This window comes from Segatella paludivivens DSM 17968 = JCM 13650, from assembly GCF_000373185.1.
Classification (GTDB): Bacteria; Bacteroidota; Bacteroidia; order Bacteroidales; family Bacteroidaceae; genus Prevotella; species Prevotella paludivivens.
In genome coordinates this window covers 1-57,671 of the sequence record NZ_KB890682.1, presented here as the reverse complement: position 1 = coordinate 57,671, position 57,671 = coordinate 1, and the positions used below count along the sequence as shown (strand labels likewise).

Below are 57,671 nucleotides of genomic sequence, written 5' to 3'. Positions count from 1 at the left end.
AACGATCTGAATCAATTAGCAGATAATTGTATTCAGACCATGGAGACAAAATGTGCAGAAAATAATATAAACATACACAAGGATTTCGCCGATGGAGAGGTACTTGTAAATGTAGACTCAGAATTGATTGAGCAAGTGATCGTTAACATCATAAAGAATGCAGCAGAGAGCATAGGACAAAATGGTGATATCTATTGCAAAACATTATCATCACCTACCATACTTGAGATAGCAGATACAGGTGAAGGCATTTCTGAAGAAACACAGAAGAAACTATTCAGTCCGTTCTTCTCAACAAAACCAAATGGTCAAGGTATAGGTCTTATATTCATCCGCGAAGTTCTTATCAAGCATCATTGCCATTTCTCTCTTAAAACTTATGCAGACGGCATTACCAGATTCAGAATAGAATTCGTAAAAATATAATAACATCAGTATAAACAAAAGAAAACGTGCAACTCATAGAGTTGCACGTTTCTTTATATTTCTAACAAAAATATCACCTCAATCATTGCTTTTGCATATTATGAAAAGATGTCATTACGCGTTACGGCATAGCGTCCACCTCCTGTAAATGCAAGAGCAAGGGCCGGTAACAAATAAAGCATAGGTAATTCTATTCCCCAACCGCCTTGAGGTGTTAATGAGAATATATCACCAGTGTGTACCATAAGTATTGCTATAACCATATTGGCAACCATAGCAACAGCTGCAGCACGAGTCCATAATCCAAAAACAATAAACATTGCTGCTACAAGCTCAACAAGAAGTGATCCGTAGGCAATAAAAGAAGGTAATCCCATTGCAGCAAGCATCTCGCCAATAGGGCCAACACCGTTAAATAACTTTGAGAATCCATGGAAAAGCATCAATCCTCCTGTTGAAATACGCAAAACTAAAAGTCCAAAATCTTGGTCTCTCATAAAATCTTTACTCCATTTCATAGTTATAAATATTTTTAATTATTATAAATCGCCATTCATTTTATCGTTCGGCGATACATAAACGATTCTAAACAAAGATATATTTCACTTACTAAAGCGTTATCATATCGTAGCTATGCGACAAAGATAAACATTATTATCATTACTGTCAAGTTTTATACGATAGTTTTTGTCTATGATATCATAGTAATTTTATGAATATCATGATTATAAGATGATTGTCACTTCTAAAATAGTTACATCTGTAAATATCCTTGATCCTGGATATAGGAGTTTATAACCAAGATTGAAGTTTAATCATTTCAGTACCCTTTTTTGCTGCTTCAGGATGTTTATTACTTAGTTTTAGCCCCAACCCATATACTTTTGCATCGCAATTTTAACAAGACAACAATGAAATTAAAAGTATTATTTGGTATTAGTGCAATGCTGTTGACTACACAGATAACGATGGCACAGATAAAAGATGTTGTTAAGAATGACACGACGACATTAAACAAAAAAAAGTCTAAGGAATGGTACGAAAAAGAACATCAGTTACATGATGTAACCGTTGTTGCCCATGTACCAATTGTGAAAATGAAAACCGATAAAATTACTTATCAGGTTCGTCACGATGTAGATGCCAAGACACACACTGTATTAGAAATGCTACGCAAAGTACCAATGGTTACTGTAGATGGCAAGAATAATATATCTGTCAATGGATCAAAACAATTCAAAGTATACATTGATGGCAGACCAAGTAACATGGTTACTCGCAATCCAACTCAAATTTTGCGTAATATGCCTGCTAACAGCATAGAGAGTATAGAAGTGACTACTAACCCTGGCGCACAATATGATGCCGAGGGTGCAGGAGGTATACTTAATATTATCACAAAGAAAAATAAGAATTTGAACCATAAGATAGAAAGTATCAATGGTACGATACATTCGACTATTGGAACAAATAATCATGGGATAGACGCAAATATCAGCGGACAAAAGGACCGTTTTTCTTATGATTTGAATCTGATGACCGATTACATGAAATATAAACACAGTAAATCAGAATCGGATATTAATCAAGAATCATTTTCTGCCCACACCTCTCAAGACACTAAACAGTCTATGCCATTCCAAATGGCAGAATTCGGCATCGGATATCAGATAGATTCTATATCTTCTTTGCATATGAATCTCTCTGTTACAAATTTCAAACTCCACGAATATGGCACACCTGAATACTTATATAAAGGTGGAACTTACGGTAGCGGGCTGAAATTTGGTAATAATCTTGACACACGCAGTAATCAAACATCATATGATGGAAGCATTGACTATCAGCGTTTTTTTGGAAAGAATAATAAAGGCAGTATGACGTTTACATATCAGCTATCACATAATCCTGTAAGAAATAATAATATAAATAAGTTCTTCAATATTAACCAAACTCAAATTGCAACGCCTGAAAGCAGGAAATCTATCGTAAGAGAGAAAAATATCGACCAGCATTTTATGGCCGATTTTACCCTTCCGATAAATAAAAATAAGAAGATTAATACAGGAGCCAAACTGTCACTAGGCAAGAATCAAAGCAATTCGTCTGATTACCGATTTGATAACGGCCTATATAATGAGAATACAAACGGTTCAGTTTTTTATAAACAGAACCAGAATATCATGGCATTATATGGAGAATATGATGCAACATTCAGTTGGTTATCGGTTAAACCTGGACTACGTTATGAATATACATGGCAGAAAACGAAATATCTGAAAGGTGCCGGTTCTGATTTCAATATCCACTATGGGACTCTTGTTCCTGCATTAAGTATCTCTGCTCGTATTAGTGATTTACAGAATATTGGTATTAACTACAATCTAAGAATACGCAGACCTGGTATAGCTGAACTTGATCCATATATTGACCGCTCCAATCCTGCGACTCTTGTTTATGGAAATTCACATCTCAATGCTGAAAAAATCAACAATCTATCATTGGTCTACAATCTAACAGCTCGTAACTTCTCAATGAATGCCACATTACGACATAGTTTTAGCAATAACGCCATTGAACAATATTCTTTCAATAATAATGGTGTTCTTAACACCACTTTTGGCAATGTGGTTAGAAGAAGCACTTCTGCCCTTAATCTATATGCCAATTGGAGTATGACCACTTCCACAAGGTTGTTACTTAATGCAGAAGCAGGTTACATAGACTTGAGAAGTAATGCTCTAAATGCAAGAAACAACGGATGGAATCTGAACGTCAACTACGGTATGCAGCAGAACCTACCATGGGATATCAAACTTACTGCAAATTTGGAATGCATGACACGCACGCATACACTCCAAGGTTACGAATCAGGGATGTCATTGTTATCTACCAGTATATCAAAATCATTCTGCAACGACAAATGGAATGTTACAGTATCAGGTACAACAGGACTTGGGCATGGTGGTAACCTAATATGGACATCATATAGTAAGGGCAGTAATTTTAATTCCACAAACAGTTTCACAGAACCTGTCAAAAATATCTCATTAGGCATCAGCTACACATTTGGCAGCAAAAAAGAGACTAACAATGATGATGATTGGATGCAGATTGGTAGCAAATCACATGCTGGTAAACATAGAAAGTAAAAAATTGCAGTAGTAGATTCTGTGTTTTAGGAAAATACTGTATCTTTGCGACATATGAATATGGTACAACGACTAATATCAAAGAGTGTTAGAGTAGTAGGACTTTCTCTATTGAGCCTACTACTCTATTACATCCTTTGGTCCACAATAGACGAAGAATTCAGAAAACAGATTTTTCATTGGCCTTTTGAGCCTATGGACATGGTCTATGATTATTCTTCATGCCTTATATTTACTGTACTAGCTCTAAGTCTAAGCAAACTTGTTTTCAAGTATATCAAATGGTCACATCATCCTATGTTGATGATTGTCACTCAGATATTTCTTATACTCGTGGTTAACAATATCACTGCAGGAATAGTTAGTAATATATTGAGTTCACCATATAATGATAAAGATCCCATTGTATATGTAGAAAGTTTATATCTAACAGGCATCCTGTCAACATTCGTAGCTTGCATATATGCGATGGCTTACTATTGGAAATCTTATGAAAATGTGAATAAGGAACGTAACCATTTCAGATTACAAGCACTGGAAAATCAAATCAATCCGCATTTTGTATTCAATAATTTCAGTATACTAGCAGACTTGATTGAAGTAGATCCACATAAAGCTACAGAGTATCTGATGAAACTGTCTAAAGTATATCGTTACACCCTATCACATTTTGATCATAGTTTGATAAGCATTGAAGAAGAATTGGATTTTTTAAATCAATACCTTTACTTGCTTAATGAACGCTTCGGCAACACAATCACTGTAAGTATTCATAACAACATGAAGAATATTGATGGATTTATTCCACCTGCAGCATTACAAATGTTTGTTGAGAATGCTATCAAACACAATGAGCACACCACAACCAATCCGCTGCTTATTGAAATAGATACAGATGGTAAAGATATTATCATCAGTAATAAAAAGCAACGTATATCAAGCAGCGTACTATCTGCCAATGTTGGCAATGATAATATATCAGAAAGGTACGGCATTCTAAGCAAGCAGTCTATTACGATTCATGAGACTAATGACAATTTTACAGTAAGACTACCTATTATTCATAAAAAAGGCACATGAAAATCCTGATCATTGAAGACGAACAGAGTAATGCTACACGACTTTGTAGAATACTTAAAGAAATAGATAACGATGTTAAGATACTTGCTTCGCCAACAAGTAATAAAGAAACAGAAGACTTCTTTTCAAAAACAGAAGAGATGCCTGATATTATTCTGGCAGATATTCAATTAGGAGATGGACTGAGTTTTGAAGCATTAAAAGCTGCTCCACAATCAATACCTGTCATTTTCACAACTGCCTACGATCAATATGCAATAAAAGCTTTTAAATTTAATAGTATAGACTATCTATTAAAGCCCATTGATAAAGATGAGCTGAAGGCTGCCATCAGCAAGGCTTTCAAAAAGAATGATTCCAACACCGATGCCATAAAAGAATTACTTCTTTCTCTTCATGGCGAAGATATAAGATATAGAGAGAGATTTCTTGTTCCTTATAAAGATGGATATGAAGTAGTATTGGTTAGCTCCATCAGCCATATCTGCACTGTCTATAAAGATACTAGAATATATCTAAAATCAGGTTCGTTTTATAGCATATCTTTATCGCTTGATGATATTATCAAGCAATTAAACCCAGCCCGTTTCTTCAGAGTAAATCGGCAATTTATTGTCAATATTGATTCCATCAGTCAATTAAAGACATACTTTGCAGGAAAAGCACGTGTATATCTTAAAGAATACGAAGAAACAGAAATCATGTGTAGCCGAGAACGAGTGCCCATGTTAAAGAGTTGGTTAAATAAATAAGCATCAAAGATTATGTAGATAATCAATTCTTTAATCATTTTACGATGAAAAAGATAAAGCATACCTTTATGCAGAATGTTTAAACGTCAACGACATTACTTGGCGCAAAGAACAGTTAAATCTATTATTTCACAAATCATCTAGCATCTTTGTCTTTGCTTGAAGCCCCATCTGTCGTAGAATGTAAATATAATATACAAAGAGCTTCATATCTGAAAACAAAAATTTCAGAAAGTAAATGGTATAACATTATATACATAACAAAGTAAATCCATGCGTTAATCTTTTATCAACGTGTTTGTTTGACGAACAGTTATCCACTATCATCAAATCATTATTTTTAGGTATTGCAAATATTTTTCAATCATTCTACCTTTGCAAAAAAAATAAATATAGATGAAGTTTTGGATATTATTATATTCTTTCCTTTTTATTGTTTTTGCTGATGGCTTAAATGCTCAAAACATATATAAATGTAGAATTGTTGACGGAATAACAGGCGAACCTCTTGTTGGCGCAGTGATGAGAATGAGCGCTAATAAAAATACTTCTGCTGTTAGTGATATCAACGGTTATATATTTATTACACCCAAAAAGGAACTTTTGAAAGATGGCATAGACATCACATATATTGGATATAACAAACAGCATGGTATGCTTGTGAATGGCAATATATATAAACTATCTCCATCAGAAACAACAATAAATGATGTCGTTGTAACGGCTACAGAATCTCATGGAGTAACGAGTTCGTCGAAAATAGCGAAAGATGCAATGGAACATCTTCAGCCATCTAGTTTTGCAGATATACTTGAACTTCTGCCAGGTGGAATGGCTAAAGATCCGGCGTTGAACGCACCGAATGTTATATCGTTGCGTGAAGTTCCAATCACAAGTAGTGACTATTCCACATCGTCACTCGGAACATCATTTGTTATTGATGGTGCTCCAATAAGCACAAATGCGAATATGCAATATATGAACGGTGCTTGGGATACTCAAACTACATCACGTGATTTCACAAATTCGGGAGTTGACATGCGATCTATCTCAACTGATGATATTCAGAATGTAGAAATTGTGAGAGGAATTCCATCTGTGGAATACGGTGACTTGACAAGTGGTCTGGTTAAAATCAACAGACGTAAAGGCGGTAATGATGTTTCGGCTCGTTTTAAAGCAGATATGGATAGCAAACTATTTTATCTATCAAAGAGTTTCATGTGGGACCCAAGCCGTATGTCGCTAAATTTGAGTGCAGATTATTTAAGTAGCAAATCTGACCCAAGAAATATATTGGAGACATATAGTCGCATAACATTTTCTGCACGATTAAATAAAGAATGGGTATCAGACAAAAAGAAAGTTACAGCAAGTGTGAATCTAGATTATGGTGGCTCTTTCGATGATGATAAAGTAGACCCTGAATTAAACTATGGAGGAGTTGACAAATATGCATCAAAGTATAATCGCTATTCGCTGAATGGATCGCTGGATTATATCAATCTTAATCAGAAATCTATATTTAAATCTGCATCAGCTCTTATGTCTGTTTCTTATGAGAAAGATCTTTTAGACCGCACAAGATTAGTACAACTTAATAGAGAAACTCCTGCTGCAACAACAATCACGGACGGAGAACATGATGCAGTATTAATATATCCATACACCTATACAGCCAATCAAAAAGTAGATGGACAACCTTTTAGCTTATACGCAAAGGTAAATACATCTTTGGCGGTTCCTTTAAGCGGTGTATCAAATGAACTAAAACTTGGTGCAGACTGGCAGTTAGACAAGAACTATGGTAATGGACAGATATTCAATCAATTAAATCCTTTGTATCCAGGATTATCTGTTCGTCCACGTAAATATTCTGAAATACCAGCTTCGCAGATACTATCAGAATATGCAGAAGAAAATCTTGGATTATATATTGGTAGGAATAAGCTTGATGTGCAGGCAGGAGTAAGATTAAGCACTATGCTAAATCTATCAGATAAATATGCTCTACACAATAAATATTACATTGATCCTAGAATTAATCTTGGATGGACATTCCCTGCATTCAAGTTCTTAGGCAAGAAATTAACCATACAGATTGCGGGAGGATATGGTGAACATACAAAGATGCCGACAATGGATTATTTATATCCAGAACCTGTATATATGGATTTGATAGAACTAAATTACTATCATCCGAATAGAGATTATCGCAGAATTTATTTGCAGACGTATGTCAAAAATCCAACCAACTACAATATACGTGCTGCACGAAATAACAAATGGGAACTGAGAGGAGACTTTAATCTTGCAGGAAACAGGCTATCGGTTACTTATTTTAGAGAAGACATGAGTTCTGGATTTCGTTCAACGGCGATATACAATTCATACAGTTTTAAGAACTACGATGCTTCGGGCATAGATGCTAACGCATTAACATCACCACCCGATGTAGCTACATTGCCCTACACTATGCAGAATGAACTACATAGCTATACCACAACAACAAATGGTAGTCGCACCTATAAAAGGGGTATTGAGTATACGCTATCAACTATAAGATTCCCTATTGTGAACACACGTCTTACGATAAATGGCGCATGGTTTAAAACAGAATACAGCAATTCGCAGTCGATCGTGGAAATGCCTTCAAAGCTAATCGGTGGAGAAAGCTTTCAATATGCCGGTATCTATAAAGATGACGATGGATATATTAGAGAAATGGTCAACACCATTTTTACGTTTGATAGCGACATACCAAAACTGAAACTTATATTCTCTATATCAGCTCAATGCCTATGGATGACGGCATCGCAGAACAAAGAAAAGGAAAATGTACCTACACAATACATGGATAAATACGGAGTTGTTCATGATTTCACAGAAGAGGACAAAACAGATACATATCTTCAGTACTTAGTACGTAACTATAATTCTTCTTTATATGAAAGGCAAACTGTACCTTTTTGCATGAATGTGAATTTCAAAGCAACAAAGAAATTGCTTGACGACAAGTTGACCGTAGCGTTATTTGTCAACAAACTTTTGGATTACAATCCTGATTATGTGCGTAATGGTTACACAATAAGGCGTCACGTAACTCCATATTTTGGACTAGAAATGAATGTAAAAATATAGATCTATGAAAAAAAATAGACTTGGCATATTGGGTTTGGCTTTATTTATATTGAATATAACGTCTGCTTGTCATGGTGATAATGAAGATTACAATACTTCTGCAAATATCACTGTTACTGTTTCTGATAGCATTAATGTTGAAAAGATGCAGGGTACAGTTACAGTCGTTAATCTCAACAACAAGCAGTCTTACTCATCATCAGAGTTTAATGGTACATCTACATTGATAGAGGTAATGCGTGGAAGTTATTCTATCAATGTGAATGGTACAGTATTATATCATGACAGGCAGAATATAAAGCACACGAAAAGCTTTAGAGCGGCTTCAAGTTACAGTGAATTTCTTGACCATCCAGCCAAAGCTTCTGTTAACATTATATTCATGTAAATATGAAAAAAACAAGATTCATATTATCATTAGCATTACTTAGTGTTTGCACGATTGTGAGTGCAAGCGTTGAAGATACGGTAACGGCTATCAATGAGCATAATTCAATATTCGGTGATGTCCTTACTTTGCAGAAAAACAATCCTGCATTCATGAATAATGCCTACGATAGACAATATTCAGAACTACGGATATATAATGATTATGAGAAACTGAATCGCCCTATACTATATGAACTGGGAGATGGACATAATTATACTGGTATAAATATTAATTCCTACATCAAATTAAACAATACGACAACGGTATGGGGAAGTGCTTCGTATAGAAGTGGAAATAGGAAAGACGTAAAATGGAATTCTACTGCGGATTTCAGCACACTCTATCCCTATGTAATGGGCGACACACTTGGTGGAAATCTTAATAGTGAACGATATACTTTTTCGGGTGGATCAGCTACAAGAATTGGACGAATTACGATTGGAGGACTTCTTTACTTTAGGGCTGAACATGAATATCGCACAAAGGATCCTAGACCTCGCAGTATCGTAACTGATTTATCCATGCGCTTAGGTGTTTCTTATGATTTTGGAAGGTATCTTCTTGGAACTGGTTTGGGGGCTAAATTCTACAAACAGACAAACAGCGTGGAGTTTTTTAAAGAAGATGGAGTAATACCAGAATACCAAATGTTGGGACTTGGCATGTATCATCAAAGATTTTCGGGTAATAACACTTCAGCATATTACAAAGGAACAGGATTTTCTTATGATATAAATATTTCTCCAACGAAGAAAAATGGAATGTATCTATCGGCAGAATATAATTATATTCCATATAAGCGTGTTTTGCCAGATATGAATTCCTTCCCAATAACGACACTCTATTTGTATAACTACAACTGTGAGCTCGGTTGGAAAACAGTGCAGAAATTTGGTTGGAGTTGTTTTGGTGGAATCAACTACGAGAAGAGAGATGGCGATGAACATATTGCTGGTAATTCTTCTTCGGGCGAATATCTTGTACTAGCAGACATGACCATGTTTCATAGCCATAAAACGGATAGCTATATAGGTGGAGCACTGAATTTTAATGGTAGGTCGCAATGGAATTTAACAGGACGAATTGGATATATTGATTGCGCTTCTAATTATATATTTCCAATCAGCAAAATGTCTTTTTCAAAGTTATATGAACGAATTGAAGGCCAGTTTATACGCAATATAGAAAATGATATAACACTAAATTGCAGGCTATCAGCTTCATACTTTCATAACTTGAATAAAGACATCACGATGCCATACGCCTCAATGGATCATGCAAATACAAACCTAATGGAATACACATACTCAAATATAACAGATAATTATTTAATCATATCAGCAAATGTGAGAGCAGATTACACACCAGCAAATTGGAAATCATACGGAATGTTTATAGAACTTGGTGGTGGAAGATTTGAAGGAAACAATAATAATGGAAATAAAATATATTTATCAACAGGTATAACATTCTAAATTAGATAAAATGAATACAAAACAAAAATTCAGACTTATATTGGCATTTATTGCCGTAAGTGTTGTTTTCGCATCTTGCAAAGATAACGATAATGAAAATGATGTAGAACAAAATGTGAAGTTTGCAATGTCGCTCGACATGCCACTGAATATTACTTCACCATCATTGACAGGAGCCACTGCTACTCTAACCAACGTACAAACAAAGAAAACTTATGTAGCTAGCAACTTCAGAAAAGCAGGTACACAATATGTTGACACAACAGAAGTTCCTGAAGGCAACTATACGCTTGATATCAGAGGAGGAATTTCTTATAATCTTGATACAACAATAGTAAAGACATCTGTAAAGGCAACTGAAAATAATGTCATAGTAAATAAGACTGTTACTGGTAACGCTGTATCTCACAAAACAATTGCACTGAACACCTATAATGCACAGGACGGTTTTGTGATTTCAGAGATATTCTTCACCGGAACACTCACTCCTGAAGGAAAGCAATATGCCAACGATCAGTATATCAAAATAGCCAACAACAGTGATTCTGTGTTATATGCAGATGGACTAGCTTTCGTAGAGTCTTCATTCATGACTGTGTCTAAATTTGATTATACTCCCGACATTATGAATCAGGCAATGACAATAGATGCCATCTACATTATTCCAGGTAGCGGTAAAGAGCATCCTATAAAACCGGGACAAGAAATCATCCTTGCGCTAAATGCGAAGAATCATAAAGAAATCAATTCAAATTCTATGGATTTGAGTAATGCCGACTTTGAATTCTATGATGTATCTTCTAATCCTAAATTCTCAGATGATGATAATCCAAATGTACCAAATCTAGTAAATTGGTATGACTACTCAAATACATATTTCACGCTTCATAATCGTGGATATCATTCTTATGCTATTGCTAAGCCAGAAACAGACAAGGAAACTTTCCTACGCAACTATTACTACAAATATAGTTATGTGATGTCGTCAAATGGAACTTCATATACAATGAACAAAGACGGTTATAAAATGCCTAACTCATGGATTATTGACGCTGTAAATCTGAGTGTCGCTGGTTCTTATCAATGGAATGTGGTATCAGCCTCTCTTGATGCAGGATGGGCTCACTGCGGAAGTATTGACAATGATAAAACAAGATTCAGCAAGGCTGTAGTACGCAAAAAATCTGGTAACAAATTTATTGATACTAATAATTCAACAGAAGATTTTGAATCTGATGCAACACCAATATTATTAAAATAACAACCTATGAGAAGAAAAGTAATAACAGGAATACTGATTGCATTTGCAGTTATTTCACAAGCTGCCAATCAACTGCCACTAGATAAAAATGTGCGTACAGGCAAACTGCCTAATGGACTTACATATTATATACGCAACAACACACAGACACCACATGTTGCAGACTTTTACATTGCACAACGTGTGGGATCTATTCTTGAAGAAAAGCAACAACGTGGATTGGCTCATTTTCTTGAGCACATGGCTTTTAATGGGACATTGAACTTTCCAGGTGATAGTATCAAACCTGGCGTCGTAAAATGGTGTGAGAGCGTTGGAATTAAGTTCGGACAGAATCTGAATGCCTATACGAGTGTAGACGAAACTGTTTACAACATATCTTCAGCACCAGTGACAAATATGAATATAGTTGATTCATGTCTTCTCATCCTTCATGACTGGAGTCATTCCCTACTCCTCAAAGATTCAGAAATAGACAAGGAACGTGGTGTGATACATGAAGAGTGGCGTACAAGACGTGCAGGTATGGCCATACAAAGATTGATGGAAGAGGCGGCTCCCGTGATCTATAAAGGTACAAAATACGAAGATTGTCTGCCGATTGGAAACATGGATATAGTAGACCATTTTAAATATCAGGATCTAAGAGACTATTATGCAAAGTGGTATCGTCCAGACCTTCAAGCGATAATCGTTGTAGGAGATATTAACGTGGATAGTATTGAAAGTAAAATTAAGACGATCTTTGGGTCTATCCCCGCTCCTATAAATCCTGCAGAACGAGTATACTACCCTGTAAATAATAATGATTCCATCATTGTGTTCACTGCTAAGGATAAAGAGCAGCCTACAGTGAATTTCACCATCTATATGAAACGAGATGCAACGCCAAGAAGTGAACGCAATTCAGGAGCTAACTATGAGGATGGTTACAAGTCTCAACTTATCATGAAAATGCTTAACGACAGACTGAAAGAAATTGTGAAGCAATCTAATCCTCCTTTCTTGTCTTCATCAGCACGTGATGGTTCTTTCTTCTTGTCAAATACAAAAGATGCTTTTAGCAGTTCAATGATGTGCAAGCAAAACAATATAAAAGAAGGTATTGCTGCACTTATTGCAGAACTACAACGTGCACGCAATTTCGGTTTCACTCAGTCAGAACTTGACAGGGCTAAATCTGAAACATTAAGATTTGCACAGAATGCCTACAACAGTCGCGATAAGAAACGCAATGGTCATTACGTAAAAATGTGTCTACGCAATTTCTTGGATGAAGAGCCGATGATGTCTGCTGAAGATGAACTGAAGGAAGTTACAAGATTAAATTCAGAGATTAGTCTCAAAGATATTAATTCTACTGTTGGTCAGATTATTACTAACAACAATGAGGTTGTTACAATATATGGACCAGACAAAAATGGATTTACCATGCCTTCACACAACGATATTATTTCGACAATAAGAAAGGCACAAAGCAAGAAATATGAACCATATGTTGACAAAGGTATTTCTGCTAGTTTAATTTCTGGAAAGATTAAAGCTGGAAAGATTATATCAGAAAAAGATTGGAAACACGGATATAAGCTGTTTACATTATCTAATGGTATGAAGGTTTACGTTCGTCCAACAGATTTTGAAGCTGACAGAATTAATCTTTACGCATTTAGTCTTGGAGGAAAGTCTTTATATCCTGTCTCAGACATGGTTAATCTTAACTATACTACATCAGCAATAGCAGAGAGTGGTATTGGTGATTTTGATGCTACTTCTTTAGACAAAATGCTTGATGGAAAAACGGTGAAACTTTCACCCTATATTGGTGAAGAAACTGAAGGATTGAAAGGTTATAGTAATATAAAGAACATGAAGGAATTATTCCAACTTGCTCACTTATATTTTACATCACCAAGAGAAGACAAAAACGCATTTACTAGTTTGATGAATCGCCAGAGTGAATTCCTGACCAATCGTGATGCAAATCCTAATGTTTCATATAATGATTCTATTATTTCAATATTATATGGCAACAACCCAAGGATGGCACCAATAAAGAAAGAGAGCCTTCCTTTGGTTAACTATGACAGAATCATGCAAATATACAAAGAACGATTCGCAGATGCTTCAGACTTCTCTGTCATTCTTACAGGAAATATAGACATGAAGACAATTCGTCCTTTTATCTGTAATTACTTGGCTAGCTTGAAAGGTTATAACAGTAAAGAAGAAATCAAAGACAATCATGTATATATTCGTGATGCAAATGAAACCCATATTTTCCAAAAAGAACAGGCAACTCCATCTTCTTTGACAAGTGTCTTTATCAAGGCTAAGACTGAATATAATGCAGATAACTCATTACTTATTGACGTTATGAGTCAAATTCTAAGAATGATGTATACTGATAAAGTGCGTGAAGAAAAAGGTGGCACATACGGAGTAAGCGTTAACGGTGAACTTGAAAGATATCCGTATGCTGAAGCTCTTATGAAAATAAGTTTCCGTACTGATCCTGAAAAATATCAAACTCTCATCCCTATCATATATGAGCAGTTGAATATCTTGGCTAAAGATGGTCCGAGTGAGGAAAACCTGAACAAGGTAAAAGAATATGAGTATAAGACATACGGACAGGTTAAAATCACAAATGATTATTGGAATTACATAGCCTATAATGAATTGTTTAATAAAGTAGATTTAGATAACAACTACTTGCAGAGAGTGAAATCTCTAACAATAAATGACATACGCGATTTTGCAAAGAAAATGCTACAGCCGAATAATCGTATAGAAATTACAATGAAGTCAAAATAAATATTGCTAGTTAATTGTTGATAAGAACGAACTGGGACTAAATATTATTTAGTTCCAGTTTTTTTGTTTATCATATGTATGTTAGCATGTCTTATTTTGAAAAATGTTTAAAATAAGAAATGCCCACCACTAATCATACAAGTGTCTGATATATAATAATTTAGGAGTGGAGGAGACCGTGTTTCTCCACCACTGTCCTCCACTAATGATTTTAGTATAAATAAATGTCGTAGTATGTCTTGATATAATATGTAACATTAAAAGTGTAAAAATCCCTTCGTTTAAAATGTATTTATAATAATCTATTATCATATCATCTCATGAAAATAAGTTGCTTATTATCGCTTTCATCAACTTTTCAATTTACTTGCAAGAAACAGGTTAATGTATGAAATTTACAATATTGATGGTAGCATAATACATGAAGCAGTTCAATGATAAAATCACTTTTTTTGAAGCGCCGTTTAGTGATTAGGGCCCAATCACTCTGCAAAGCGTGGAGGAGAATAGAGTGATTAGACCCTAATCACTCAATGAGTGGAGGTCTCCACCACCGCTTAACGTATTCAAAGATAATTCATTACAGCAAAAGTGGAGGACATTTCGGTAAATGAACAAAAAAATAGCGTACTACTTATTATTGTAGCACGCTATTTATTATAGAAATACTTAATCCTCATATGCAAAGAGTTTTATTTACTTTTATCAATTGTAAGTGAAATATTGTTGTTATCCCAACAACGAGTCGTGCAATAATGCATGGGGCGATATCTAGAAATATAATCAATCATTTAATGAGTCATTTTTACATATAGAGGATATTCGTGATGTCTGTATATTCGTACTCCGAGCAAACATCATTTAGTCTAATGCCATGCCATTGAGACTAATTCATCCATTCATTTTAAGTTGAGTCATCAGCATTATATTGTAACTAATTCTAAAAATGAAATCGTATCTAAGTTTAACCTTATAAACGACAAACATACTTTAGATGCTGAATGTTTTACTCTTAACAACCGAATTCTTTAAATCTTACTTGAAAATGTCATGGTGCAAAGATAATATGTTTGCTAATAGGCTCCAACAGAAAAAATTTATGTATATATTGATAAAATCTATTAATTGTGATTTAACTTCAAATTAAATGTGTATTTTTGTAGAAAATAAAGAATATAATGACACTGCAACAACTTGAATATATTATCGCCGTAGATCGTTTTCGTCATTTCGGAAATGCGGCAGATTACTGTAATGTTACTCAACCAACTTTAAGTGCGATGATTCAAAAACTAGAGGATGAACTCGGAATAAAGATTTTCGACCGCCGAATGCATCCGCTAGTGCCAACCCAAATAGGACAAATTGTATTGGAGCAAGCAAAAAAGACTGTCCTTAGTTCGATGCGTATAAAAGATATCGTTAATGAACAACAGAATTCTGTTGACGGAACATTTAATCTTGGTATAATTCCTACAATAGCACCATATCTTATACCTCGTTTCTTTCCACAAATGATAAACAAGCATGCTGATATGGACGTGAGAATTACGGAAATGAAGACTGAGGATATTAAGAAAGCATTGCGCCATGGTGATATTGATGCCGGTATCGTAGCAGACCTTGACGGTATGGATGATTTTGAAAAGACCGAACTTTATTATGAGGAGCTTTTCGTATATGTATCACCAAATAATAAACTTATCAATAATGAGACCATCAAAGATAAGGATTTGAATGGTGAATTCCTATGGCTTTTGGGGGAAGGTCACTGCCTTAGCAAGCAAATGCAGAAGTTCTGCCATTTAAAACATGCAGCAATCAGTGAACGCGCATATCGTCTTGGAAGTATAGAGACTTTCATGCACATTGTTGAAGGTGGTCGAGGTGTTACTTTTATTCCAGAACTTGCCGCTACACAATTGACAGAGAATAAAAGGAAATTGGTTCGTCAATTCGCAATACCTTCTCCTACTAGAAAGATTATTATTATAACTACAAATAGTTTTATTCGTAATACTATACTTCAACTTATTGCCGAAAGTATTAAAAAAGCAATACCAGAAGATATGCTAAAGTTGAAACCTCATCAGCAACGAGTTTAATAATATTAAAGCAAATTTATTCAATCTACGATTGATAGAATTAAAGTTACTTTAAAAATAGATTTCGTGCAAATTCTATTATAGTATCCTTGCCATGGTAGAAATCTGTTGTTGTCATATCTACTTTATAATCAGGGTCTATTCCAAACTCTGTGCTTGCTTTATTTTTATCAAATATAGGACATGCAGAAAAACGAATGCTCCAACCTATGGGTATTTCACTACTGAATGGCATTCCTGCTCCACCACCTGTTTTGTCGCCAACAATCGTAACGTTTGGGCAACACTTCATATACTTCACAAACTCATTGGCTGCACTGTAAACGCTGCGGTTAGTTAGTATTATAACTGACTTCTGCCAACGTATTCCTGTACTAGGCTCTAGATATTGTTCTTCCAATGATGAGAAATCACTATGCCCCTTACCTGTTTTGTGCTGCATATATCCAACAAGAATCTTCTTGTTGGTAAATCTTGCAGCAAACTCCTCTGCACTTGTCATCATTCCACCAGTGTTATTCCTTAGGTCAATAATCAATCCACGAGTCAATAGTAAGCTTGACATTATCTCATCAAGGTTACCACTACCTAACTTGTCTTCGAAAGTAGAACAACGTATATAACCAACATTATCATCAAGTACTCGATATTTCATACCATTGGCGATTTTATAATCTGTACCAAGATATTTTGTTATAAGCGAGTCACTAATGTTACTTGGATAGTTTTCATGCCATGACCAGTTTCTTGCAACATCGAAACTAGAATACATATTAACGTGCCCATCACGCAGTTCACCAAGCATATTGCCTAAAACCTCAAAGAGTTGTCCATCAGTCATTTGGCCATTTATCTGTTTGGCATATTTTGTGTGTACTTCATTCCAATCCAGTCCATATTGTTGAGCCTTATAGTCAAAAAAACAATAATGCTGGTCTATTATATTCCAAAGAGCTTCAAAGTTTCCCTTGGGATTATCGGCATACTGATCCTCATCTACACATCCTGTCAATGAAGTGAGTGAGAATAAAACAAATAAAATCAATAATGATATATTATTATTTTTGAATATGCCTATTGAAGAATATCTCATTTTCTTACTTTAATTAGTTTAAATGTCTTTACTATTCCAATCATTATGGCGTGAGTATAGACATGCTGTTTAAGGTTGTTCACACGAGCCTGTTGAAACTCGCCAAGATATCCTATGCGGAAAGTGGAATGCAATAGCGGAAAATCAAAAGTTAGCATATTGCGCAACGAAGGGGCATTACCTGGATGCGTGAAACAGACATTATGGTCGTAGTTTCCTTCAGAGAATATCTCATAATAAGACTGCCCGTAATTAGGGCTAAACATTATTCCTGCAACAGGAACACCTATCTCATATCTTAGTTTAAAGTCACGATATGCCCCACTATGAAATGGGTTATGGAAATTATATTCAAGAGCCGCTGTTGGCACTATATTTATAAATGCACGAGCCTGTGCAGGATTATTTCCATTGCGCGTATTGTATATAAATCCAACATTTGCCTCTACGTTTCCACCAGCTTCCAACAAAAGTTGATTGCTTCCTATATTCCAAGTATTAAACAGATAATGCACACCATATTGAAAATTATAGTTGCCCGACATCTCCTTTCCGTCACCAGAACGATTATCAACATATGAAATATTACCTTGATGAACAATTTCATAGACAAATCTGTTTCCTTGTCTTTGTTTCAATGTATGACTGATATATCTAACATCTGTACCAGTATATTTTTCAGGGCTTAGATAAGTATCAAGTATATTAGTAGTTCCAACACCAAGCATCTTACTATTGGTGATAAACTTATCGCCAAATCTCAATGAGTCGGTTTGTGCATTCATACTCATGTTGCACAGTAATATAGCAGGCAACATGAGAAGAATTTTATTTTTTATCGTCTTTATTTTCATCGTCTTCAGGGAATAAGCTGAGCTGTCCTATCTGCTCATCGATTATCTGTTGCTGACTTTTACCAGCATCCGGGTCAAGATCTTCCTCTTCTTCATCTTCGTTTTCAGTGTCTTCAATTTTGGTATATTCCTCTTCATTGAATCTTGTAGGTTCAAGTTCGGTTATTGAGTCTATCTCCCAAGTAGAAATTCTCTTACCCTTTGCCTTAAATCCCTTAACTCCGATGAATTGTTCTACGTCAATTTCCTCAGCTGGTCTCACAGAGTCGTTGCCTCCATAAGAAACTTGTATTAAAGGATAATATGTATCTGTGAGCAACACGAGTTGACTATTTGCATTATCGCCCAACATATTTTGAGGTCGTTTGATTGCATCCATAGTAAATCGTTTGACATATGGATAACCTTGATTATCAGCATCATACAAAACTGCTGTCCAAACTTTATGCTGATTCCATTTCTCTATACGCAAAATATTATCAGGATAATGGTTGTTTGCATCAAAGTCTGTGATATAGAAATCACCATTTTTGAGAACTACTAGTATGCGATCTTCATCAAAGAATTCACCCAATGAATATCCATGCTCTTCGTAGTTGATTCGCTTCACATCTGGATCATACCATACCTTACGACCACCTAGAGTTGAATGTCCATGATTCTTCAGACTTATGCGATGTATTCCTACTTTAGATAGAAGATTTCCCTTTGCAGACCTAGACTTTATCATGATTTCACTAAAGTCCTTTTCACGGAATATATTCTGTCGTTTCAGTTTTGGATCAACATCAAGAGTAATCTTTATAACCTCAGCTTCTCCATTTGGATTAGCTGTGAAATACATAATTTTTGATCCAGGAGTGCCAAGTGTCAAGTAGTAATCTCTATCACGTGTTATACTAGTGACATTAAATCGCTTGATATAATAACAACCCTGTTTTCCATCCCTGTACACAACGTTGTATATGGTACGCCTATCGTTCTTCTTGAACACTTGCAACCAAATGATACCTTTACCAACAAATATCTTTTCGGCAACCTTTATAACCTTAAACAATCCGTCCTTATAAAATATAATAATATCGTCAATGTCAGAGCAGTTACATACAAACTCGTCTTTCTTCAAACCTGTACCTACAAAGCCTTCCTGACGATTGATATACAATTTTTGATTAGCTTCAACGACCTTTGTACTATCTATCGTATCAAAGCTGCGTATTTCGGTATGACGAGGATGATCGGCACCATATTTATTCTTTATAAACTTAAACCAGTTTATCGTTACATCTGTCATATGGCCAAGGTCATTGTCGATATCAGCAACTTCAGCCTTAATCCTTGCGAGGAGTTCCTCTGCCTTATCCTTATTGAACTTCAGGATGCGTTGCATCTTTATTTCCATAAGTCTGAGTATATCATCACGTGTAACGTCACGTATGAAGTCTGGCTTAAAAGGAGTAAGCTTCTCATCGACAAAAGCAATAGCCGTATCCATATCTGGAGCCTGCTCAAATTTCTTTTCTTTATATATTCGCTGCTCGATAAATATACGTTCAAGGCTCGCAAAAAATAACTGTTCAAGCAATTCTCCACGACGTATCTGAAGTTCCTTGCGCAACAGTCCCATTGTGCGTTCAGCACTATGGCGAAGCACATCACTTACAGTCAGGAAACATGGTCTATTATCTTCAATTACACAACAGTTAGGAGATATATTTATTTCACAGTCGCTGAATGCATAAAGTGCATCGATAGTCTTGTCTGACGAAACACCAGGTGCAAGATGTATCTGTATTTCTACCTCGGCAGCTGTATTGTCGTCAACACGCTTTGCCTTAATCTTTCCCTTTTCGATTGCACGAAGTATGCTATCAATAAGAGTTGTGGTAGTCTTGCTGAACGGAATTTCACGTATTATAAGAGTCTTACTGTCGAGTTTTTCTATTTTCGCACGCACCTTTAAAGCGCCACCACGTTGTCCGTCATTATACTTGCTAACATCAATAGCTCCACCTGTGGGGAAATCAGGATATAAATTGAAGTCTTCTCCGCTGAGATAGCTTATTGCGGCATCACAAATATCATTTAGGTTGTGTGGAAGAATTTTGCTGCTAAGACCTACAGCAATACCTTCAGCGCCCTGTGCTAACAATAACGGGAACTTAGCAGGGAGCGTTATTGGCTCCTTGTTACGTCCGTCATAGCTCAACTGCCAATCGGTAGTTTTAGGATTAAATACAACATCAAGCGCAAATTTAGACAAGCGTGCCTCAATATAACGTGGAGCTGCAGCACGGTCACCCGTTAGGATGTTACCCCAGTTACCCTGTGTATCGATCAGCAGATCTTTCTGTCCCATCTGCACAAGTGCATCACCAATAGATGCGTCACCATGAGGATGAAACTGCATAGTATGTCCCACGATATTAGCCACCTTGTTGTATCGTCCGTCATCCATTCTCTTCATTGAGTGTAGGATACGTCTCTGCACAGGTTTAAGTCCATCCTCAATATGCGGCACGGCACGTTCCAAAATTACGTAACTGGCATAATCTAGAAACCAATTCTTATACATGCCACTGAGGTGATGAACGGCAGATGCATCAAATTTTTCAGCCGGTTTGTAGTCGGAATGTGCACTATCCGTCAATTCCTCATCCTCATTGTTTACAATATCATTATTGTCTTTATAGTTATCGTCCATGTATGTATTTTTGTCGTAGTCTTGATTTAATCTGGAAAATAGAATGATGCAAAGATACAAAAAAAAATTGATAAATGTCTTATTTATCCTTAAAGTAGAACTAAATTAATAATTAAATAGGGCTTTTTTTATTATAAATATTGTATCTTTGCACAAAAATTTGAACACTTAGTAATTATGGCACAAGAAGATGTATTCAAGAAGATTGTAAGTCATTGTAAAGAATATGGCTTCGTCTTCCCTAGCAGTGAAATTTATGATGGACTAGCAGCTGTTTATGACTATGGTCAGAATGGTGTTGAGCTTAAAAACAATATTAAGGAATACTGGTGGAAGAGCATGGTATTGCTTCATAGCAATATCGTCGGTATTGATGCCAGTATTTTTATGCATCCTACCGTTTGGAAGGCAAGCGGCCATGTTGACGCATTCAACGATCCATTGATTGATAACCGCGACTCAAAGAAGCGTTATCGTGCCGATAACCTTATCGAGGACCAGATTGGAAAATATGAAGAAAAAATTGAGAAGGAAGTTGCAAAGGCAAAGAAGCGTTTCGGTGACTCTTTTGACGAGGCTCAATTCCGTGAGACTAATCCTCGCGTAATTGAGAACTTGAAGAAGCGCGATGATCTTCATACTAGATATGCCGAGGCTATGCAAGGTCCAGACCTTGAAGCTTTGAAGCAGATTATACTTGACGAGGAAATTGTAGACCCAATAAGCGGAACAAAGAACTGGACAGACGTGCGTCAGTTCAACTTGATGTTCTCAACAGAAATTGGTTCACTTAGTGACCAAGCAAACAAAATATACCTTCGTCCTGAAACAGCACAGGGTATATTTGTAAACTATCTTAATGTGCAGAAGACTGGTCGCATGAAGCTACCTTTCGGTATTGCACAGATAGGTAAGGCTTTCAGAAATGAGATTGTCGCACGTCAGTTCGTATTCCGTATGCGTGAATTCGAGCAGATGGAAATGCAGTTTTTCTGCCAGCCAGGAACAGAGATGAAATGGTTTGAGTATTGGAAGAAGCATCGTCTTGCATGGCATGAGGCTCTTGGTATGGGTGCAGAATGTTATCGTTTCCACGATCACGAAAAGCTAGCTCACTACGCCAATGCAGCTACAGATATAGAATTCAAGATGCCTTTTGGTTTCAAGGAAGTTGAAGGTATCCACTCTCGTACAAACTTTGACTTAAGCCAGCACGAGAAGTTCAGCGGTCGACAGATTAAGTATTTCGATCCAGAAAAGAACGAAAGCTATACTCCGTATGATGTTGAGACATCTATTGGTGTTGACCGTATGTTCCTATCTATCCTTTGTCACAGTTATACAGAAGAGCAGCTTGAGAACGGAGAGACACGCATTGTATTGAAGTTGCCAGAGGCATTAGCACCTGTTAAGTGTGCAGTATTCCCACTAGATAAGAAAGACGGTCTGCCAGAGTTGGCTCAAAAGATTGTTGACGATCTGAAGTTCCACTTCAATACTCACTATGGTGACCCTAAGGATTCTATTGGTAAGCGTTACCGCCGTCAGGATGCTGTAGGTACTCCTTTCTGTGTAACAGTAGATCATGACACACCAAAAGATCATAAAGTTACTTTGCGTTATCGTGACACAATGGAACAAGAGCGTGTTGACATTGATAATCTGCGTTCATTAATGGAAGATCGCGTAAGCATTACAAATCTCCTTAAGAAACTGAATATAGACTAATGAAAAAATATCATATATTATATATCATGTTGCTAGTGATGTCAATCGCAGGATTGTCATCATGCAGCGAAAATAGCAACACTGTAGATGAGTATCCTAACTGGCAAGCTACAAACGAAAGCAAATTCAACAGCATTTATGCTGAGGCTGTGAAATATGTAGCATCAGGCAGTGATTCATGGAAGGTCATTAAGAAATGGTCTTATCAGGATAGTATTCATAATAATCCTGAAGATTATATCGTGGCCCAAGTGATAGCGAAGGGTACAGGTACAACAAGTCCGATATACACCGACTCAGTGCGCGTGCATTATGAAGGTCGTCTGCTACCTTCTACAAGCTATTCAGAAGGATACGTATTCGACAAGAGTTGGAATACTGATGAATATAATGCCTCAACAAACGTACCGGTAAAGTTTGCAGTTAGTAATGTTGTTGACGGTTTTGCCACCGCATTGCAGAATATGCATGTAGGCGACAGATGGAAAGTTTATATTCCATATCAGTTAGGCTATGGTACAAGCGGTAGCACAGGAATTCCAGGATATTCTACACTTATATTCGATATTACGCTAGTGAGCTATTATCATGTTGGCGTAACTGTCCCTACTTTCAAAGCTAAAGCTACAGATAACACCTGGATAGATAAATAAGAAGACTTTTTTGATATATAATATATAATAAGGTATATGCGGTGATCTACTATAAGTAGGTCACCGCTTTTCATAATACAAAATATGAATGTAAACATGTACAATACAATATAAATAGCACTGTGCGCGAACACACATCTTGATATATATCAAGAATACTTGTTTTTTAAGAATAAAAAGATACAAAAATATTATCGGATGATTTATAGTTACTATCTTTGCATCGTCTAAAGACAAGGTAATTTGATTAAGGATAACGCTGGGTATTGGTTAAGGTAAAGAGAATTCAGGTAAAGGTATTAGTAGAAGCCTATTATAAGGCACTTCATTATTTTACAATTAGTGTATAAGTTTTTTTAGAGGTTTATAAAGATTGCTTCAGATACGGATAACAGATTATATAGAGAAGACAATAGTATTAGTATAAATTTGAGAGTAGCGATTCCAAAGATCTGGAATCGTTTTTTTTTGTGCATTTCTGTAATAGTGGTAGTTTAAAAACAAACTATAATTTTGAAATTCAATGTATTTACAGTAATTTTGCAGTTTCAATAGATATTTATGTTAAGCAACAGAAAAAGCGATGCTTTATTAGCAAAGATTAGGAATGGCAGCCCTATGACCCAACGAGAGAAGCTCAATCTTATTATAGGATTAAGTGTACCCTCTATGTTGGCACAAATAACATCAGTAATGATGTTTTTTATAGATGCAGCAATGGTTGGTCATCTTGGCGCAGAAGCATCTGCAAGCATTGGTATTATTGAGAGTACCACATGGCTCATGGGTAGCATGCTTGGCGCTTTATCTACGGGCTTTTCAGTTCAAGTAGCACACTTCATTGGTGCCAACGACTTCTTCAAGGCTCGCCAAGTGTTTCGTCATGCATTGATATGCGGATTAATTTTCAGTCTGCTGATGATGAGTATTGGAATAGCAATACACACTCATTTACCATATTGGTTAGGTGGCGGTTCTGACATCGCAGGAAATTCATCAGCCTACTTCCTCATATATTCATTTGCATTACCATTCGTGCTTCTATACTTTATGTCTTCATCCATGTTGAAATCATCAGGCAATATGAAGATTCCAAGTATACTTTCTGTCGCAATGTGTTTACTTGATGTGGTATTCAACTACATATTCATCTATGTATTTAAATTAGGAGTTGCCGGAGCCGCATTGGGTACGCTGATGGCTTATGTTGTTACTGTACTTCCTATGGTATGGCAAGCAACTTGCAAAAGTAAGATTTTGGCACTTCATCTAGATAAGATGAAATTCTATTGGAATTGGGACTACGTACGCAATGCTGCAAAGATAAGTGGACCTATAGCTTTGCAGGCTATGCTCATGAGTGGTGCTCAAGTTATAAGTACCATGATTGTAGCGCCATTGGGCAACATAGCAATTGCAGCCAACTCTTTTGCAATAACGGTAGAGAGCCTATGCTATATGCCAGGATATGGTATCGGTGATGCAGCAAGTACTTTAGTTGGTCAAACTTTTGGCGCAGGACGAAAAGATCTTTGCAAGAGTTTTGCCCACATGACAGTAGGACTTGGAATGGCAGTAATGGCATTCATGGGAATTATAATGTATATATTTGCTCCAGAGATGATGTCTATTCTATCTAGTGTAAGCTCAATACAAAATCTTGGTGTGCAATGTCTTCGCATTGAGGCTTTCGCTGAGCCTTTCTTTGCGGCAAGTATCGTTACTTACAGCGTCTGTGTTGGTGCAGGCGATACATTCAAGCCCGTGCTCATCAATTTATGTACCATGTGGGGCGTACGTCTAACGATGGCATACGTATTGGCTTCAAGATATGGATTAAAAGGTGTATGGTTTGCCATGGCAACAGAACTAACAGCACGTGGAATATTATTCCTGATACGCCTTATGCGTGGAAAATGGTTAAACAGACCTGCTATTAAGCATGTATAAATAAGAAAATGGGATTTGAATAATGATTCAAATCCCATTTTCTATTATATTTAATGCAAGCAGATATTACTTTTTATTTTCTATTGCCTGCATGATAAGTCCTTCAAGTTCATCACATAGTTCTGGATTATCCTTCAACAAAGTTTTTGTAGCATCGCGTCCCTGAGCTAGTTTAGAACCATTATAGCTGAACCAACTACCGCTCTTTTGAATAACACCATGCTCAACACCCAAGTCTACAATTTCACCAACCTTACTGATACCCTCACCGAAAGTTATTTCAAATTCTGCCTTTCGGAAAGGAGGCGCAACCTTGTTCTTAACAACTTTCACACGCACCTGATTACCAACAACCTGATCACCATCCTTGATGCTAGTAACACGACGTATATCAAGGCGAACACTACTATAGAACTTCAATGCGTTACCACCAGTTGTAGTTTCTGGATTTCCAAACATCACACCAATCTTTTCACGCAACTGGTTGATAAATACACAACAAGTATTTGTCTTACTTATTGTAGAAGTGAGCTTACGCAAAGCTTGACTCATAAGTCTGGCCTGAAGACCAACTACATTGTCACCCATATCCCCTTCTATTTCTTTCTTAGGAGTAAGAGCAGCAACAGAGTCGATAACAAGAATATCAACAGCACTTGAACGAATTAGTTCATCAGCTATTTGCAAAGCCTGCTCTCCGTTATCTGGTTGACTGACCCAAAGATTATCTACATCTACGCCCAACTTTTGTGCATAGAATCGATCAAAGGCATGTTCCGCATCTATGAAAGCAGCTATACCACCTAACTTCTGAGCTTCAGCGATAGCGTGAATGGCGAGAGTCGTCTTACCAGAAGATTCAGGACCATAGATTTCTATAACACGTCCACGAGGATAACCACCAACACCAAGAGCAGCGTTTAGTCCCATACTACCTGTTGGTATGATATCTACATTTTCGACTTTTTCATCCCCCATTCTCATGATGGAACCTTTGCCGAAATCTTTTTCTATTTTAGACATAGCTGCCTGCAAAGCTTTCAATTTATCGCTTTGGGCTGCAGCCTGATCTGTTTCTTTTGCCATAATAATATAGTATTGAAGTCTACCTTAATATGATATAAGGTAGACTATTTTATTAAAATTTGATTATAATTCCAAATCACCATCAAACTCCTCATACCAAGGAAGTCCCTGCTTATTTAGCTGTTCCATGAATGGGTCTGGATCAAAGTCCTCAACATTCCACACACCAGCCTTTTTCCATATACCTTTTACAAACATCATTGCGCCTATCATTGCAGGAACACCAGTTGTGTAGCTCACACCCTGCATACCAGTTTCCTTGTATGCCTCATGATGCTTACAATTATTGTAAACATAATATGTATGTTCTTTGCCATCTTTGATACCACGTATACGACAACCTATACTGGTCTCGCCCTCATAGTTTTCACCAAGTTCCTGAGGATTAGGCAATACAGCTTTGAGAAATTGCAACGGAACAATCTTCACACGAGTAGTCTTTCCTGAGCCATCTGCTAGAGGTGCTTCATATTCAACTTCGTCGATACGTGACATTCCGATATTCTGAATAACGTCAAGATAGTTAAGATACTGCTGACCGAAAGTCATCCAGAAGCGAGCCTGCTTGATAGTAGGATAGTTCTTTACAAGACTTTCAAGTTCCTCGTGATGCATAAGATAACTATCACGTGGACCAATGTTAGGGTATGTAAGATCTTTATGAACAGCCAAAGGATCTGTTTCAATCCATTGTCCGTCCTTATAATACAATCCTTTTTGAGTGATTTCACGTATATTAATCTCTGGGTTGAAGTTTGTTGCAAAAGCCTTGTGATGATTTCCTGCATTGCAGTCTACGATGTCAAGATATTGAATTTCATCGAAGTGATGCTTTGCTGCATAAGCAGTATATATTCCGCTTACTCCAGGATCAAAACCACATCCAAGGATAGCGGTCAGCCCAGCTTTTTCAAATTTATCCTTATAAGCCCATTGCCAGCTATATTCAAAGTGAGCCTCATCTTTTGGTTCATAGTTGGCTGTATCAAGATAGTTGCATCCACAAGCCAGACATGCATCCATAATAGTAAGGTCCTGATAAGGCAAAGCCAGATTAATTACGAGTTCGGGTTTGAAACTATTGAAAAGGGTCTTCAACTGTTCAACATCGTCAGCATCCACCTGAGCAGTCTTGATATCCATGTTCAGACCAGCTTTGTGAATAGACTCAACCAGTTTGTCGCATTTCGCCTTGCGACGAGAAGCAATCATAAACTCAGAAAACACATCTGTGTTCTGGGCAATTTTAAAAGCCGCTACTGTAGCAACGCCACCGGCTCCAATCATTAAAACTCTACTCATATTTATATCTTTTATTTTTTATTCTACTTATTTGCCGTTGATTTCATCAGCACGAATACCAAGAGCATTCATCAACGAATATCCCAATATCTCCTGACGGAAATTACCACCTTCAATAGGTTGCATAGCAAACATAGTGATTCGTTTGTTGTCATCATCCACATTACGCAGCAAACTTCTTATCCGAGAACATATATCACTATTTTCAGTGTCAGGAATAATCATAACTTTCTTCACTTCCTCATGCTGCAATACGGTCTTGAGCACATTCTCAATATACTCATCTTTATTCACCACATCGCCTACTTCAACTGAAGTAAATGTAAACTCACCGAGTTTATCGTCATTGAAAGCTTTTGAATTTAAATCCTTTTCATAATCAGAAGGCTTGAAATTGTCCAAGGATGTATTTTTCTTCTCATGAGCAAGTACTATCTGAGTATCGTTTTTACCCTCACGTACACCTCCATCAAGAGCGACACAAACAGCCCATTGGCTAAGGTCAGCTTTTGGAACGGCACGTCCAATCATACGCTCGAAATTTACGATAAGGTTGAAAGCTACAGAATCCACATAATCAGCATCTGCAATAATTATGTTTTCGCTCATCTTTACATTGTCAGTATTTGGAGTATTCATGCTACAAAGATAATAGAAACGAACGTAAATGCAAAGGAAAATTTGTTTTTAATTTTGCATTTCCACTCATTTGAAGTATCTTTATTAATAAGACACACCACATCTTAACAATAAAAATAAATAAAATTAATTTTGTATTATCTTCGATTTATATTACCTTTGTCAGTGAACTAAAAAACAAATTACTCATAACTACAAATTAATAATTAGGAAAATGAGTTCTTTAACAATCGCTATTGTTGTGGTATTCGTTCTGGGCTATCTATTTATAGCCCTTGAGAGTATTACAAAAGTCAACAAAGCAGCCGTAGCGCTGCTCATGTTTGTTGCATGTTGGGCACTGTTCATGGTCAATCCGGGGAGTTACATTTCTGGATTTACTGGCAATGAATTGGTTAATGAAGCATGCAATGCAATTGAACGACACTTGGGAAGCACCAGTACTACCTTATTCTTCCTTATGGGGGCAATGACTATCGTTGAGATTGTCGACCAAAATGGAGGATTCAATTGGGTTCAAAGCAGAATGTTTACTAAGAGTAAGCGAGGATTGCTATGGAAAATAGCCTTTATGACATTCTTTCTTTCGGCAATTCTCGACAACCTCACCACAAGTATCGTGATGATTATGATCTTGCGCAAGTTGGTTCACGACCATAAGGATCGCATAATCTATGCATCCCTAGTTATAATAGCCGCCAATGCCGGTGGAGCTTTCTCCCCTATTGGCGATGTTACCACTATCATGCTATGGAACAAGGGCGTGATAACATCTCTGGGCATCATATCAGAAGTATTTGTACCTGCAGTAGTTTCACTCATAATTCCGGCTTTGATATTACAGACTCAGCTAAAAGGCGAACTAGTAAACTATAATGCCAACACTCATGAAAGTCTTGATGAAAACAGATTGGATTTTTCCAACATAGAGCGCAAAATAATATTCTTCATTGGTGTAGGCGGTTTGATGTTTGTACCCGTATTCAAGTCACTGACAAACCTTCCTCCATTTATTGGAATACTCTTTGTCCTTGGTGTGCTTTGGACTATCACAGAAATATTCTATCACCGTTTGCATAAGGTAAATTCCGAAGTCACATTCCAGAAAAGGGTAAGCAACTTATTGTCTCGCATAGATATGACAACGATACTTTTCTTCCTCGGTATATTGATGGCTGTTGCATGTCTTGAAGAAGTTGGAATACTCACATCGCTTGGTTCAACTCTTAATACAACATTCCATGGTAATCACTATATAGTAACTGGCATTATCGGTGTCGTGTCAAGCATCGTTGACAATGTTCCTTTGGTTGCAGGATGTATGGGAATGTATCCAATAGCACCTACTGGCGATATTGCCGTTGACGGCTTGTTCTGGCAGCTTCTTGCGTATTGTGCAGGAGTCGGTGGAAGCATATTAATCATTGGCAGTGCTGCTGGAGTTGTTGTAATGGGATTGGAGAAAATAACATTCGGTTGGTACATGAAGAAAGTCAGCTGGATAGCCTTTGTCGGATATATTGCTGGCATTCTCAGCTATTGGCTCATAAGGACTTACTTTTTTGCAACACCGCTATAACTATAAAGACGAAGGCTGATGAAATTTCATCAGCCTTTCCTATTTTATTTCTGCAAGAAGAAAGTAAACATAAGTCCACCCTCTTTTCTATTTTCAACTTTTATCATTCCTTTATGAAGAAGCACTGCATTCTTTACTATAGCTAGTCCTAGACCAGTACCTCCCATCTTTCGACTTCGTCCCTTGTCAACTAGATAGAAACGCTCAAATAGTCGTGCCAAATGCTCATGTCTAACTCCAATGCCATTATCTTTGAATACAAACTGCCATTGATTTATATTGTCAGTTGCACTTAAAGTGATCTCTGTCCCTACTCCAGCATAGGCAATAGCATTATCTGTAAGATTGCGGAATATGCTATATACCAAACTTTGACTACCATTGATAACAATATTGTCAGGCAATAGATTGTTAAACTTCATCTGTTTTTCACTAAGCTGCAATTCCGTGTCCTTAATAATATCCTTAACCGTCTGCGATATGTTCACACTAGTAAAGTCTATCAAATGAGGAGCGTCATCCATACGATTCAGCGTAGATATATCTTGCAATAATGCTGTGAGCCTCTGACTTTGTGCATAACACCTCTGCATAAACTGCAATCTTGTTTCCTCGTTTATGTTAGGATTATTTAGGATCGTCTCTAGATATCCCTGTATACTTGCAACAGGAGTCTTCAGTTCATGCGCAACATTCTGAGTCAACTGCCGTTTAAGCATATTCTGTTCCTTACGCGTAGACTGCAATCGTTTATACAACTTAATAATTTTCTCAGCAATTTCACCAAGTTCATCACCAGGAAATTCCATAAGATCTTCTGTGTCAAGACTCTCATTATGGTCGGCTTTACTTGCGAAGCTGCGTAGTTTAGTGATATTTCGTCCTAGTGGACCAGTAAACTTATACAATACTAATGTAAGAATAACTATTGCAGTAAGAGAAAACCAGATGTAATGCTGATCTGTTTTAAGCGATTCAGAAAGATTGTTGTCATAAGGCATCGCACTGCGTATTATGTAACCATCTTTTTTAAAATATGTAGCAGAATAGAAATAATGCCTTTTTAGGGTACTACTGGTACGGTCAATTTCAGAACCAGAGCCATATTTAAGAGCAGCTTTTACTTCCTTCCTGTTTGAATGGTTGCTAAAGTTGGCATAGTCCTTCCGTATATTATCAAAGATAACCTTTCCGTCAGGCTTAATAAGTGTCACTCTAAGGTCTGGTATTTTATTTCTCTTAACGTATCCAGAAAGAGTCTTTTCGTCATTTTTCCCGATATAGTGCAACGCATCATCCATACTCTCGTTAAAAGCTTGTAGACGTATTTCAAGATTGTCTATCTTGTATTGCTTTTCTCTGACATGCTGAAACAGCGTGAAAGCCACAGCAAAAGAGAGAAAAACAAACATAACGGTCAGATGAAGCTTTGTTCCTACCGATATTCTCTTCATTCTTTTTCTATATTATACATTCATTAAGGTAACTTTATGAGTCGAAATAATATCCAAATCCCAATCTTGTTACAATACATTTAGAGAATCTTCCAATCTTCTTTCTCAGTCGTGTTATATTTACGTCAACAGTTCTATCGAGAACTAATACATCTTTTGGCCAAATCCGATCAATAAGTTCCTGGCGAGAAAAAACTCTTCCACGTTCTTCAAGAAGCAATTGTAGAAGTTCAAATTCGGTTTTTGTGAAAGGAATATCTTCTCCATCAATAGCAACCGTCTTTTTACTGAGATTCATTTCTAGTCCTTGGTAACTTATTAGCTGTTGTTCTACAGCAGCTGCGCCATCATCAGAAGTCCGTCGCAAAACAGCACGTACCCTTACCATCACTTCCCTTATTGAAAATGGTTTAGATATATAGTCATCTGCGCCAATATTAAATCCTGTTACAGTGTCGTTTTCTGTATCACGAGCTGTTAAGAAAATTATTGGAATATTAGCAGTTGCAGGTTCTTTCTTTATAGTCTTAGCCATAGAGAAGCCTGAGACCCCCCCCATCATTACATCAAGCAACAACAAGTCGAAGCCGGCTATATCCATAGTCAAAGCCTCTTCGGCAGAGTTAGCAGTCTCCACTTCATATCCTTCAGTTTCTAAATTAAACTTCAGAATTTCACATAAGTCCTGTTCATCATCAACAACAAGAATACGATAATTATTTTCTGTCATGTCTTTATTATTTGTGATGTTGCAAAGATACAGCTTTGTTGATTTATATCTATTTCATTATAGTTACAATAGTGTTACACGCCATACCTGTGTAATTTAATTCAATAGCAAATATACAACATTTTCTAATATGAACTAATAATTTGGTATATTTTTTATCAAAAAAGGAATGCACTTCCACCACTAACATACGATATAAGCAATCTTTCTAGACAATTTAAAGACAGAATACGCGTTTATAAAACTCCTTGCATTTCGCATATTCGTTTATATTATGTGTTCTACATGCTGTTTTCTATGAAAAGATAATAGGCTAAAAATATTTATTTAGCAAATCGACTAAAACTGATAAAAGGTATTTATAAAAAAAATGCAGGAGATAAACTCCTGCATTAATATATTTATTTATAATATTCCACCAAGTGAATTTGACAATATTACAAGAAAGACTATCATCGTTATGGTCACGTATAGCCAATCACGCTGATGCGCAAAATCAAATAATGAAAGTAAAATTCTGGTTATTGGAGTAAGCATAAGAACTAATACTCCTAATTGTATCCAATTTGCAGCCTTTAAATGAAGCAACCCACCGAATATTCCACTTAATGAAGTCAATGATGATGGTTCGCCATGAAATTTATAATAATCAGGCACTGGCTCAGAACCGTGACATATCAAATAGTATGCTCCACCGAGAACAGCAATGCAACACGCCGTCATTACACCGATGCGCAGAGTTGAACCTATCAACTGCTGCATCTTCTTATTTTCATTCATCAATTCCATAGTCCTTAAAATTTACCCATTATACCATTATATATCATATTTATCGCAACCAACAGAATGGCAAAGACAAATATCTTTCTCAACACGGTTACATCGAGTCTTTTCAAGAGTCTGGCACCAAAAAGCGAACCGCCCAAGACTCCTATCATTATTGGGAAAGCTATTCCTGGAGCAATGTATCCTCTCTGAATATAAACAACTGCTGAAGCAACAGCAGTAACACCTATCATAAAGTTACTCGTTGTTGTACTTACTTTAAATGGAACTTTCATTGCAGCATCCATAGCGAGCACCTTTAAGGCACCACTACCAATACCAAGAAGACCTGAAAGGACTCCAGCACCAAGCATAACAGAAAATCCTCCACCAACATTTGTAAGTTCGTATTTTTTCTCACCATCTTTAGTAGGATAAGTACCATATAGCTTTAGTTTGCGTGCTAACTCGCTTCCCACGACATTTGTATGATCAACCTTTCTACGCATTTGCATGGCAGAAGTCAAAATCAATACCAAACCAAAGATAACAGCAATAATGTTAGTTGGCATCCACAAGGCTATAATAGCTCCGCCAACAGCACCAATCGTGGTAGCTATCTCCAAGAACATTCCAAGACGAATATTGGTTATACCCTCTTTTACATAAGCACTGGCCGAACCAGAAGATGTAGCTATTGAAGCAACAAGGGCTGCACCTATGGCATAATGAAAATCAATATTAAAACAAAGCGTCAATACTGGTATCACTACCACTCCACCACCTAAGCCCGTAAGCGAGCCGAGAAGTCCAGCAAGGAAAGCCGAACAGATTAAAATAATTGTAAATGTTAAAACTGTCATCCTTTTTATTTTTCGCACAAAGGTACAATTTTTGTGCTCTCAAAAAGTATTTTCAACACTTCAATAATATATATTTAATTATTTACAAGGCTTTTAACGATAGTTTGCAAATCAGAAAAAATAACTAATTAAAGCATTTACAGAGTATTATGCGATCATATTATCAGATATAAAAAGAAAAACGTTACAAAAGAAAACCAATGCATTCAATTGCACATTCTTTTGTAACGTTTTGATTATTATCTGTATAAAATCACAAGAATAGTGACACTAATAGATAAACTAGTGCTCCAAGAATAGCACTTACAGGAATGGTGAGAAGCCATGCTACCATCAAATCCTTTGTAACGCCCCATCTTACAGCTGATAGTCGCTTTGTAGCTCCTACTCCCATAATAGATCCAGCTATGGTATGAGTTGTACTAACAGGAATCTTTAAATATTCTGTAAGGAATAATGTCAAGGCACCAGATGTCTCTGCGACAACTCCTTCAAACGGAGTTACCTTTGTAATCTTTGTGCCCATCGTCTTAACGATTTTCCAACCTCCTGACATTGTTCCAGCTGAAATAGCAAAGAAACAAGAGAAAGCCACCCAATCAGGCATATCCTCTACAGAATGTATTCCCAGACCAAGATGAAGCGGATGAGCTGCAACAAGGGCAGCAGCGATTATACCCATTACCTTCTGAGAGTCATTCAAACCATGTCCAATACTGAATAGGGCTGAAGATACTAGCTGAAGATGTTTGAACCAAACCTCAGCTTTAGTGTGATTCATCTTTCGGCAGACATACAGCACTAGCATTGATATAAAAAATGCTATTACCATACCAATAAAAGGAGCCAAAAGAATAAATGCTGCAATCTTCATAATCACAGAACTCTGAATAGCCTGAAAGCCGTTTGCCATAATTGCAGCACCGGCAAAGCCACCGATAAGAGTATGTGATGAAGAAGAAGGAATACCCTTCCACCATGTAAGCAAGTTCCATATAACGGCACCAATAACACCTGCAAGAATTATTGGCAACGAAATATATTGCTCATAAACAGTTTTTGAAACAGTGTTGGCAATACCAAACTCACCTATTATATATTTTGAGATGAAAAAAGCTACAAAATTGAAGAATGCTGCCCATATCACCGCTTGAAACGGAGTGAGCACTTTCGTTGTAACTATTGTTGTAATAGAGTTTGCTGCATCATGGAAACCATTGATGAAATCAAACATCAACGCCAAAAGGATAATTGAGATAAGTAATATCATAGATACTTATATATTATTACGTCAATTACGCATATTTTACGATAATCGTTCTTAAGATCTTACCAACGTGTTCTGCAGCATCAGTAGTCTTTTCAAGTTCATTCAGGATTTCCTTCATCTTGATTAGTTCGATTCCGTCTTTCTCCTCCTCGAACAAGTTAATGATAGCAGTTTCGTAAACATCATCAGCCTCATTTTCAAGATCGTGTAAGGTCTTGCAATGCAGTTTCAGTTTTGCTGCGTTCTTACGAATAGAACCAAGTTCTTCCATTGCGTCATCAATACATTCAGCACCTTTCTTTACAATTTCACCCAAAGACTTCTCATAAGGATTATTCTTCTTTGGATTGTATATTGCTATACGCTTTGCACAACTATTGATTCTGTCAATAACATCATCGAGTTTGTCTGCTAGAAGATGGATATCTTCACGATCGAAAGGAGTGATGAAAGAAGAACTTAGTTCTTCGAAAATTTTATGAGACAATTCATCCCCTAAACGTTCCTTTTCTTTTATTTTACGAAAGAATTCTTTGCGTTCTTCGCCTGTTTGGCATTCTAGAGCACCTTGTAACATTTCAGATGCTGCCAAGAGTATCTCAGAAACCTGTTTCAGATAGTCAAAGAACTTTGGTTCTTTAGGACCGAATTTGCTAAAAAAAGAATTGTTCATCATCTTGTTCTTTTTAATCACTTTATAATAATTAATATTTTTACGCTGCAAAAGTATTAAATAGTTGTTACAAAAATGCTACAATAGTTTTATCAACTTGTTACATTCACATTTTTTATTCACAATTCTCCTCTTTCAGTAAATCTTCACCCAAATGAGTAACAGCCTCTCGTGCCTCTCTCTCAATAACTTCCTTAGCTTTCGTTGGATAGAATATCATTCGCAGAGACTGGTTGTAGTTGAAATAGTTCCATATCCAGTTTAGCAAAACGATAACCTTATTGCGAACACCAAGTATAGAGCGAAGGTGAACAACAAGCCACAAAACCCATGCAACAAATCCCTGAAGCTTTATCTTACTGAATTCTGCAACCGCTTTATTTCTTCCTACAGTAGCCATTGAGCCAAGGTTCTTATAAGAGAATGGCGTCATACTCTTGCCTTTAACAAGACGACGAAGATTCTTTGAAAGTAGCTTTCCCTGCTGTATTGATACCTGAGCCAACTGTGGATGTCCATTAGGATATTCCTTATCACCACTCATGATACACTGATCACCAATAGCAAATACGTCTTCCATGCCTGTAACTCTGTTATATTCATCAACCTTAATACGGTTGCCTCTTCCCAAGAAAGCTTTATCCATATTGCCGATTTGAACACCAGCGATACCACTTACCCAGATAAATGTACGAGTAGCTATTTCGCTTCCGTCAGCAAGCACAACCTTGTGGTCACGATAATCAGTAACCTTCTTATTTAGCAATATGTTTACACCCATTTTACGCAGGAACTCCTCTGCTTTAGCTGAAGATTCTGGTGACATAGCAGAAAGAAGGCGATTGCCTGCTTCAATAAGATATATATTCATCAGACTGCTGTCCAAATCTGGATAGTCATGAGGCAAAATCGTATGCTTCATCTCTGAAAGTACACCGGCAACCTCTACACCAGTTGCTCCACCACCAACGATAACAACATTGAGTAATTCCTGACGCTCAACATTATTGGCACAAGTAATCGAACGTTCAAGGTTAGCAAGAATAGCATTCTGCAGTCCCATAGCCTCGGCAACATTCTTCATAGGCATTGCTTCTTCAGCAATATGCTTGTTACCATAAAAATTTGTCGTAGCTCCGGCTGCGAATACTAGGTAATCATAGTCAACCTTTCCTATTGATGTTTGGATAATCTTTTTATCCGTGAACACAGCTCTAACTTCAGCCATGCGGAAATAGAAATCCTTACGATCCTGGAATATCTTTCTGAATGGGAAAGAAATTGAACTAGGCTCCATGCCGGCAGAAGCCACCTGATAGATCAGTGGTGGAAACTGATGATAATTATTCTTGTCTATCAAGATTACCTGCATACCTGAATGGCGCAGACTGGTAGCCAATTTTAAACCACCGAAACCTCCACCTACAATAACGACTCTTTTCTTGTTTCCTTTTTCAACGTTTAAGCTCATACTGAATGATGATAATGAATATACAATTAATAAATAATGTCAGCTAAAATAGTCTTCTGCAAAGGTAGTATCTTTTTGTGAATTTATCAATAAAATCACGCTGAATTTCTTAATATTTATTTATTATATGTTATATATCAATTGTTCTTCCTGTAACTCACCACTGCCCATGTACCCATAACGGCTGAAAAGGACATAAGCGCCATAAATTGAGGCATTATTTCGAAAAGACTTCCACCACGAATAAACACGATACGCATTGCATCTATAAAGTAGTGCATTGGATTTATTTCTGTTAGATATTGAGCCCAATCAGGCATACTACGGACTGGCGTGAACAGTCCGCTTAAAAGAATAAAACATACCATGCAGAACCACATTACTAGCATTGCCTGCTGCATTGTGCTACTATAATTGGATATGATAAGTCCGAGCGAACTCATAATAAGTGCCATGATTATTGCTAGGAGATATATCACCGCCAATGGTCCTGCCGACGTGATACCATAAACAGCCCATGAAAGGATAAAGCATATTGTCATCACGACGAGTCCGATCACCCAATAAGGTATAATCTTTGCCATGATAAACGAGAACTTTCCTACAGGTGTTACATTTATCTGTTCGATAGTTCCTACTTCCTTCTCGCCTACTATATTGAGCGCAGGCATAAAACCGCAAAAGAGAATAAGCAGTATCGCCATTAGCGCCGGAATCATAAACACCTTATAGTCCTGATAAATATTAAATAGATTAAGCACTGATATCGGAAGTTTGCCCGTCGATGGTACAACGATATTCGACAAGTAAGAAGCTCCCATAGCACCTTTTGTTCCGTTTACAGAGTTGGAGGCTATAAGAACATTTGTGGGATTACCATTTACAAGATCGCGTGAATAATACTGTGGTATCACCGCTATGATATCAGCATTCCCCTTTTCCATCTCCTTTACGGCTTCATCGTAAGACGAAGACATCCCTTTAAAGATGAAATAATTAGAAGCCTCCATCTCATGTACCAGCCGTTGCGATGTAGTTGTTCGGTCATTGTCTACTACCAGCAGTGAGATGTTTTTTATTTCCAAGTTGGTAATCCAAGGAATTACAAGCATAATCACAATGGGAAACATTATAATCATCTTTGGCAGAAACGCATTACGACGTATCTGCTTGAACTCTTTTTCTATGAGGTATCTCAGTATCATAATTCTACTCTAATCTTTTCTTGAACTTTTTGAGACTAATGGTAAGAAGCAATATCGCCATAATTGTCATAACGCACACTTCCTTCCAAACCATTGTGATGCTTACGCCCATTATCATTATCTTTCTGCATGCAGAAATAAACCACGAAGCTGGCACAAGATGAGCAATAAACTGCAACACAACTGGCATACTCTCTATTGGGTATATCATTCCTGACATTAATATGCTAGGCATGAGAAGCATCATTCCAGAGGCTAACATTGCTGCCACCTGAGTTTCGGTAAGAACACTTATAAGGAGTCCTAGCGACAACGCTACTATTATAAATAACACAGAAACTGCCGAAAGAGATAACAGACTACCAGCTATAGGCACATGTAATACAAAATATGATATAGTTAGAATGAATATCAGATCTACAATGCCGAGAACAAGATATGGTATCATCTTAGCTACAATAATAAGTATAGGTCGAACGGGCGACACAAGCAGGATCTCCATCGTGCCACGTTCCTTCTCACGAACAATACTTATTGAAGTCATCATCGCACATATTATCATAAGGATCATTCCCATTACTCCTGGTACAAAATTATAAGCACTCTCCATTCGTGGATTATACATCAGCTTTATCAATGCCCCACCATTCGCAACTCCTACCGAAGTCAGTTCTGAAAGTATTATCTGACTGGCATAGCTCGCCTGTTGTATCGCCATGTTTGGATCAGCACAATCAGCAATAATCTGCACTCTCGCCTCACCATCATATATATGATTGGCAAAATTCGGACTGAAAACTATAGCCATATCTGCTTTATTTCCTTTGAGCAAAGTCTTAGCCTCATCTGTATTACTCGTCTTTGCCGTGATATTAAAGTATGTTGATGCATCAAGACGATTGGTAATTTTCTGCGTTCTATTGTCAATTGAAGACGATACAAGCACAATGCGCACATTACGCACCTCGGTGGTAATGGCAAATCCAAACAGGAACATCATCACGATTGGCATACCTATAAGTATAAGTAAGGTGCGACGGTCACGCAGTATATGGCGTGCCTCTTTTATTATAAATGATATGAATGTTGTCATATTATCAGTCTGATTTTCGTTGTGCCTTTCTTGCTAACATCGTGAACACACTGTCCATGTTGTTAACTCCGAACTGGCTTTTGAGTTGTGACGGAGTTCCTAAAGCTTTTATCTGTCCGTCAACCATGATGGATATGCGGTCACAATATTCAGCCTCATCCATATAGTGAGTTGTTACGAAAACTGTTATGCCTTCGGCTGCTGCCTCATATATCAATGTCCAAAATTCCTTGCGTGTTGACGGATCTACACCTCCAGTTGGTTCATCAAGGAATACAACATCGGGTTTATGGAATATAGATACCGAGAAAGCCAACTTCTGTTTCCATCCAAGCGGCAGTTCCTTAACAATGGTATTCTTATGTTCACTCATTCCTAGACGACTTAGCAAAGAATCGGTCTTTGATGCAATCTCTTTATCATCCATGCCATATATACCAGCAAAAAGACGTATATTTTCCCATACCTTTAGGTCTTCATACAAAGAGAACTTCTGACTCATATAACCAATATGCTTCTTTATCTGCTCGTATTGCGTAGATACATCATAACCGCCTACAGTAGCTTTACCGCCAGAAGGCTGACTTAATCCTGTTAACATGCGCATTGCTGTCGTTTTTCCGGCTCCATTGGCTCCAAGAAATCCGAATATTTCACCTCTATGTACCCTAAAGGATATATGGTCTACAGCATGGAATGTACCAAATGTCTTGCACAATCCATCAACAACAATCACATCATTATCTTCAGAAAGCTTTGCTTCATCTGAATGCGATAACGGTTCTGGGCAGAATACATCTTTAAATTCATTCAATATTTCATCAGGAGCACCTACCCCACATATTTTCCCTTTATTTAGAAAGGCTATCCTACCGCATTGGCGCACTTCATCAAGATATGGAGTAGACACAATTATTGTCATTCCAGCATCACGCAATTTTTGCAGTATAAGCCAGAATTCCTTGCGTGAAACTGGGTCTACACCAGTAGTTGGTTCATCAAGAAAAAGCACGCTGGGCTTATGCACTAGGGCACATGAAAGAGCAAGTTTCTGTTTCATTCCTCCAGAAAGAGCACCAGCACGTCTGTTCTTGAATGGTTCAATCTGTGAATAGATATCACGTATTGAATCATAGTTTGCTTCTACCGTAGTATCAAAAAGCGTAGCGAAGAACTTAAGATTTTCCTCTACAGTAAGGTCTTGATACAACGAAAACTTACCAGGCATATACCCCACACGCTTTCTGATGTCACGCATCATTGTCAAGGTGTTAAAGCCATCAACAGATGCTGCGCCTGTTTCTGGAACAAGCAATGTGGCAAGTATGCGGAAAAGAGTAGTCTTACCGGCTCCGTCAGGACCAATTATACCAAAGAGTTCTCCTTGGTCTATACTTAGCGAGACATCGTCTAGCGCACAAACTTTACCGAAGTGTTTGGTGACATTATTTATTTCTATCGCTGTCATGATAAGCTTTGTTTAATTATCTCTAGAAGTTCACTTCACCATACATGCCTAGTTTGATAAATCCATCGTTCCTGACAAGTATTTTAACAGCATAAACAAGATCAGCACGTTCATCATCTGTCTGTATCGTCTTTGGAGTGAACTCTGAATGTTCAGATATCCATGTAACCGTACCACTATATTCCTTGCGTTTATTATCTCCATAGTCACTGAATACCTTTACTTTCTGACCAACTTTCACCTTTTCAAGTTGTCCGGATGTGATGTAAGCACGAAGATAAACATTATTCATGTCTGCTATCTTAAATAACGGTTTGCCGATTGTGGCAAAATCGCCCTTCTCAACATACTTTTCAAGTATGACACCGCTTATTGGAGCAACGATATGGCATTTGCGCAATTGGTCAATTACCTGTGAACGTTCTATTCCTGTAGCACTACTCTGACTAGACAAACTTCTGGTACTGTTGCCCAAACTAGATATCTGTGCTTCCAACTGGCGACGCAAGACGAGCACTGCCGAGTTAGCATCATCCAACTGCTTCTGGTTTGCCGCTCCGTCTCTAACCAGACCAGCAGACCTGCGCTGCTCTCTTTGTGCAGTAGCCAACTGTTGGCGCAATGCCGCAATCTGTTTCTGCACATCAGGTTTCTGATTTTCAAAAGTTTCTCGTGTCACTCCAACCTGCATAGTCTTTAGCTGCAACTGCACGGTATCAATGAGTCCTACCTGCTTACTGCAATCTATATTCTGTCCTTCTGTTATATCAAAAGCCATTATACGTCCTGTCTGTTCGGCAGCTACAGTAACTTCTGTGGTCTCGAAAGTACCAGTGGCATCATAACTCTTCTTATCTGATGAACACGCTGCGAACATCGTCGCCATTGAAACCCATATAATAAATTTTCTTGTTTCCATATCTATTTAAATATTAATAGTTGCCAATATTTTTAAGTTGGTAAATCTCTTTCAGCAGTTGAATCTCGTGCAAAGCCTTAGCCTGCTTTGCCTCGCTCTCGGCATTTATCTGGCGCAGCATCTCATTGATAGTCAACGTGCCGTTTTCCACTTTGCGTTCAGCTTTGCTTCGTATGTTTGTACGAAGTACAACAATATCATCATCTGTCTTTATTTTTTCCTTCAGATCATTGATAACAGAAGTCTCTCCGACTGTCTGCAATCTTGTATTGAAAAGAAATGTCTGACGATTACTTTCGATCTGTTGTCTATTAGCCTCAATCTGTCTTTTGTCATTCTTCCTCGTATAAAGTCCGCCAATATTCCAAGTTAGTTTAGCGCCAGCCATCAACATACTTTTGTTTATCAAATCCAGACCTGTATTCCCCACCAGTCCTGATACAAACAGTCCGAATTTTGGTTTTAAATTCACATCAAGCGCTTTCTCACGCTCATTTAGTAATATTGTCTGTGCGTCAAACAGTTTCATTTCTGGTCGTTTTACTTCCATTGATTCAGGCATATCATCAGACGGACGAGATAATGTAATGTTGTCATCAATCTTTTCACCTATAAAAATAGCCAACATCATAATATATGAGTGTCGTTGTTCTATCAAGCTCTTCATCTGTTGTTCTGCGTTCAATTGTTCAACCTTTATAGCATCAATATCGCTCTGATTGGCTATACCATTCTTCATCATAGCGTCTATGCTTTTCCGACTAAGCGCCAAGTCTTCCTGCAAAAGTTTATTCTGCTTGATTTGCTCGTCAAGGAGCAACGTTCCAAAAAACATCTGATCTACTCTTGAATTGACATCATACATTGAAACATTTAACTGTTCTGTACTCACATTCGCATCGGCTTTGGTTATCTTTTTACGAGAAGACACAGCGCCACCATCATATACATTCTGAGATACTTGCAACATTCCACCATATAGGTGGTTTTTAGTATCAACAGCCGAAGCTATATTTCCCTTTATCATATCTGTATGATATGTTGCCAGACCAGTTACTGAAACTTGTGGCAGATTTGCAGTAGAAGCATTGGCAATATTATAGTCACGCAATCGCTCAACCAAATCATATTGCTTTATAAGCGGATAATTATCATGCGCTTTCTGTCTACATTGAAGTAATGTTAGTTGGGCGTAGCATCCTGTGGTTGCCATAATCAGTCCCAAAAGAATCATTCTTATTCTCATATATTATATTTTTCTGCAAAGATATGCTGTTTCATTAATAAAGTCATTATCTATAAGAATTGAAAAATGTCCTTTTTGTACTATAATTCAAAAAAGATGGTCAACAATAGGGATATTTTATTATCTTTGAGGCATATTAATTGATAAATAGTAGGATATGGAAAGTAACAGACCTATAAAACTAGACTTTGAGCGTATTCGCGATTATATAAAACTAGGTATATTGGATAATGCTAATGCAGCGTATGTTGCAAAGGACTTCGCGGTATTACTGAGTTTCAACAAACTTAGAAAAACATTTATAACATTAAACCAACCATACAGATTTGATGAACTACGTGTATGCTGTGTAAAAAGCGGAACCGGCCATGCTATCATCAACCTTATTGACTACACTATAAATAAAGGTTCGATGTTGTTTATCGGAGCTGGGAGCATTGTACAACCTATAAGTTTTACCCCTGATTTCGATATGGAGGCTATATCTGTAAACGATGAGTTACTGCAAATGTTATTTAATGGGAGAGTCCCGTCATGCTTAATTAGCGGTGAGAGTAAAACGACAATACCGATGAATGAAGAAGAAGAGAACATATTTCACAGACTTATAGAAGATGCATGGCTGATAATACATTCAAACAGTATTGACAAAGATACGTTCTTTTGTGTTACGAAAGCAATACTATGCATGTATAGCAACTTAAACAGCAAAACAGGAGTTAATGGCGAAGTGCATACTCATGAACGTGAGGTATTTCTTAAATTTATAAACCTTGTACATAAATTCAGTAAAAAAGAACGTTCACTTGGTTTTTACGCAAACAAGATGTGCATGTCGCAACGCTATCTTGGAACATTAATAAGTAATGCCAGCGATACTACAGCAAAAGAATGGATAGATAAATCGGTAATCGCTGAAGCTAAGGTTATGCTTAAACATTCAGATATGCAGGTTTCACAAATCAGTGAAGCGCTAAACTTTCCAAATGTAAGTTTTTTCTGTAAATTCTTCAAACGCTTGACTGGTACAACTCCACAAGGATATAAAAACGAATAGTTGAATCTTTATCATACAGCATCTGTTAAACATAATGACTGGTGCTATGAGAGAAATGCAAATTATGACTAATGCTATATATTATATAAATAATGTGCGCGCACATGCGCGCGCACTAAAGGGTTTTCAAAATACTAGCGTCGAACTGACGAAAAACTGACTATCAGCAACTTAGATATGATTTTCTCAAAAATGAAGTGTCGTAATATGCGTTATCAATTTTTAGAAAAACAAAAGCAGCTTTTTTTCATAATCCTCAATTTCTTACCTAAAAATAGATGTTTTTGCACCGTAAAAATCACCTCTTTATCATGCCCTATTTTGTATTTCATCGATATAAAGCATAAAATCACGTCTCTTGCCTGATACTTATCTTCGCTAAAAAAGAATTCTAACTAACTGATACACAGCCAATAGACACTTTGACGCTATTTATTTAAAAAATCTATAGGGGGGAGATTATGCTAATCAGCAATATATGTAAATGGACAAAGCACTATAAATCGCATCTGAATTAAGACAAAACGATGCTTCTTATTACATTGTTACTGTTGCCAAGAAGCATTTAAAGATTCAGAAATCCGTTACTACGATATAAAGTTTGCGTTTCTACGACATAAAGTTTACGTTTCTATGATCAAACGTTTGCGTTACTACGATATAACGTTTGCGTTACTATATGGAAATACTGCAAAATAAACTAGATATCTTATTAAGAAATGATGTAAGATATAAACAATATGCGTAACATCCTAAAGCATAATTTTCAGCTACTCTTATTCCTCTAAAATATTGTTATCGCTTAAACTATTTCTGTTTATCCTCTGCTATGCCTTTACTTTTAAGATAATCTTCAAATATCTGAGCGGCTAACTTTACCTTCAATGCACACGGTCTGCCTTTATATGCTTCTGGTATTTCCTGATGCTGAGCAGGACCTTCAGCTTTAGCATATCCCTTCAAGCCTAATATTTCACCACATGTCACAGATCCATACTGCTCTTTAAACTTTTCAGTCATCATCTGTATAGCATTGAATGTAGTTTTCACCTTATCCTTTTCTCCAGGTACGGAATTACCATCTTCAAGCCCAGCCAAGACCCCCATTCCCATAACAGCACCACAAGTGAGTCTCTGGCGTCCCAATCCACCACCAAAAGCGGCAGTAATCTGTGAAGCCTGCTCCTTTGAAAAGCCATAACGTTCAGCAAAAGCCACAACCAAAGCTTGACCGCAGTTATATCCGTTATTATAATTATCAGCGGCAATATCCGCAAGAGTTCTTTCCTGATTCATATTTATTCTTTGTTTTTTAATTTGCAAATCATTTGTGTCATATTTCCCATTGGACAACACACACCATGTCTGCGGTCTATATATTAATGACTTGATATCCTTTGCTACAAGGACTGTTGCATAAATCATATTGAGAAAGAATGTCATGAAAAACACAAGGAAACCATTTCCGAACCATTTTGAAGACAACCATCTTGGTGCTGCCTTTCCCTTAGACATTCTTAATTTGTTGCCAATAATAAGGAATATCTGTCCACGTCCACATATAATCATACCAATGCGTTATCTTCTTCATGCAACCTTAACATTATACATTACACCAGCTGGACAAGACTTTTCACACAATCCATATACTATACACACCTCGTAATTTACTATAACGTGAGTTCGATGAATTATAAATATGTAAAATTTGATGATTAGTGAAAATTGCTGTAAATTTAATGTGTTAAAAATCAAAACATTACAAACAATAATCACAATGATCACCGAGGACAAAGTTACTGAAATATTTTGTATTGCAGATGATTTCTGCAAGTTTTTTGATGCTATGATAGTAAAATACACATTGAAGAATAACATGAAAGGAGCTATTATGAAAGGCTCAGATAAGTTACTCTTAAGGAAAAGGGCTAACATTGAGACTATGAATGAAGAACTTAAGAACATTGCACAAGTGGAACATTTATGACATCGGTCTTTTGATAATTATATTATCAATACACTTGAAGCATTGGGTGCATACGGCCTTTTCCCTAAGAAGCCTAAATTAATGTTGAAAGAACTGTTGATAGACAATTAACTTTGTTTTAAATTCGTCAAACTCACATTAAATAACAATTTAAACTTATAATCGCCATTTTGCTTACTATTTGCATATAAATAACAAGTAAAAAGTATCAAAAACGAACAATCGAATATTAATTACTTACTTTATGCTACAAATTATTTTGTGATTGTTTCAAAATGCCGTATCTTTGTACTATTAAGATTACAATATGCTTTATATTTGCACCATTAAGATTACAAAATGATATTTGCGGATATCATAAACAACACACACATAATAACACAACACAATTAAAACAAATTAGGTATGGGTAAGCAAAAGTCAACATTAAAGCGTAAGTTGAACGCTTTTCATTTGTGGGGAATAGCTGTAGGATTGGTTATTTCAGGAGATTATTTCGGATGGAGTTACGGTTGGGCATCAGGAGGAACCCTTGGGTTCTTAATAGCAACTTTATTTGTTGCGGTGATGTATGTAACTTTTATATTCAGTTTTACAGAGATGTCATGTGCTATTCCTCAAGCAGGAGGTCCGTTTGCCTATGCTCGCAGAGCGTTTGGACCTATTGGGGGATTCTTTGCGGGTACATTTACACTTATAGAATATGTTTGCGCACCTCCATCCATAGCATTAGCTATCGGAGCATATTTCAGTGATCTAGTACCAGGATTAAGCCCTGTTGCTATCGCAATTGTAGCTTACGGACTTTTTGTTGCCTTAAATCTTTGCGGAGTTTCAGCGGCTGCTACATTTGAACTCGCTGTTACGATAATAGCTATATGCGAGTTGCTCGTCTTTATGGGCGTAGTGGCACCTGGTTTTGAATTAACAAACTTTCTTTCACACGGCTGGGCCGGTTCAGACACATTCTCTATGGGGACGATAGGTGGTATATGCGCTTCAATACCGTTCGCAATATGGTTCTTCCTCGCAATAGAAGGAGCCTCTATGAGTGCAGAAGAAGCAAAAAATCCACAAGTTACAGTTAAGAAAGGATTTATTACGGGTATTATAACTCTAGTAATTCTTGCTGCTGGCGTAATGATGTTTGCTGGTGGATCAGGTGATTGGAAACAATTATCCAACCTAAATGACCCTCTGCCTAAAGCTATGATGATGGTAGTAGGTCAAAAGAGTAGTTGGGTACATATGTTAGTCTTCCTTGGACTCTTTGGACTCTTGGCTTCATTCCATGGAATAATAATGGAGGCTGGTCGTCAGATATTTGCACTGTCACGTGCTGGTTATCTACCAAAGTCATTAAGCTGGGTTAACATACGCGCTGTTCCACATTGGGCAATCATAAGTACAGCCGTTTTCGGTATCATCTGTGTTCTATGCAATGGTTTTGATCCATTCTTTAATGGTCAGTCGCTTACTGCAAATATTATAACACTGGCATGTTTTGGTTCCATCACAATGTATATCATATCAATGATGTCTCTATTCAGACTCCGTAAGACAGAGCCCAATCTGGAACGTCCTTACAAGGCAATCTGTTACCCTGCCTTCCCTATAATAGCATTGATAGGAGCTGTGATATGTTTTGTACTGATGATATACTATAATTTCAATGTATTTGTTGCATTTATAATAATAATGGCATTATGCTATGGTTACTATGTGTACAACCGTAAAGCTATAAAGGAAGACTTTGTTGTAATAGACGATAATGCGCCAGAGGTAGAAGACGAGATTGAGTCAGATGTAGAATCTGAAGGTGAACTAATAGGAGAGACAGTATATGTACAAGATAGCGATAGGAAACATAACATATAGATTTGATAATCTGAAAGATGTCATGGCAAAGGCAACACCAGCTCGTTCTGGTGATGACCTTGCCGGAATATCTGCTTCAAACATGGAGGAGAGGGTGGCTGCAAAAATGGTCCTTGCTGAAATACCACTTCAAAGATTCCTTGAAGAGCCTCTTATTCCTTATGAAGAAGATGAGATTACAAGATTGATTATTGATACTCATGATCAGAAAGCTTTTGCTCCGATAAGCAGTCTCACGGTGGGTGACTTTCGAAATTGGTTGCTAAACGACCATACCACAACCGACGATCTTTCGTATGTAGCTCCAGGGATAACGCCAGAGATTGCAGCAGCAGTTAGTAAAATAATGCGTAATCAGGATTTATTATTAGTGGCACAGAAATGTAGTGTCGTAACTAAGTTCAGAGATACAATCGGTCTGCCAGGCAGATTGAGCGTGAGATTACAGCCTAATCATCCTGTAGATGACCTGAAGGGTATTGCTGCAAGCATAATAGATGGACTTATGTACGGTTGCGGAGATGCTGTTATCGGTATTAATCCTGCCAGCGATAGTATACCGGTGTTGATGAACCTGAACTATATGTTGGATGATATAATACATAATTATGATATACCTACTCAGTCGTGTGTGCTCACACATGTCACAACTTGCACCGAATTGATAAACAGAGGGGCACCGGTAGACTTGTTGTTTCAGAGCATAGCAGGAACAGAGAAAGCCATGGCCGGATTTGGTGTTAATCTTAAGATGCTAGACGAGGGGTACGAAGCCGTAAAGAGTCTTCATCGTGGAACTATCGGAGAAAACTGCATGTATTTCGAAACAGGACAGGGTTCTGCTTTATCATCAGATGCAAATTTCGGAGTAGACGAACAGACGTGCGAAGCTCGCTGTTACGCAGTGGCCCGCAGGTATCATCCTCTTCTTGTAAATACTGTGGTTGGTTTTATAGGTCCCGAATACCTATACGATGGTAAACAGATAACAAGAGCAGGACTTGAAGATCACTTTTGTGGTAAGCTGATGGGAGTGCCTCTAGGCTGTGACATCTGTTATACAAATCATGCAGAGGCTGATCAGGATGATATGGACAATCTACTCACATTACTCGTAGCCGGTGGCGTTAACTATATTATGGGTGTCCCCGGAGCAGACGATATAATGCTTAACTATCAGAGTACATCTTATCATGATGCCCTGTATGTGAGAAAACTCCTGAACAAAAGGCATGCACCTGAGTTTGAAAGTTGGTTGAAAAAAATAAACCTAATAGACGAAAAAGGAGATATTCTACCATTCAAACCAACAAATAAATTATTGCAAATAGAGAAAATGGAGGCTGTAAATGGATGAAAATCATTATTTAACCGTAAAGGCAGAAAATATAAGAGAGAACGACTGTTGGGAAAAACTAAAATCTTATACCGATGCTAGAATTGCCCTAGGTAGGACTGGATGCAGCATACTGACAAACGACTATTTGGCGTTCAGTCTGGCGCATGCCAAGGCACGTGATTCTATAAAGATGCCTTTCGATAGAGATAGAATAGGAAAAGAATTACATGCAATGGGACTTGAAACTATAAATGTGGAAAGTTCCGCTGTCAATAGGGAAATATACTTGTGTCGTCCTGACTTTGGCAGACGACTAAGTGAGAGAAGTAAACTTCTACTAGATGAGCTGAATTATCAGGGAGCTGATGTATTGTTAGTTATAGGTGACGGATTGTCATCAAAAGCTGTTCATAAACAAGCCGTTCCATTCATACGACAATTTTTACCATACATGGATGAACTTGGCATGACGGTTGGACCAGTGGTGCTCGCAAAGCAGAGCAGAGTAGCACTAGGTGATGATATCGCGGAGAGGATGCATTGCGGACTGGTTGCTACACTGATAGGCGAACGCCCTGGCCTCTCATCTCCCGATAGTCTGGGAGTGTATATGACATACAAGCCCTATTGTGGCAGGATGGAAAGCGAACGTAACTGTATATCAAACATACGTCCTGAGGGATTGAGCTATGGTAAGGCAGCATTTAAGTTGGCTTGGCTTATAGAGAATGCATATAATATGAAGAAAAGCGGCACAGCTCTGAAAGACCAGAGTGATGATATACAGCATTATCTTACATTGAAACCTCATATAAAAGATACAGATATACTGAATATTGTTTAAACAGAAAAAAAAATGTTGTTTGACTAGACCATCTCCTAGATTAACGTGAGTTCGACGAATTTAGAACAAGGTTAATTGTCTATCAACAGTTCTTTCAGCATTAATTGTAGGCTTCTTTGGGAAAGGCTATATGCAGCCAATGCTCCAAGTGTACAGACAAGACCGATGTCTTGAATATTCCACTTGTGCAATGTTCTTAAGTTCGTCATTAATAGTCTCAATGATAGCCTTTTCCTTTAAGAGTAACTTGTCTGAGACTTTCATAATAGATCCTTTCATGTTATTCTTCAACTTAAGAATGAGTTGTATGCCGTCAAAGAAAAGCCTTTCAAACAAGTATTTGTACATACACCACAGGCAACGCATCGCCCACGGTCATTTTCGGCTATAAACTTTCTCATTCCGCTTTTATAACTTATTATATTTATCTAGAGACAAATCAATCTACTGATAAATTAGTAAGATTTTCTGGCAACTGGAATCTTTCGCAATTAACTTTGGCCAATAATTCCTCACCTTCTTTTGTAATTGTAAAACGCATGCAGCGCTTGTCTTCCTTACAAAGTTTGCGACGAATATACCCGGACTTTTCCAAAGAAGCAATTACCTTTGAAGCATTTGAATTTGAAAGTTCCATTTCCTCGGCAATCTCTCCTGAAGATATGTTTTCCTTTTCAGATACAATGCAAAGCATCGTTGCCTCATTTATATTAAGACCAAGCTGCTTTTGGAACTCGGTTTCAAAAGCAGCTATGGCACGATATACATTTCTTATTCTGCAAATACAATTTTTATTCATTATATCTTGTCTTATTTCAATAAAGTATTTTTTATTGCTTTTTCAAGATCTATTCTTCCCATTGCGCCAACCTGCATCTTTGGCTCACCTTTCATCGGAATGAACAGCAATGAAGGTATTGAGCGAATACCAAATATTGATGCAAGTTCCTGTTCCTTGTCAACATCTACTTTATAAACATCGATTTTACCCTGATACTCTTCAGCCAAACTGTCAAGGATTGGAGCTGTTGCTTTGCAAGGTCCACACCATGTAGCATAAAAATCTATTATTGCAGGTTTATCACCCTTAAAGTCCCAACTTTGAGGATTCTTCTCATAGTCCATCACTTTGTTTTTGAACTCTGATAGTGTCAATTCTGTTGTATTCATTTTCTTAGCCTCCTGTTTGTTTATTATTTTTTGTTTCTGTTTAGCGCTAGTGCAACTTGATGAAAAAAGTGCAGCTATCATCATAATCATTATAAATAATTTGTTATGCATAATTATTTTCTTTTAATTAATAGTTTCTACTGGAAAACATTTACAAAGGTATAAAATTAATTTGTTCAAACAAATTTCCAAAGGCAAACATTATAAGCTATAACAGACATTAACCAAATATATAACATCGTTAACATTTTCCGACGGAAAACAATATCAAAAGCATTACTTTAAGATCTAAACAGAGAACAATATAAACAAGGCAAATATATCATTTGATATACTTGCCTGTAAATTGCGCAACCTTATTGATATATGCTTTTTGATTTAACTGGAATGACTTTGCATGTGGCGCCCCCTGCACAATCCATATTTCTTTAGGTTGCGGTTTTGCCTTATAAAGTGGATAAACCATTCGTGTAGGTACATAGTCATCTGCCGAACCGTGGATAAAGAGCATTGGAAGTTTGCATTTCGCTACTTGATGCAAAGCCGAAGCCTCACCGAAACTCCAACCATACAATAGTTTACATAATGCACTTGACGAATACATTAATGGAAATGTAGGAAGTCCGAACATCTCTTTTATCTCATAATTGAATTCATCCCAGACACTTGTATATCCGCAGTCGTCAACAAAGCATTTAATATAAGGTGGAAGTTTTTCACCAGACACCATCATTGTTGTAGCACCTCCCATTGAAATGCCATGCACAACAATTTCGGTATTGTTACCAAAAAGAGTATTTGCAAGCTTTGCCCATAGCAATATATCCTTGCGGTCTTTCCATCCCATGGTAACAGCCTTACCATCACTCTTACCATGGTATTGCAGATCTGGCAACAACACATTATATCCCAATTCATGACTGTATATATACGCAATAGGCATCATGGTATAAGCACAGTCTTTATATCCATGAATAAGAATGGCTGTCTTACGCGTCGGTTTTGTCGACTTAATATAATAACCATTCAGTTTCAGACCTTCACTGTTGATAATCGTTGTATCATGAATAGCTTTAACATTGTTCAAGCTATCAGTCCAAGGTTTCATAAACGAATATATTGAATCGTTTTTATGAGTAACCTTTTCTACATTATCTTTTTCTGACGGTAGCAACGCAAAGTTTATCAGATAAAACGAACCACCAATTGTATATATGCAGAACAATACGACAACAGACAGCACTGTCCAAAGTATTATTTTTTTCTTTTTCATCATGTTTATCCTCTTACAGATACTCACTGAAATCAGTCAGTCGCATATCCCCCTTCTTCAGGAATGTATCGTGAAACGCAAGAGCGGCACGCATACTCTGAGGTTCGTGTCCGTGTTCAGCTATTTTAAGATAATCTCTCAGCAACGGGCGATAACTAGGGTGAGCACAGTTTTCTATTATTTCTTTTGCACGACGCAGAGGTCCCTTTCCTCTAAGGTCAGCGATTCCCTGTTCAGTCACAATCACGTCAACATCATGCTCTGTTGAATCTACATGACTACACATTGGAACAATAGCACTGATGCAACCATTTTTAGTTGTACTCTGTGTGGTGAATATACTGATATATCCGTTACGTTCGTAATCACATGAACCACCGATACCGTTCATTAGTCTGCTACCACATATATGACTTGAATTCTCATTGCCATATATATCGCATTCTATTGCCGTATTCATTGCGATAACTCCAAGACGACGTATCACTTCTGGAGAGTTACTTATCTCACTTGGGCGAATTGTTATATGCTTTTTAAAATAGTCAATTTCACTATATATCTCTTGAAGAGTATCATTAGTCACTGTTAGCGACGAACAACTTGCATCCTTTATTCGTCCTTCCTTCATATACTTCACAACTGAATCCTGAACAACCTCCGTGTAAACTGAAAATACAGGCACCAAAGGGTTTTGACCTAATGCCTCAAGAACAGCATTACTTGTTGTGCCCACTCCACTTTGCAACGGAAGGAACTGTGAAGGAATAAGTCCACGTTTAAGGTCAGCTACAAGAAAATCAGCAACATTGTGTCCCATCTGCTGTGTAATTTGGTCAAGTGGTTTAAATGCTCTTGCCTCTTCAGGAATATTGCATTCAATAACACCAACAATTTTCTTGGCATCTATCTCAACATACTCTTTTCCTATACGATCACTTACTCCAAGAATTGGAATAGGTTGACGAAAAGGGCACTCACCTATTTCATATACATCATGAAGATAGCGTGAAGCCTTACTATGAAAGGCGTTCTTCTCAATTATAATTTTTTTTGCCAGACGCGCAATAGTCGGAACTATTCCTCCAGCACTGGTTAGGAAAGCCTTACACATGCTTTCACCCTCGTCAATATCACTGACTTCAATTATTGCCCAGTCTATTTCTCCGTAAAAGCCACGACGCAGACGTTCTGCCATGTGTCCCAGGTGCATATCTTCATAATCTATCTCACCTGCATTGGTATGGTTTCTAAAATCTTTATTAGTGGAAAACGGTGCCCTGAACTTTATAGCATTGACACTTGCCATATCGCCCTCAATACTCTGACTGGTTGATGCACCAGTAAGAATACCAACTTTAAAAGGTCTGCCAGCTTCATGTTCCGAAACGGCACGCTTTGAAAGTTCACGAAATACAGCTTTTGCTACGCCGTTTGGTGTGAACCCAGATAATCCTATATTATCATTATTATTTATCATTGCCGCACCTTCTGCAGCAGTAATTCTACTATATGCCATTTATCTTTTGTTTTTTCTTGGTGCAAAGATACAATATTTTTAATAAATATACTATATTAGGAAGAAAATTTGCATAATTCTTAGCATTACTTGTATATATATACTATTTATATATTAAAACAGTAACATTTGTGCATAAATCATCTGCTTTTAAATCATGATATTATCGTATTTGCTTTCAAAGCAGTAAATTTATCTAATCTTTTTCTAAAAAGCAAGTGTTTAAAGAGATTTTTATCACGACACGGTATATTTAGAATATATAAGTAACAATACTTTTTATTTAAAAATCGTTTTCTTTTTTCATCTATTTTATATATATTTGCACAAACAACGATTTAGCTCATTATGAAATTAAGGCATCTGATATTAGGTTTTCTCTTGCTACTTGGCATTGTGAACTCAATGGCACAGTTGCACCATGGGAAGCACAACACAAACATAGCATTAGGAATAAATAGAAAAGGAAGCGATTCTACACTTGTAAGTAAAGCTAACATCGGACTTATTGCCAATACAGACTCTCTTCAAGGAGTGCAGATAGGCGGATTGTCAAGCATAGTTAGGCGTGAAAGCAACGGACTAAACATAGGAGGTTTGTTCTCGTTTACAGATGGTGATGTTCATGGCGCACAATTATGTGGTGCTATAAATTCAGTAAGCGGCAACTTATCAGGTTTTCAGTTTGCCTTTATAAATAATACGACTCATTCATTGAATGGATTTCAACTTGCTGGTTTCTCTAATATATCTACGGCTCCATTTCGTGGCATCCAACTGAGTGGCATTACCAATACAGCAATGGGCGTGAAAGAGGGAATGCAAATAAGTTTCATTGCGAATATCTGTTCGTCTTATATGCGCGGACTACAGATTGGAGCTTACAATTATGTAGATACACTTAACGGTTCGCAGATTGGATTGATAAATGTATGTAACTCGCATCCTAGAGGTGTACAGATTGGAATAATAAACTATAGCCGTGACACTATTGCACATAAAATAGGACTAGTGAATGTCAATCCAAAAACGAAGATTGACGTGATGTACTATGCCGGAACTTCATCAAAACTGAACTTCGCTATGCGTTTCCGCAACCGCAGCACTTATAGCATTGTCGGTGTAGGAACACATTATATGGGACTAGACAAACGCTTTTCGGGAGCCTTATTCTATCGTATCGGACAATATTTTGATATAGCCCCCCGCTGGAGTGTAAGTTCCGACATTGGATTCTTCCACATAGAAACGTTTCAAAATAAAGAGGATAAACCTAAACGACTAGGTTCGTTGCAATTGCGTGTGAACACAGACTATCAGATAAACAATTATCTAAGTGCTTTTGCTTCTATTGGATATGGTGATACTCGCTATTACCATCATCTAAACGAATATCGTAACGGAGCTATCGTGGAAGCAGGTATCGCAGTGAGATACAACAAGAAAAAATATCCACTGATGGCAGGCTATGAAGACAAGAAAATAAAGACATCTACTACTGAAAACACTGATACAGATAGCATATACGCATATAATGCTCCTTACAGACAAAAGAAACATTTATGGAAAGGCATAGCCGAGACAACAGGAATTAATGTGGCGGTGCATTGCTTCGACAGGTTTGTGATGAACGAGGATTTTGCGCAAGTAAACCTTCACACGATTCATCATAATATCACTCATGGTTTTGTATGGGACAATGATCAGTTTTCAACAAATCTTTTTGCTCACCCATATCATGGTAACCTATACTATAATTCTGCAAGATCAAACGGAATGTCATTCTGGGAATCAGCACCGTTTGCTCTAGGCGGAAGTCTTATGTGGGAAACTTGTGGAGAAATTGAACCTCCTGCTATCAACGACCTTATGGCGACAACATTTGGTGGTATATGTATTGGAGAAGTGACACATCGTATCAGCGACATCATTCTAAATGATAGTCAGCGTGGATTCCGTCGCTTTCTGCGTGAGTTTGCAGCAACAGTAGTCTGTCCAATGAAAGGTTTCAATCGCATTATCAGTGGTGACGCATGGACTATAAGAAATAGATATTATAAGTATCACGATTACGACCGTTTCCCTGTAGACTTGTCTATATCTGTCGGTGACCGTTACCTTGCCGACAACGGAGCTTTATTTAGAGGCGAGCACAATCCTTACGTAAATCTATTCATGGAATACGGCAATCCTTTCAATGATTCAGAAAACAAACCTTATGATTTTTTCTATGCCGAGGCTACATTTGGATTCAGTGCAAACCAACCGCTAATCAACGGACTTCACATATTGGGACGTATATGGGGTGCTCCTGTTTATGAGAATAATAACATTCAGGCTGAGTTTGGTATATTTCAGCATTTCAACTATTATGATTCCAAACCAGTAAAAGATGGCACATCACTTACCCCTTATCGTATATCAGAGGCAGCATCGTTTGGTCCTGGTATGATTTTTTCATTTCCACAGGTTGGTGCATTAACTCGTCTGGAGCAACGTGTATTTTTATCAGCAATATTGCTTGGAGGAACGAAGAGCGATTATTACAATGTTATAGACAGAGACTATAACATGGGAAGTGGATTTTCAATAAAGACAAAGACTCACATGGAATTTCGTGACTTCGGGCGTTTTATACTTCACACAGAATATTATCGCATATTTACCTGGAAAGGTTATGAAGAAAAGGACTTGACGAAAGTTGATCCGTTATACCTTAATGCACAGGGCGACAAAGGTAATGCGTCCCTACTGGTCATCAACCCTATATGGGAACTGGATTTAAGGGGATCGTTAAGCGCAGTACTTTCAGGCACATACTATGTACGTGACACTTATTACAAATATCACGACAACGTATATGCGAAGACTTTTGAAATAAGATTTGGACTTACATACCATTTCTAAGACAGACAACTATATTGGAATAAATGACAACCAATCAGGTAAGGTGAGACAACTTATTTGGTTCTTCTCTAATTTAGTTGAAGAATATATGCTCCAGAACCATCTTTCTTCTTAGTAATTTAATGCCTGCTCTACCATACATAGTTCTCTTTACAGCTTTTAGCTTATTTACAAATCCCTCTGTGATTCCATTTGTGACATTTTCCCTAATGGTATTTAATATAGCTCTATAATCGAGTTTTACGCCTGTTAAAAATGTCTTGAGCGTCCTTATCTTTGTTTTCCAGTATTTCTTCATCCATCTAATAAGTCTGCAACT

Annotated in this window: 44 protein-coding genes and 2 pseudogenes (1 of these 46 running past the window's edge); 20 read left to right on the top strand and 26 right to left on the bottom strand. The window is 37.2% G+C overall.

Translation table 11 applies throughout. The features are described 5' to 3' along the window. Positions 1-426, top strand: the 3' portion of a protein-coding gene (locus B045_RS0111900) for a sensor histidine kinase (protein ID WP_018464482.1). 876 nt of this gene lie to the left of the window's left edge; 426 of the gene's 1,302 nt are visible here — the last part of the coding sequence; the start codon falls outside the window, past its left edge; the stop codon is at positions 424-426. A gap of 98 nt (positions 427-524) precedes the next feature. On the opposite strand, the gene B045_RS0111895 is transcribed toward B045_RS0111900, so the two are convergent. Then, positions 525-944: a DoxX family protein gene (locus tag B045_RS0111895; RefSeq protein WP_018464481.1), complete on the bottom strand. Its 420-nt coding sequence runs from the start codon at positions 942-944 to the stop codon at positions 525-527. Between the two features lie 393 nt (positions 945-1,337). On the opposite strand from B045_RS0111895, the gene B045_RS14690 reads away from it, so the two are divergent. The 9 genes from B045_RS14690 (at position 1,338) to B045_RS0111850 (ending at position 16,636) form a co-directional block, all read left to right on the top strand. Further along, the gene (locus tag B045_RS14690; protein ID WP_018464480.1) at positions 1,338-3,578 is read left to right on the top strand and encodes an outer membrane beta-barrel family protein; all 2,241 of its coding nucleotides are present in this window, start codon (positions 1,338-1,340) and stop codon (positions 3,576-3,578) included. A gap of 60 nt (positions 3,579-3,638) precedes the next feature. Next, positions 3,639-4,658, top strand: coding sequence for a sensor histidine kinase (locus B045_RS14965; protein WP_162163159.1), 1,020 nt, complete (start codon positions 3,639-3,641; stop codon positions 4,656-4,658). Further along, the gene (locus tag B045_RS0111880) at positions 4,655-5,410 is read left to right on the top strand and encodes a LytR/AlgR family response regulator transcription factor (RefSeq protein WP_018464478.1); all 756 of its coding nucleotides are present in this window, start codon (positions 4,655-4,657) and stop codon (positions 5,408-5,410) included. The genes B045_RS14965 and B045_RS0111880 overlap by 4 nt, the downstream gene beginning before the upstream one ends. A 396-nt stretch (positions 5,411-5,806) precedes the next feature. After that, positions 5,807-8,551 (top strand): TonB-dependent receptor, encoded by a 2,745-nt coding sequence (locus B045_RS0111875; protein WP_018464477.1) that lies wholly within the window; start codon positions 5,807-5,809, stop codon positions 8,549-8,551. Between the two features lie 4 nt (positions 8,552-8,555). Continuing rightward, complete coding sequence (locus B045_RS0111870; protein ID WP_018464476.1) at positions 8,556-8,939, top strand: hypothetical protein; 384 nt, start codon at positions 8,556-8,558, stop codon at positions 8,937-8,939. A gap of 2 nt (positions 8,940-8,941) precedes the next feature. Next, positions 8,942-10,456: a DUF6850 family outer membrane beta-barrel protein gene (locus tag B045_RS14680; protein WP_025883616.1), complete on the top strand. Its 1,515-nt coding sequence runs from the start codon at positions 8,942-8,944 to the stop codon at positions 10,454-10,456. A gap of 10 nt (positions 10,457-10,466) precedes the next feature. Further along, the gene (locus tag B045_RS0111860) at positions 10,467-11,717 is read left to right on the top strand and encodes a DUF4876 domain-containing protein (protein WP_018464474.1); all 1,251 of its coding nucleotides are present in this window, start codon (positions 10,467-10,469) and stop codon (positions 11,715-11,717) included. Between the two features lie 6 nt (positions 11,718-11,723). After that, a complete protein-coding gene (locus B045_RS0111855) occupies positions 11,724-14,531 on the top strand; it encodes a M16 family metallopeptidase (protein ID WP_018464473.1) in 2,808 nt (935 codons plus the stop codon). Between the two features lie 1,178 nt (positions 14,532-15,709). Next, positions 15,710-16,636, top strand: coding sequence for a hydrogen peroxide-inducible genes activator (locus tag B045_RS0111850; RefSeq protein WP_018464472.1), 927 nt, complete (start codon positions 15,710-15,712; stop codon positions 16,634-16,636). Between the two features lie 46 nt (positions 16,637-16,682). Here B045_RS0111850 and B045_RS0111845 read toward each other — a convergent pair whose 3' ends face one another. From B045_RS0111845 to B045_RS0111835, 3 genes are read right to left on the bottom strand one after another with little or no spacing between them, the layout of a single operon-like run. After that, positions 16,683-17,729 (bottom strand): S41 family peptidase, encoded by a 1,047-nt coding sequence (locus B045_RS0111845; protein ID WP_018464471.1) that lies wholly within the window; start codon positions 17,727-17,729, stop codon positions 16,683-16,685. Next, the gene (locus B045_RS0111840) at positions 17,726-18,583 is read right to left on the bottom strand and encodes a DUF3316 domain-containing protein (RefSeq protein ID WP_018464470.1); all 858 of its coding nucleotides are present in this window, start codon (positions 18,581-18,583) and stop codon (positions 17,726-17,728) included. Before B045_RS0111840 ends, B045_RS0111845 begins: the two co-directional genes overlap by 4 nt. Next, positions 18,558-21,287, bottom strand: a complete 2,730-nt coding sequence (locus tag B045_RS0111835; protein WP_018464469.1) for a DNA gyrase/topoisomerase IV subunit A — start codon at positions 21,285-21,287, stop codon at positions 18,558-18,560. The genes B045_RS0111840 and B045_RS0111835 overlap by 26 nt, the downstream gene beginning before the upstream one ends. A gap of 177 nt (positions 21,288-21,464) precedes the next feature. On the opposite strand from B045_RS0111835, the gene B045_RS0111830 reads away from it, so the two are divergent. From B045_RS0111830 to B045_RS0111820, 3 genes are all read left to right on the top strand, one after another. After that, the gene (locus B045_RS0111830) at positions 21,465-23,015 is read left to right on the top strand and encodes a glycine--tRNA ligase (RefSeq protein ID WP_018464468.1); all 1,551 of its coding nucleotides are present in this window, start codon (positions 21,465-21,467) and stop codon (positions 23,013-23,015) included. Then, positions 23,015-23,668 (top strand): FKBP-type peptidyl-prolyl cis-trans isomerase, encoded by a 654-nt coding sequence (locus B045_RS0111825; RefSeq protein ID WP_018464467.1) that lies wholly within the window; start codon positions 23,015-23,017, stop codon positions 23,666-23,668. Before B045_RS0111830 ends, B045_RS0111825 begins: the two co-directional genes overlap by 1 nt. Positions 23,669-24,229: 561 nt before the next feature. Then, positions 24,230-25,618: an MATE family efflux transporter gene (locus B045_RS0111820; protein WP_018464466.1), complete on the top strand. Its 1,389-nt coding sequence runs from the start codon at positions 24,230-24,232 to the stop codon at positions 25,616-25,618. A gap of 66 nt (positions 25,619-25,684) precedes the next feature. On the opposite strand, the gene recA is transcribed toward B045_RS0111820, so the two are convergent. The 3 genes from recA to B045_RS0111805 form a co-directional block, all read right to left on the bottom strand. Further along, positions 25,685-26,704 (bottom strand): recombinase RecA, encoded by a 1,020-nt coding sequence (gene recA / locus B045_RS0111815; protein WP_018464465.1) that lies wholly within the window; start codon positions 26,702-26,704, stop codon positions 25,685-25,687. 63 nt (positions 26,705-26,767) lie between these two features. Further along, a complete protein-coding gene (locus B045_RS0111810; RefSeq protein WP_025883611.1) occupies positions 26,768-28,006 on the bottom strand; it encodes a saccharopine dehydrogenase family protein in 1,239 nt (412 codons plus the stop codon). A gap of 27 nt (positions 28,007-28,033) precedes the next feature. Continuing rightward, a complete protein-coding gene (locus tag B045_RS0111805) occupies positions 28,034-28,645 on the bottom strand; it encodes a DUF6621 family protein (protein WP_018464463.1) in 612 nt (203 codons plus the stop codon). Positions 28,646-28,859: 214 nt separating this feature from the next. Between B045_RS0111805 and nhaD the strand changes: the two genes are divergently transcribed. Then, positions 28,860-30,224, top strand: a complete 1,365-nt coding sequence (gene nhaD, locus B045_RS0111800) for a sodium:proton antiporter NhaD (RefSeq protein ID WP_018464462.1) — start codon at positions 28,860-28,862, stop codon at positions 30,222-30,224. Between the two features lie 44 nt (positions 30,225-30,268). Here the strand turns inward: nhaD and B045_RS0111795 are convergent, their stop codons facing one another. The 12 genes from B045_RS0111795 to B045_RS0111740 all read right to left on the bottom strand — a co-directional run bounded on the left by B045_RS0111795 (position 30,269) and on the right by B045_RS0111740 (position 43,381). Continuing rightward, on the bottom strand, positions 30,269-31,678 hold the full coding sequence (locus B045_RS0111795; RefSeq protein ID WP_018464461.1) for a sensor histidine kinase: 1,410 nt from the start codon (positions 31,676-31,678) through the stop codon (positions 30,269-30,271). 34 nt (positions 31,679-31,712) lie between these two features. Then, positions 31,713-32,408, bottom strand: a complete 696-nt coding sequence (locus B045_RS0111790; RefSeq protein WP_018464460.1) for a response regulator — start codon at positions 32,406-32,408, stop codon at positions 31,713-31,715. A 405-nt stretch (positions 32,409-32,813) separates the two neighbouring features. Further along, on the bottom strand, positions 32,814-33,197 hold the full coding sequence (locus B045_RS0111785; RefSeq protein WP_018464459.1) for a DUF1634 domain-containing protein: 384 nt from the start codon (positions 33,195-33,197) through the stop codon (positions 32,814-32,816). 5 nt (positions 33,198-33,202) lie between these two features. Further along, complete coding sequence (locus B045_RS0111780) at positions 33,203-34,036, bottom strand: sulfite exporter TauE/SafE family protein (protein WP_018464458.1); 834 nt, start codon at positions 34,034-34,036, stop codon at positions 33,203-33,205. A 253-nt stretch (positions 34,037-34,289) separates the two neighbouring features. Continuing rightward, the gene (locus B045_RS0111775) at positions 34,290-35,306 is read right to left on the bottom strand and encodes an inorganic phosphate transporter (RefSeq protein ID WP_025883607.1); all 1,017 of its coding nucleotides are present in this window, start codon (positions 35,304-35,306) and stop codon (positions 34,290-34,292) included. A gap of 25 nt (positions 35,307-35,331) precedes the next feature. Further along, positions 35,332-35,979, bottom strand: coding sequence for a DUF47 domain-containing protein (locus B045_RS0111770; RefSeq protein ID WP_025883606.1), 648 nt, complete (start codon positions 35,977-35,979; stop codon positions 35,332-35,334). 115 nt (positions 35,980-36,094) lie between these two features. After that, positions 36,095-37,450, bottom strand: coding sequence for an NAD(P)/FAD-dependent oxidoreductase (locus B045_RS0111765; RefSeq protein WP_018464455.1), 1,356 nt, complete (start codon positions 37,448-37,450; stop codon positions 36,095-36,097). Positions 37,451-37,587: 137 nt separating this feature from the next. Then, positions 37,588-38,655 carry an ABC transporter permease gene (locus B045_RS0111760; protein ID WP_018464454.1) on the bottom strand — a complete coding sequence of 356 codons (1,068 nt, stop codon included), beginning with the start codon at positions 38,653-38,655 and terminating at the stop codon, positions 37,588-37,590. A gap of 4 nt (positions 38,656-38,659) precedes the next feature. After that, positions 38,660-39,748 carry an ABC transporter permease gene (locus tag B045_RS0111755; RefSeq protein WP_018464453.1) on the bottom strand — a complete coding sequence of 363 codons (1,089 nt, stop codon included), beginning with the start codon at positions 39,746-39,748 and terminating at the stop codon, positions 38,660-38,662. Positions 39,749-39,752: 4 nt separating this feature from the next. Next, entirely contained in the window at positions 39,753-41,216 is a 1,464-nt protein-coding gene (locus B045_RS0111750) for an ATP-binding cassette domain-containing protein (RefSeq protein WP_018464452.1), read from the bottom strand. 22 nt (positions 41,217-41,238) lie between these two features. Then, positions 41,239-42,135, bottom strand: coding sequence for an HlyD family secretion protein (locus B045_RS0111745; protein WP_018464451.1), 897 nt, complete (start codon positions 42,133-42,135; stop codon positions 41,239-41,241). Between the two features lie 13 nt (positions 42,136-42,148). Further along, positions 42,149-43,381 (bottom strand): TolC family protein, encoded by a 1,233-nt coding sequence (locus B045_RS0111740; protein WP_025883600.1) that lies wholly within the window; start codon positions 43,379-43,381, stop codon positions 42,149-42,151. Positions 43,382-43,538: 157 nt separating this feature from the next. On the opposite strand from B045_RS0111740, the gene B045_RS0111735 reads away from it, so the two are divergent. Next, the gene (locus tag B045_RS0111735; protein WP_018464449.1) at positions 43,539-44,438 is read left to right on the top strand and encodes a helix-turn-helix domain-containing protein; all 900 of its coding nucleotides are present in this window, start codon (positions 43,539-43,541) and stop codon (positions 44,436-44,438) included. 807 nt (positions 44,439-45,245) lie between these two features. Here B045_RS0111735 and B045_RS14960 read toward each other — a convergent pair. Beyond that, positions 45,246-46,007: a C-GCAxxG-C-C family protein gene (locus B045_RS14960; protein ID WP_018464447.1), complete on the bottom strand. Its 762-nt coding sequence runs from the start codon at positions 46,005-46,007 to the stop codon at positions 45,246-45,248. A 295-nt stretch (positions 46,008-46,302) separates the two neighbouring features. On the opposite strand from B045_RS14960, the pseudogene B045_RS15700 reads away from it, so the two are divergent. From B045_RS15700 to eutC, 4 genes and pseudogenes are all read left to right on the top strand, one after another. Continuing rightward, positions 46,303-46,547, top strand: a pseudogene (locus B045_RS15700) (transposase); the annotation flags it as partial. Between the two features lie 283 nt (positions 46,548-46,830). Continuing rightward, the gene (eat, locus tag B045_RS0111715) at positions 46,831-48,303 is read left to right on the top strand and encodes an ethanolamine permease (RefSeq protein ID WP_018464445.1); all 1,473 of its coding nucleotides are present in this window, start codon (positions 46,831-46,833) and stop codon (positions 48,301-48,303) included. After that, the gene (locus B045_RS0111710) at positions 48,269-49,660 is read left to right on the top strand and encodes an ethanolamine ammonia-lyase subunit EutB (RefSeq protein WP_018464444.1); all 1,392 of its coding nucleotides are present in this window, start codon (positions 48,269-48,271) and stop codon (positions 49,658-49,660) included. Before eat ends, B045_RS0111710 begins: the two co-directional genes overlap by 35 nt. Beyond that, entirely contained in the window at positions 49,653-50,486 is an 834-nt protein-coding gene (eutC, locus tag B045_RS0111705; protein ID WP_018464443.1) for an ethanolamine ammonia-lyase subunit EutC, read from the top strand. The genes B045_RS0111710 and eutC overlap by 8 nt, the downstream gene beginning before the upstream one ends. Positions 50,487-50,546: 60 nt before the next feature. On the opposite strand, the pseudogene B045_RS14670 reads toward eutC, so the two are convergent. The 5 genes and pseudogenes from B045_RS14670 to B045_RS0111680 all read right to left on the bottom strand — a co-directional run. Beyond that, a pseudogene (locus tag B045_RS14670) lies at positions 50,547-50,828 on the bottom strand (transposase); the annotation flags it as partial. Between the two features lie 97 nt (positions 50,829-50,925). Then, positions 50,926-51,285 carry a MarR family winged helix-turn-helix transcriptional regulator gene (locus tag B045_RS0111695; protein WP_018464442.1) on the bottom strand — a complete coding sequence of 120 codons (360 nt, stop codon included), beginning with the start codon at positions 51,283-51,285 and terminating at the stop codon, positions 50,926-50,928. Between the two features lie 11 nt (positions 51,286-51,296). Then, complete coding sequence (gene trxA, locus B045_RS0111690) at positions 51,297-51,740, bottom strand: thioredoxin (protein ID WP_018464441.1); 444 nt, start codon at positions 51,738-51,740, stop codon at positions 51,297-51,299. Between the two features lie 238 nt (positions 51,741-51,978). Beyond that, on the bottom strand, positions 51,979-52,929 hold the full coding sequence (locus tag B045_RS0111685) for an alpha/beta hydrolase (RefSeq protein WP_025883593.1): 951 nt from the start codon (positions 52,927-52,929) through the stop codon (positions 51,979-51,981). Between the two features lie 13 nt (positions 52,930-52,942). Beyond that, on the bottom strand, positions 52,943-54,445 hold the full coding sequence (locus B045_RS0111680; protein WP_018464439.1) for an acetyl-CoA hydrolase/transferase C-terminal domain-containing protein: 1,503 nt from the start codon (positions 54,443-54,445) through the stop codon (positions 52,943-52,945). A 348-nt stretch (positions 54,446-54,793) separates the two neighbouring features. Here B045_RS0111680 and B045_RS0111675 point away from each other — a divergent pair, with 348 nt between their 5' ends. After that, the gene (locus B045_RS0111675; protein WP_018464438.1) at positions 54,794-57,352 is read left to right on the top strand and encodes a DUF3943 domain-containing protein; all 2,559 of its coding nucleotides are present in this window, start codon (positions 54,794-54,796) and stop codon (positions 57,350-57,352) included. A gap of 73 nt (positions 57,353-57,425) precedes the next feature. On the opposite strand, the gene B045_RS0111670 is transcribed toward B045_RS0111675, so the two are convergent. After that, positions 57,426-57,671, bottom strand: a 246-nt coding sequence (locus B045_RS0111670; protein ID WP_018464437.1) for a transposase, incomplete at its 5' end; no start/stop codon positions are given.

Excerpts from the sequence above, each read along its gene's own strand:
- B045_RS0111895 (WP_018464481.1), bottom strand. The coding sequence starts at position 944 with ATGAAATGGAGTAAAGATTTTATGAGAGACCAAGATTTTGGACTTTTA.
- B045_RS14690 (WP_018464480.1), top strand. The coding sequence starts at position 1,338 with ATGAAATTAAAAGTATTATTTGGTATTAGTGCAATGCTGTTGACTACA.
- B045_RS14965 (WP_162163159.1), top strand. The coding sequence starts at position 3,639 with ATGGTACAACGACTAATATCAAAGAGTGTTAGAGTAGTAGGACTTTCT.
- B045_RS0111880 (WP_018464478.1), top strand. The coding sequence starts at position 4,655 with ATGAAAATCCTGATCATTGAAGACGAACAGAGTAATGCTACACGACTT.
- B045_RS0111875 (WP_018464477.1), top strand. The coding sequence starts at position 5,807 with ATGAAGTTTTGGATATTATTATATTCTTTCCTTTTTATTGTTTTTGCT.
- B045_RS0111870 (WP_018464476.1), top strand. The coding sequence starts at position 8,556 with ATGAAAAAAAATAGACTTGGCATATTGGGTTTGGCTTTATTTATATTG.
- B045_RS14680 (WP_025883616.1), top strand. The coding sequence starts at position 8,942 with ATGAAAAAAACAAGATTCATATTATCATTAGCATTACTTAGTGTTTGC.
- B045_RS0111860 (WP_018464474.1), top strand. The coding sequence starts at position 10,467 with ATGAATACAAAACAAAAATTCAGACTTATATTGGCATTTATTGCCGTA.
- B045_RS0111855 (WP_018464473.1), top strand. The coding sequence starts at position 11,724 with ATGAGAAGAAAAGTAATAACAGGAATACTGATTGCATTTGCAGTTATT.
- B045_RS0111850 (WP_018464472.1), top strand. The coding sequence starts at position 15,710 with ATGACACTGCAACAACTTGAATATATTATCGCCGTAGATCGTTTTCGT.
- B045_RS0111845 (WP_018464471.1), bottom strand. The coding sequence starts at position 17,729 with ATGAGATATTCTTCAATAGGCATATTCAAAAATAATAATATATCATTA.
- B045_RS0111840 (WP_018464470.1), bottom strand. The coding sequence starts at position 18,583 with ATGAAAATAAAGACGATAAAAAATAAAATTCTTCTCATGTTGCCTGCT.
- B045_RS0111835 (WP_018464469.1), bottom strand. The coding sequence starts at position 21,287 with ATGGACGATAACTATAAAGACAATAATGATATTGTAAACAATGAGGAT.
- B045_RS0111830 (WP_018464468.1), top strand. The coding sequence starts at position 21,465 with ATGGCACAAGAAGATGTATTCAAGAAGATTGTAAGTCATTGTAAAGAA.
- B045_RS0111825 (WP_018464467.1), top strand. The coding sequence starts at position 23,015 with ATGAAAAAATATCATATATTATATATCATGTTGCTAGTGATGTCAATC.
- B045_RS0111820 (WP_018464466.1), top strand. The coding sequence starts at position 24,230 with ATGTTAAGCAACAGAAAAAGCGATGCTTTATTAGCAAAGATTAGGAAT.
- recA (WP_018464465.1), bottom strand. The coding sequence starts at position 26,704 with ATGGCAAAAGAAACAGATCAGGCTGCAGCCCAAAGCGATAAATTGAAA.
- B045_RS0111810 (WP_025883611.1), bottom strand. The coding sequence starts at position 28,006 with ATGAGTAGAGTTTTAATGATTGGAGCCGGTGGCGTTGCTACAGTAGCG.
- B045_RS0111805 (WP_018464463.1), bottom strand. The coding sequence starts at position 28,645 with ATGAATACTCCAAATACTGACAATGTAAAGATGAGCGAAAACATAATT.
- nhaD (WP_018464462.1), top strand. The coding sequence starts at position 28,860 with ATGAGTTCTTTAACAATCGCTATTGTTGTGGTATTCGTTCTGGGCTAT.
- B045_RS0111795 (WP_018464461.1), bottom strand. The coding sequence starts at position 31,678 with ATGAAGAGAATATCGGTAGGAACAAAGCTTCATCTGACCGTTATGTTT.
- B045_RS0111790 (WP_018464460.1), bottom strand. The coding sequence starts at position 32,408 with ATGACAGAAAATAATTATCGTATTCTTGTTGTTGATGATGAACAGGAC.
- B045_RS0111785 (WP_018464459.1), bottom strand. The coding sequence starts at position 33,197 with ATGGAATTGATGAATGAAAATAAGAAGATGCAGCAGTTGATAGGTTCA.
- B045_RS0111780 (WP_018464458.1), bottom strand. The coding sequence starts at position 34,036 with ATGACAGTTTTAACATTTACAATTATTTTAATCTGTTCGGCTTTCCTT.
- B045_RS0111775 (WP_025883607.1), bottom strand. The coding sequence starts at position 35,306 with ATGATATTACTTATCTCAATTATCCTTTTGGCGTTGATGTTTGATTTC.
- B045_RS0111770 (WP_025883606.1), bottom strand. The coding sequence starts at position 35,979 with ATGAACAATTCTTTTTTTAGCAAATTCGGTCCTAAAGAACCAAAGTTC.
- B045_RS0111765 (WP_018464455.1), bottom strand. The coding sequence starts at position 37,450 with ATGAGCTTAAACGTTGAAAAAGGAAACAAGAAAAGAGTCGTTATTGTA.
- B045_RS0111760 (WP_018464454.1), bottom strand. The coding sequence starts at position 38,655 with ATGATACTGAGATACCTCATAGAAAAAGAGTTCAAGCAGATACGTCGT.
- B045_RS0111755 (WP_018464453.1), bottom strand. The coding sequence starts at position 39,748 with ATGACAACATTCATATCATTTATAATAAAAGAGGCACGCCATATACTG.
- B045_RS0111750 (WP_018464452.1), bottom strand. The coding sequence starts at position 41,216 with ATGACAGCGATAGAAATAAATAATGTCACCAAACACTTCGGTAAAGTT.
- B045_RS0111745 (WP_018464451.1), bottom strand. The coding sequence starts at position 42,135 with ATGGAAACAAGAAAATTTATTATATGGGTTTCAATGGCGACGATGTTC.
- B045_RS0111740 (WP_025883600.1), bottom strand. The coding sequence starts at position 43,381 with ATGAGAATAAGAATGATTCTTTTGGGACTGATTATGGCAACCACAGGA.
- B045_RS0111735 (WP_018464449.1), top strand. The coding sequence starts at position 43,539 with ATGGAAAGTAACAGACCTATAAAACTAGACTTTGAGCGTATTCGCGAT.
- B045_RS14960 (WP_018464447.1), bottom strand. The coding sequence starts at position 46,007 with ATGATTATATGTGGACGTGGACAGATATTCCTTATTATTGGCAACAAA.
- eat (WP_018464445.1), top strand. The coding sequence starts at position 46,831 with ATGGGTAAGCAAAAGTCAACATTAAAGCGTAAGTTGAACGCTTTTCAT.
- B045_RS0111710 (WP_018464444.1), top strand. The coding sequence starts at position 48,269 with ATGTACAAGATAGCGATAGGAAACATAACATATAGATTTGATAATCTG.
- eutC (WP_018464443.1), top strand. The coding sequence starts at position 49,653 with ATGGATGAAAATCATTATTTAACCGTAAAGGCAGAAAATATAAGAGAG.
- B045_RS0111695 (WP_018464442.1), bottom strand. The coding sequence starts at position 51,285 with ATGAATAAAAATTGTATTTGCAGAATAAGAAATGTATATCGTGCCATA.
- trxA (WP_018464441.1), bottom strand. The coding sequence starts at position 51,740 with ATGATGATAGCTGCACTTTTTTCATCAAGTTGCACTAGCGCTAAACAG.
- B045_RS0111685 (WP_025883593.1), bottom strand. The coding sequence starts at position 52,929 with ATGAAAAAGAAAAAAATAATACTTTGGACAGTGCTGTCTGTTGTCGTA.
- B045_RS0111680 (WP_018464439.1), bottom strand. The coding sequence starts at position 54,445 with ATGGCATATAGTAGAATTACTGCTGCAGAAGGTGCGGCAATGATAAAT.
- B045_RS0111675 (WP_018464438.1), top strand. The coding sequence starts at position 54,794 with ATGAAATTAAGGCATCTGATATTAGGTTTTCTCTTGCTACTTGGCATT.